51 protein-coding genes (2 of these 51 cut by a window edge) are annotated in these 55,390 nt (G+C 74.2%); 25 read left to right on the forward strand and 26 right to left on the reverse strand.

Features of this window, described 5'->3' with window-relative positions; all coding sequences use genetic code 11:
- Both AB0N17_RS14100 and AB0N17_RS14105 read left to right on the forward strand, forming a co-directional pair.
- Positions 1–967, forward strand: partial view of a glycosyltransferase family 39 protein gene (locus AB0N17_RS14100; protein ID WP_366011541.1) — the 3' portion only. Its footprint begins 1,334 nt before the window's first position; only the last 967 of its 2,301 coding nucleotides appear in the window; its start codon lies beyond the left edge, outside the window; it ends in the stop codon at positions 965–967.
- Between the two features lie 41 nt (positions 968–1,008).
- A complete protein-coding gene (locus AB0N17_RS14105; protein WP_366011542.1) occupies positions 1,009–1,953 on the forward strand; it encodes a ribose-phosphate pyrophosphokinase in 945 nt (314 codons plus the stop codon).
- 24 nt (positions 1,954–1,977) lie between these two features.
- Here AB0N17_RS14105 and AB0N17_RS14110 read toward each other — a convergent pair whose 3' ends face one another.
- Together AB0N17_RS14110 and AB0N17_RS14115 are read right to left on the reverse strand one after the other, a co-directional pair.
- Positions 1,978–2,361 carry an anti-sigma factor antagonist gene (locus AB0N17_RS14110; protein WP_366011543.1) on the reverse strand — a complete coding sequence of 128 codons (384 nt, stop codon included), beginning with the start codon at positions 2,359–2,361 and terminating at the stop codon, positions 1,978–1,980.
- Between the two features lie 148 nt (positions 2,362–2,509).
- Positions 2,510–3,460 carry an NADP-dependent oxidoreductase gene (locus AB0N17_RS14115; RefSeq protein WP_366011545.1) on the reverse strand — a complete coding sequence of 317 codons (951 nt, stop codon included), beginning with the start codon at positions 3,458–3,460 and terminating at the stop codon, positions 2,510–2,512.
- Here AB0N17_RS14115 and AB0N17_RS14120 point away from each other — a divergent pair.
- Positions 3,432–4,328, forward strand: a complete 897-nt coding sequence (locus AB0N17_RS14120; RefSeq protein WP_366011546.1) for a hypothetical protein — start codon at positions 3,432–3,434, stop codon at positions 4,326–4,328. The two genes, AB0N17_RS14115 and AB0N17_RS14120, sit on opposite strands and share 29 nt — an antisense overlap.
- Positions 4,329–4,364: 36 nt before the next feature.
- On the opposite strand, the gene AB0N17_RS14125 is transcribed toward AB0N17_RS14120, so the two are convergent.
- Both AB0N17_RS14125 and AB0N17_RS14130 read right to left on the reverse strand, forming a co-directional pair.
- The gene (locus AB0N17_RS14125; protein WP_366011547.1) at positions 4,365–5,990 is read right to left on the reverse strand and encodes an amidohydrolase; all 1,626 of its coding nucleotides are present in this window, start codon (positions 5,988–5,990) and stop codon (positions 4,365–4,367) included.
- 18 nt (positions 5,991–6,008) lie between these two features.
- On the reverse strand, positions 6,009–7,511 hold the full coding sequence (locus AB0N17_RS14130; RefSeq protein WP_366011548.1) for an APC family permease: 1,503 nt from the start codon (positions 7,509–7,511) through the stop codon (positions 6,009–6,011).
- A gap of 123 nt (positions 7,512–7,634) precedes the next feature.
- On the opposite strand from AB0N17_RS14130, the gene AB0N17_RS14135 reads away from it, so the two are divergent.
- From AB0N17_RS14135 to AB0N17_RS14145, 3 genes are read left to right on the forward strand one after another with little or no spacing between them, the layout of a single operon-like run.
- On the forward strand, positions 7,635–8,354 hold the full coding sequence (locus AB0N17_RS14135) for a TetR/AcrR family transcriptional regulator (RefSeq protein ID WP_366011549.1): 720 nt from the start codon (positions 7,635–7,637) through the stop codon (positions 8,352–8,354).
- Positions 8,355–8,401: 47 nt separating this feature from the next.
- Positions 8,402–8,866, forward strand: a complete 465-nt coding sequence (locus AB0N17_RS14140) for a pyridoxamine 5'-phosphate oxidase family protein (protein ID WP_366011550.1) — start codon at positions 8,402–8,404, stop codon at positions 8,864–8,866.
- A gap of 50 nt (positions 8,867–8,916) precedes the next feature.
- A complete protein-coding gene (locus AB0N17_RS14145; RefSeq protein ID WP_366011552.1) occupies positions 8,917–9,309 on the forward strand; it encodes a VOC family protein in 393 nt (130 codons plus the stop codon).
- 17 nt (positions 9,310–9,326) lie between these two features.
- On the opposite strand, the gene AB0N17_RS14150 is transcribed toward AB0N17_RS14145, so the two are convergent.
- Both AB0N17_RS14150 and AB0N17_RS14155 read right to left on the reverse strand, forming a co-directional pair.
- A complete protein-coding gene (locus AB0N17_RS14150; protein WP_366011553.1) occupies positions 9,327–9,629 on the reverse strand; it encodes a DUF4235 domain-containing protein in 303 nt (100 codons plus the stop codon).
- A 28-nt stretch (positions 9,630–9,657) separates the two neighbouring features.
- Positions 9,658–10,674, reverse strand: coding sequence for a glutathione S-transferase C-terminal domain-containing protein (locus AB0N17_RS14155; RefSeq protein ID WP_366011554.1), 1,017 nt, complete (start codon positions 10,672–10,674; stop codon positions 9,658–9,660).
- 678 nt (positions 10,675–11,352) lie between these two features.
- Between AB0N17_RS14155 and AB0N17_RS14160 the strand changes: the two genes are divergently transcribed.
- On the forward strand, positions 11,353–12,279 hold the full coding sequence (locus tag AB0N17_RS14160) for a cation diffusion facilitator family transporter (protein WP_366011648.1): 927 nt from the start codon (positions 11,353–11,355) through the stop codon (positions 12,277–12,279).
- Between the two features lie 79 nt (positions 12,280–12,358).
- Here the strand turns inward: AB0N17_RS14160 and AB0N17_RS14165 are convergent, their stop codons facing one another.
- Positions 12,359–12,808 (reverse strand): nitroreductase family deazaflavin-dependent oxidoreductase, encoded by a 450-nt coding sequence (locus tag AB0N17_RS14165; RefSeq protein WP_366011555.1) that lies wholly within the window; start codon positions 12,806–12,808, stop codon positions 12,359–12,361.
- 349 nt (positions 12,809–13,157) lie between these two features.
- On the opposite strand from AB0N17_RS14165, the gene AB0N17_RS14170 reads away from it, so the two are divergent.
- From AB0N17_RS14170 to AB0N17_RS14180, 3 genes are read left to right on the forward strand one after another with little or no spacing between them, the layout of a single operon-like run.
- A complete protein-coding gene (locus AB0N17_RS14170) occupies positions 13,158–14,390 on the forward strand; it encodes a cytochrome P450 (RefSeq protein ID WP_366011556.1) in 1,233 nt (410 codons plus the stop codon).
- A gap of 12 nt (positions 14,391–14,402) precedes the next feature.
- Positions 14,403–14,603, forward strand: coding sequence for a ferredoxin (locus tag AB0N17_RS14175; RefSeq protein WP_366011557.1), 201 nt, complete (start codon positions 14,403–14,405; stop codon positions 14,601–14,603).
- A 46-nt stretch (positions 14,604–14,649) separates the two neighbouring features.
- Positions 14,650–15,195 carry a flavoprotein gene (locus tag AB0N17_RS14180; protein ID WP_366011558.1) on the forward strand — a complete coding sequence of 182 codons (546 nt, stop codon included), beginning with the start codon at positions 14,650–14,652 and terminating at the stop codon, positions 15,193–15,195.
- A gap of 41 nt (positions 15,196–15,236) precedes the next feature.
- Here the strand turns inward: AB0N17_RS14180 and AB0N17_RS14185 are convergent, their stop codons facing one another.
- Positions 15,237–16,088, reverse strand: coding sequence for an endo alpha-1,4 polygalactosaminidase (locus tag AB0N17_RS14185; RefSeq protein WP_366011559.1), 852 nt, complete (start codon positions 16,086–16,088; stop codon positions 15,237–15,239).
- Positions 16,089–16,226: 138 nt separating this feature from the next.
- On the opposite strand from AB0N17_RS14185, the gene AB0N17_RS14190 reads away from it, so the two are divergent.
- Positions 16,227–17,195 (forward strand): aldo/keto reductase, encoded by a 969-nt coding sequence (locus AB0N17_RS14190; protein WP_366011560.1) that lies wholly within the window; start codon positions 16,227–16,229, stop codon positions 17,193–17,195.
- Between the two features lie 13 nt (positions 17,196–17,208).
- Here AB0N17_RS14190 and AB0N17_RS14195 read toward each other — a convergent pair whose 3' ends face one another.
- Positions 17,209–18,018 carry a phytanoyl-CoA dioxygenase family protein gene (locus AB0N17_RS14195; protein WP_366011561.1) on the reverse strand — a complete coding sequence of 270 codons (810 nt, stop codon included), beginning with the start codon at positions 18,016–18,018 and terminating at the stop codon, positions 17,209–17,211.
- Between the two features lie 75 nt (positions 18,019–18,093).
- Between AB0N17_RS14195 and AB0N17_RS14200 the strand changes: the two genes are divergently transcribed.
- Both AB0N17_RS14200 and AB0N17_RS14205 read left to right on the forward strand, forming a co-directional pair.
- A complete protein-coding gene (locus AB0N17_RS14200) occupies positions 18,094–18,993 on the forward strand; it encodes a helix-turn-helix domain-containing protein (protein ID WP_366011562.1) in 900 nt (299 codons plus the stop codon).
- Between the two features lie 281 nt (positions 18,994–19,274).
- Positions 19,275–21,662 (forward strand): ricin-type beta-trefoil lectin domain protein, encoded by a 2,388-nt coding sequence (locus tag AB0N17_RS14205; RefSeq protein ID WP_366011563.1) that lies wholly within the window; start codon positions 19,275–19,277, stop codon positions 21,660–21,662.
- A 1-nt stretch (position 21,663) separates the two neighbouring features.
- On the opposite strand, the gene AB0N17_RS14210 is transcribed toward AB0N17_RS14205, so the two are convergent.
- The 5 genes from AB0N17_RS14210 to AB0N17_RS14230 form a co-directional block, all read right to left on the reverse strand.
- Positions 21,664–22,155, reverse strand: a complete 492-nt coding sequence (locus AB0N17_RS14210; RefSeq protein WP_366011564.1) for a universal stress protein — start codon at positions 22,153–22,155, stop codon at positions 21,664–21,666.
- Between the two features lie 29 nt (positions 22,156–22,184).
- On the reverse strand, positions 22,185–23,342 hold the full coding sequence (locus AB0N17_RS14215; RefSeq protein ID WP_366011565.1) for an SLC13 family permease: 1,158 nt from the start codon (positions 23,340–23,342) through the stop codon (positions 22,185–22,187).
- 159 nt (positions 23,343–23,501) lie between these two features.
- A complete protein-coding gene (locus AB0N17_RS14220; protein ID WP_366011566.1) occupies positions 23,502–24,743 on the reverse strand; it encodes a hypothetical protein in 1,242 nt (413 codons plus the stop codon).
- Positions 24,744–24,942: 199 nt separating this feature from the next.
- Positions 24,943–25,644, reverse strand: coding sequence for a DUF4232 domain-containing protein (locus AB0N17_RS14225; protein ID WP_366011567.1), 702 nt, complete (start codon positions 25,642–25,644; stop codon positions 24,943–24,945).
- 170 nt (positions 25,645–25,814) lie between these two features.
- Positions 25,815–27,206 carry a serine/threonine-protein kinase gene (locus AB0N17_RS14230; RefSeq protein ID WP_366011568.1) on the reverse strand — a complete coding sequence of 464 codons (1,392 nt, stop codon included), beginning with the start codon at positions 27,204–27,206 and terminating at the stop codon, positions 25,815–25,817.
- A 47-nt stretch (positions 27,207–27,253) separates the two neighbouring features.
- Here AB0N17_RS14230 and AB0N17_RS14235 point away from each other — a divergent pair, with 47 nt between their 5' ends.
- The gene (locus AB0N17_RS14235) at positions 27,254–27,802 is read left to right on the forward strand and encodes an RNA polymerase sigma factor (RefSeq protein WP_366011569.1); all 549 of its coding nucleotides are present in this window, start codon (positions 27,254–27,256) and stop codon (positions 27,800–27,802) included.
- Between the two features lie 261 nt (positions 27,803–28,063).
- Here AB0N17_RS14235 and AB0N17_RS14240 read toward each other — a convergent pair whose 3' ends face one another.
- Positions 28,064–30,445, reverse strand: a complete 2,382-nt coding sequence (locus tag AB0N17_RS14240) for a SpoIIE family protein phosphatase (protein ID WP_366011571.1) — start codon at positions 30,443–30,445, stop codon at positions 28,064–28,066.
- 310 nt (positions 30,446–30,755) lie between these two features.
- Here AB0N17_RS14240 and AB0N17_RS14245 point away from each other — a divergent pair, with 310 nt between their 5' ends.
- Positions 30,756–33,854, forward strand: a complete 3,099-nt coding sequence (locus AB0N17_RS14245; RefSeq protein WP_366011573.1) for a glycoside hydrolase family 2 TIM barrel-domain containing protein — start codon at positions 30,756–30,758, stop codon at positions 33,852–33,854.
- A gap of 86 nt (positions 33,855–33,940) precedes the next feature.
- On the opposite strand, the gene AB0N17_RS14250 is transcribed toward AB0N17_RS14245, so the two are convergent.
- Positions 33,941–34,663, reverse strand: coding sequence for a 2OG-Fe(II) oxygenase (locus tag AB0N17_RS14250; RefSeq protein ID WP_366011575.1), 723 nt, complete (start codon positions 34,661–34,663; stop codon positions 33,941–33,943).
- Between the two features lie 14 nt (positions 34,664–34,677).
- On the reverse strand, positions 34,678–35,187 hold the full coding sequence (locus tag AB0N17_RS14255; protein ID WP_366011576.1) for a methylated-DNA--[protein]-cysteine S-methyltransferase: 510 nt from the start codon (positions 35,185–35,187) through the stop codon (positions 34,678–34,680).
- A 166-nt stretch (positions 35,188–35,353) separates the two neighbouring features.
- Between AB0N17_RS14255 and AB0N17_RS14260 the strand changes: the two genes are divergently transcribed.
- From AB0N17_RS14260 to AB0N17_RS14270, 3 genes are all read left to right on the forward strand, one after another.
- The gene (locus tag AB0N17_RS14260; RefSeq protein WP_366011577.1) at positions 35,354–35,593 is read left to right on the forward strand and encodes a hypothetical protein; all 240 of its coding nucleotides are present in this window, start codon (positions 35,354–35,356) and stop codon (positions 35,591–35,593) included.
- Between the two features lie 3 nt (positions 35,594–35,596).
- On the forward strand, positions 35,597–35,974 hold the full coding sequence (locus tag AB0N17_RS14265) for a toxin Doc (RefSeq protein WP_366011578.1): 378 nt from the start codon (positions 35,597–35,599) through the stop codon (positions 35,972–35,974).
- A 541-nt stretch (positions 35,975–36,515) separates the two neighbouring features.
- Positions 36,516–38,237 carry an RICIN domain-containing protein gene (locus AB0N17_RS14270; protein WP_366011579.1) on the forward strand — a complete coding sequence of 574 codons (1,722 nt, stop codon included), beginning with the start codon at positions 36,516–36,518 and terminating at the stop codon, positions 38,235–38,237.
- Positions 38,238–38,279: 42 nt separating this feature from the next.
- Here AB0N17_RS14270 and AB0N17_RS14275 read toward each other — a convergent pair whose 3' ends face one another.
- Positions 38,280–38,975, reverse strand: coding sequence for an alpha/beta fold hydrolase (locus AB0N17_RS14275; RefSeq protein WP_366011580.1), 696 nt, complete (start codon positions 38,973–38,975; stop codon positions 38,280–38,282).
- A 413-nt stretch (positions 38,976–39,388) separates the two neighbouring features.
- On the opposite strand from AB0N17_RS14275, the gene AB0N17_RS14280 reads away from it, so the two are divergent.
- Positions 39,389–39,823 (forward strand): subtilase-type protease inhibitor, encoded by a 435-nt coding sequence (locus tag AB0N17_RS14280; protein ID WP_366011581.1) that lies wholly within the window; start codon positions 39,389–39,391, stop codon positions 39,821–39,823.
- A 195-nt stretch (positions 39,824–40,018) separates the two neighbouring features.
- Here the strand turns inward: AB0N17_RS14280 and AB0N17_RS14285 are convergent, their stop codons facing one another.
- From AB0N17_RS14285 to AB0N17_RS14305, 5 genes are all read right to left on the reverse strand, one after another.
- Positions 40,019–40,228 carry a CDGSH iron-sulfur domain-containing protein gene (locus AB0N17_RS14285; protein ID WP_366011583.1) on the reverse strand — a complete coding sequence of 70 codons (210 nt, stop codon included), beginning with the start codon at positions 40,226–40,228 and terminating at the stop codon, positions 40,019–40,021.
- Positions 40,209–40,883 (reverse strand): HemK2/MTQ2 family protein methyltransferase, encoded by a 675-nt coding sequence (locus tag AB0N17_RS14290; protein WP_366011584.1) that lies wholly within the window; start codon positions 40,881–40,883, stop codon positions 40,209–40,211. Before AB0N17_RS14290 ends, AB0N17_RS14285 begins: the two co-directional genes overlap by 20 nt.
- Positions 40,884–41,975 (reverse strand): iron-containing redox enzyme family protein, encoded by a 1,092-nt coding sequence (locus tag AB0N17_RS14295; protein ID WP_366011585.1) that lies wholly within the window; start codon positions 41,973–41,975, stop codon positions 40,884–40,886.
- 63 nt (positions 41,976–42,038) lie between these two features.
- Positions 42,039–42,215: a hypothetical protein gene (locus AB0N17_RS14300; protein WP_366011587.1), complete on the reverse strand. Its 177-nt coding sequence runs from the start codon at positions 42,213–42,215 to the stop codon at positions 42,039–42,041.
- 143 nt (positions 42,216–42,358) lie between these two features.
- Positions 42,359–43,870 carry an MFS transporter gene (locus AB0N17_RS14305; RefSeq protein ID WP_366011588.1) on the reverse strand — a complete coding sequence of 504 codons (1,512 nt, stop codon included), beginning with the start codon at positions 43,868–43,870 and terminating at the stop codon, positions 42,359–42,361.
- Positions 43,871–44,074: 204 nt separating this feature from the next.
- On the opposite strand from AB0N17_RS14305, the gene AB0N17_RS14310 reads away from it, so the two are divergent.
- From AB0N17_RS14310 to AB0N17_RS14330, 5 genes are all read left to right on the forward strand, one after another.
- Positions 44,075–44,395, forward strand: a complete 321-nt coding sequence (locus tag AB0N17_RS14310; RefSeq protein WP_366011589.1) for a metalloregulator ArsR/SmtB family transcription factor — start codon at positions 44,075–44,077, stop codon at positions 44,393–44,395.
- A gap of 29 nt (positions 44,396–44,424) precedes the next feature.
- Entirely contained in the window at positions 44,425–44,952 is a 528-nt protein-coding gene (locus tag AB0N17_RS14315; RefSeq protein WP_366011590.1) for an SRPBCC family protein, read from the forward strand.
- Positions 44,953–45,841: 889 nt separating this feature from the next.
- On the forward strand, positions 45,842–46,690 hold the full coding sequence (locus AB0N17_RS14320) for an SDR family NAD(P)-dependent oxidoreductase (RefSeq protein ID WP_366011591.1): 849 nt from the start codon (positions 45,842–45,844) through the stop codon (positions 46,688–46,690).
- A 6-nt stretch (positions 46,691–46,696) separates the two neighbouring features.
- Complete coding sequence (locus AB0N17_RS14325; protein WP_366011592.1) at positions 46,697–47,623, forward strand: DMT family transporter; 927 nt, start codon at positions 46,697–46,699, stop codon at positions 47,621–47,623.
- A 36-nt stretch (positions 47,624–47,659) separates the two neighbouring features.
- The gene (locus AB0N17_RS14330; protein ID WP_366011593.1) at positions 47,660–48,439 is read left to right on the forward strand and encodes a polysaccharide deacetylase family protein; all 780 of its coding nucleotides are present in this window, start codon (positions 47,660–47,662) and stop codon (positions 48,437–48,439) included.
- 38 nt (positions 48,440–48,477) lie between these two features.
- Here AB0N17_RS14330 and AB0N17_RS14335 read toward each other — a convergent pair whose 3' ends face one another.
- Entirely contained in the window at positions 48,478–49,587 is a 1,110-nt protein-coding gene (locus AB0N17_RS14335) for a galactosyldiacylglycerol synthase (protein WP_366011649.1), read from the reverse strand.
- A gap of 148 nt (positions 49,588–49,735) precedes the next feature.
- Here AB0N17_RS14335 and AB0N17_RS14340 point away from each other — a divergent pair, with 148 nt between their 5' ends.
- Complete coding sequence (locus AB0N17_RS14340; protein ID WP_366011594.1) at positions 49,736–50,557, forward strand: ribonuclease BN; 822 nt, start codon at positions 49,736–49,738, stop codon at positions 50,555–50,557.
- Between the two features lie 157 nt (positions 50,558–50,714).
- On the opposite strand, the gene AB0N17_RS14345 is transcribed toward AB0N17_RS14340, so the two are convergent.
- The gene (locus AB0N17_RS14345) at positions 50,715–53,540 is read right to left on the reverse strand and encodes an NHLP bacteriocin export ABC transporter permease/ATPase subunit (RefSeq protein ID WP_366011595.1); all 2,826 of its coding nucleotides are present in this window, start codon (positions 53,538–53,540) and stop codon (positions 50,715–50,717) included.
- Between the two features lies 1 nt (position 53,541).
- Positions 53,542–55,390, reverse strand: partial view of an NHLP family bacteriocin export ABC transporter peptidase/permease/ATPase subunit gene (locus AB0N17_RS14350; protein WP_366011596.1) — the 3' portion only. It continues 371 nt past the right edge of the window; 1,849 of the gene's 2,220 nt are visible here — the last part of the coding sequence; the start codon falls outside the window, past its right edge; its stop codon occupies positions 53,542–53,544.

The raw sequence follows: 55,390 nt of genomic DNA on the forward strand, positions 1-55,390 counted from the left end.
GCCGCTCGCCGCGCTGACCGGGGGCGGCACCGTGCTGATGTGGCGCGCCCACCGGGCCGGCGGGCGCCGCGCCTGGGCCCTGCCGGGCGCCGTGGCGGCGACGGCGGGCTGGGGCGCGTACGTCGCCGGCCACTTCCCGGCGTTCCTGCCGTGGCTCGCGCCCACGGTGGCCGCGCTCGGTGCCGTCGGCGTCGTGCTGCTGGTCCTGACCCGGCCGGGGCGCTCCCGCTCCGGCGGCCGGCTCGCGCTCGCCTCTCTCGCCACCTCCCTGGCGGCCCTGCTCATCGCACCGAGCGCATGGGCGGTGCAGGTCTTCGTCCCCGCGCACCGAAGCTCCGGCGTGGGCGCGGTCGGCCCGTCCGGCACGCACCGCGGCCACCGGCAGAAGGGATCGGGGACCGGCCGGCCGGGGCCGCAGGCACGGGCCGGCACCGCGACGCCCGGGCCGGTCACCTGGGGCGGCGCGGGCGGCATGGGCGGCATGGGCCCGGGGGGACTCGGCGGCCCGGGCGGATTCGCCGTCGAGGAGAGCGGCGGACTGACCGCGGCCCAGCGCCGGTTGTTCGACTACGCCCGCGCGCACCAGGGTTCGGCCCGCTATGTGCTGGCCACCAGCAGGTGGAGCACGGCGTCCCCCTACATCCTGGCGACCGGCGCCGACGTCCTGCCGCTCGGCGGCTTCAGCGGACGGGTGCCGTTCCCGACCCGGACGCAGTTCCGGCGCCTGGTCGAAGCGGGCCAGGTGCGGTACGTGCTGCTGGGCGGCGGGCGCGAGAGGGGCCCGGCGGCCGACGGCACGGACACGACGGCCGCGCGGATCACCGGCTGGGTGCGGTCCTCCTGCGCCAGGGTCCCGGCCGCGGCCTACGGCGGCGGCGACCTCGTGGCCACCGGTCGTTCCCTGCCGGGCGGCCAGGGCGGGACGGCCGAGGCCCAGACGCTCTACCGGTGCGGCCCGGGCCAGTAGCATGACGGCCCAGCCCGTGCCGATCATGCGAGGAGCGGATCGTGCGAGACATCGCCGTGTTCAGCGGCAGCGCCCACCCCGACCTGGCCCGGGAGGTCTGCGCCCAGCTCGGGGTGCCCCTCAGCCCGACCCGGGTCAGCCGGTTCGCCAACGACTGTCTGGAGGTGCAGCTTCAGGCCAACTGCCGGGAGCGGGACGTCTTCCTGATCCAGCCGCTGGTCAGACCGGTGCAGGAGCATCTGGTGGAGCTGCTGATGATGTGCGACGCGGCCCGGGGCGCCTCCGCGGCCCGGATCACCGTCGTCATGCCGCACTACTCCTACGCCCGCTCGGACAAGAAGGACGCGCCACGCATCTCCCTGGGCGGCCGGCTGGTCGCCGACCTGATGGTGGCGGCCGGCGCGAGCCGGGTCCTCGCCATGACCCTGCACGCCCCGCAGGTCCACGGCTTCTTCTCGGTGCCGGTCGACCACCTGAACGCGCTGCGTGAACTCGCGGCGCACTTCCGGAAGTACGACCTCACGCGCACCACGGTCGTCTCCCCGGACCTCGGCAACGCCAAGGAGGCCGCCGCCTTCGCCCGGCTCATCGGGGCGCAGGTGGCGGCCGGTGCCAAGCAGCGGTTCGCGGACGACCGGGTGAGCATCAGCTCCGTCATCGGCGAGATCGCCGGCCGGGACGTCATCGTGCTGGACGACGAGATCGCCAAGGGCCGCACCGTGCTGGAACTGCTCGACAACATAAGGGAGTTGCAACCGCGCTCGATCCGGGTGGCGTGCACGCACGGGCTGTTCGCGGCCGGGGCGCTGAAGCGGCTGAGCGAGCAGCCGGACGTGCTGGAGATCGTCTGCACCAACACCGTGCCGGTCCCGGCGGACGAGCACACCGACAAGCTGCGCGTCCTGTCCATCGCCCCGGCGCTCGCCGAGGCGGTGCGGCGCATCCACAACGGTGAATCCGTCAGCGCCCTGTTCGAGGCGTCGTAGAGCGACCGCACCGGAGGCGGAGGCTCACACGGAGCCGGACGCGGCCTCGGACCGGGCCAGGGCCGCGTCCAGCGTCGGGTGCGCGGGCAGCAGCCGGGTGAGGCCGGTGACCCGGAAGACGCGCAGCGTCAGCGGATGCGTGCACACCAGGTGCAGCTGCCCGCCGCCGTCCCGCACCCGGGCGCGCGCCCGGTACAGCAGGCGCAGCCCCGAGCAGTCGAAGAACTCCACCTGCCGCAGGTCGATCACGACCCGCACACCGGGGCCGCCGGTGGCCCGGTCCAGGGCCGGGCCGATCTCCGCCGCCGCGAGGATGTCGATCTCGCCCCGCAACTCCACGACCGTGTGCCCGCGGTGCGCGTACACGCGCAGCTGCCGGGTGAACGGTGCGGGCTCGTCTCGCGCCACGACATCACCTCCCACCCGTCCCCGGACATCGGTTCCCCAACTGTCAAGTTACCCTCGATGGAAGGAATTTGAGCATGTTCGATTGACATATGTCTTGGAGTTTGGGGCGTGTCGCTCCGCGGCCCGGCGCGGTTCGCCGGGGTCCGGCTCAGTTCGCCACAAGGACCAGCTTTCCGGTCGTACGGCCGGTGTCGCCCCGTTCGTGCGCCTTGGCCGCGTCGGCCAGCGGGAAGGTCCCGGCGATCGTCGCCCTGAGCTTCCCCGCCTCCGCCAGCTCCGCGATCGCCCGCATCCCGGCCCGGTCGGCGTCCACCAGCATGCGCACGGCCCGGACGCCGAGCCGCTCGGCCTCCTCGTGGAACTCCGGTGAACCCACCGGCAGGACCGACACCACCACACCGCCCGGCCGCAGCACCTTCAGCGACGCCACGGAGGTGTCCCCGCCGAGCGTGTCCAGGACCACGTCGACGTCCCGCACCGCCTCGGTGACGTCGGTGCTCCGGTAGTCGACCGGCTCGTCCACGCCGATCTCCCGCAGGAAGTCGTGCTTGCCCGCGCTCGCCGTGCCGATCACGTACGCGCCGCGCGCCTTGGCGATCTGCACGGCCACGTGCCCGACCCCGCCGGCCGCCGCGTGGACCAGCACCCGCTGCCCGCGCCGGAGGCCGGCGTGCTCGGTCAGCGCCTGCCAGGCGGTCAGGGACACCAGCGGCAGCGCGCCCGCCTGGATGTGGTCGATCGAGGCCGGCTTGTGCGTCAGTGCACGCACCGGGGCGACCACGTACTCGGCGTGCGAGCCGTGGCCGTAGGGGTAGGGCAGCATGCCGAAGACCTCGTCGCCAGGCTGGAAGGCGGCCACGCCGATCCCGGTTCCGGCGACCTCGCCCGAGACGTCCCAGCCGAGCACGAACGGCGGCTCGCCCAGGAACCCGCCGGTGGCCCGGTGCTTCCAGTCGGTGGGGTTCACCCCGGCGGCCCGCACCCGGACCAGCACCTGGTTCGGGCCCGGTTCCGGCCGCTCCACCCGGACTTCCCTCAGGACCTCGGGACCGCCGAGGACGTCCTGGCTGATGACTCGCATCGTGTTCATGCAGCTCATGGTCACCCAGCCTGCCGGAACGCGCCCGCGTCTGCGCCGTCTCCCCGGCCCGCCGAACGTTCCGGCCCGCCCCGGCGTCGAAGGGTCCGGTACGGCGCCGGCGGATCCGGCGCCGGTGGCAGGGGAGAGGGGCGGGCATGCGCAGGGGGCTCGTGGCGGTGACGGCGGTGGGGTGCGGCGGCGGGACGGGACCGGGCCCGGTGGTGCCCGGTATCCCACCGGCCTGGCCTCGGGGGCCGCGGGCCGGGCGCTGGAGTGCGACGGGCGGATCTTCGACGGCGCCGGACCCGACGGGTGGGGCGACTCCGACGGCGCGGACACCCCCGAGGAGGGCCCGGCGCTCTGGCTCGACCTGTTCCAGCCGAACGCCCCCGGCCACGGCTACCGGATGGAGCGCCGGGAGCGGAACCGGGTGCTGTACTCCTTCGACGTCGGCGGGCGCACCAAGGTGGCCGTCGTGGTGGCCGAGGACCAGCAGGACCGGCCCGGCTGGGGCCCCGAGACCAGCGCCTCCTGCGATCCGGCCGAACGGCCCGCCCGGTACGCGGCCGCCTGGGGCCGGGAGGTGTGGACGGACCGGCACGGCAGGCGGGTGCCGGTGAGCCGCCTCAACGGCTCGACCGGCTCCGCACACTGCGGCCGGCAGTCCGTCCGCTTCCTCGCCCTGGACGGTGCGACCTACGCCCGCGACCCGGACGGCGTGCTCGGCGAGAGCCTGCTCACCGCGCCGTACCGCGCCCACGTCCGCATGCCCGCGGGCGCCCACGACACCGGATACCGGCACCGGCACCGGCGGCTGTGGCTCACCGCCGACCGGTCGACGGCGTACGTCCGCACCCCGATGGCGTCGAGGCCTGGCCCCGGCTGAAGCGGGGCGCCGCCTGCGCCTGACCCCGCGCCCGGCTCACCCCTCGCCGAACACCCGCTCACCGCCCACGTAGGTGAGCGCCACGGCCGTCTCCGCGAGCGCCTCCGGCGGCCCGGCGAACGGATCGCGGTCCAGCACCACCAGGTCGGCGAGCGCGCCGGCGGTCACCCGGCCGGTGTCGTCCAGATGGTTCACGTACGCCGACCCGGCCGTGTATGCCGTGAACGCGTCCGCGAGGCCCAGCCGCTCCCCGGGCAGGAACACCGGCCCGCCGCCGCCCGGTTCCACCCGGTTGACCGCGACATGGATGCCCTGCAGCGGATCGGGGCTGCTCACCGGCCAGTCGCTGCCCGCGGCGAGCCGTGCCCCGGAGCGCAGCAGCGCGCCGAACGGGTACTGCCAGGCGGCCCGTTCGGGCCCGAGGAAGGGGATCGTCAGCTCGTCCATCTGCGGCTCGTGCGCGGCCCACAGCGGCTGGATGTTCGCCGTGGCGCCGAGCCGCGCGAAGCGGGGCACGTCGTCCGGGTGCACCACCTGCAGGTGCGCGAGATGCGGCCGGGTGTCGCTCGGCCCGTTCGCGGCGCGGGCCGCCTCGACCGCGTCCAGCGCGTCCCGTACGGCCCGGTCGCCTAGCGCGTGGAAGTGGCACTGGAAGCCGAGTGCGTCCAACTCGGACACATACCGCGGGAGTTGCTCGGGATCGATGAAGCTCTTGCCGCGGTTGGCGGTCGCGCAGCCGCACCGGTCCAGATAAGGGTCGAGCAGCGCGGCCGTGTGGTTCTCGGCGACCCCGTCCAGCATCAGCTTCACCGTGCCCGCCCGGAACCGCCCGTGGCTGAACGCCTCCCGCTTCGCGGCGAGTTCGGGGATCTGTTCGGCCCCGCGCTCCCGGTCCCACCACAGGGCGCCCCGCACCCGCGCGGTGAGCGAACCGTCCCGCGCCGCCGCGAGATACGCCTCGGCCGGGTCGTCCATCCCGAGGAAGTCACCGACGAGCGCGTCCTGCCAGGCGGTGACGCCGAGCGCGTGCAGATGCCGCTGGGCGTGCAGCAGCGCGGCCAGCCGGTCGGCCGGGGTCGCGGGCGGGGTGAGCCGGCCCACCAGCTGCATCGCCCCCTCCTGGAGCGTGCCGCTGGGCTCACCGGAGGCGTCCCGTTCGATCCGCCCGTCCGCCGGGTCGGGCGTGTCCCGGTCGATGCCGGCCAGCCGCAGCGCCCGGCTGTTGACCCAGGCGCCGTGATGGTCCCGGTTGGGCAGGTACACCGGCCGGTCGGGCACGACCGCGTCGAGCAGCTCCCTCGTCGGCGTACCGCCCGCGAACGCCTCCATCGACCAGCCGCCGCCCAGGATCCACTCCCGCTCCGGGTGCGCCTGCGCGTACGCCCGTACGGCGGCCACGGTCTCCTCGGCCGTCGCCAGGCCCGACAGATCGCACTGGGCCAGTTCGAGCCCGGCCGGCACCGGATGGACGTGCGCGTCCTGGAAGCCGGGCAGCAGCAACCGTCCGGCGAGGTCCACCACCTCGGTGCGCGGCCCGGCCAGGTCGTGCAGCTCGTCCCCGCCGACCGCGGTGACACGGTCCCCGGTGACGGCGACGGCGGTCGCGGTGCGGCCCTCGGGGGTGAGGACGGGGCCGCCGGTGAACAGCAGATCGGTGTGCATGATGCCTTTCCTGGTCGGTCAGTGAGAGGTGGTGAGCAGCTCGGGCGAGTCGGCGTCGGTGCCGGCCCCGGTATGGAAGTACGGCGACCTGCGCACCCACTTGGCCCACGCGGCCACCGCGAACCCGGACACGATCATCGCGACCGGCATGAGCAGCAGGAACCAGCCGTTGTCGGCGCTCGCTTCCAGATGGTCGGCCGAGTCGTAGAAGGACCAGCCGAGGTAGCCGCCGAGGCCCAGCAGGGCCAGTGCGCTGAGCGTGGGCAGCACCACCGCCCGGACGCCCTGCCGCCAGTCGGTGCGCAGCAGGGAACGGAAGCGCACGGCGGCCGCGAGGGCGGTGAGCGCGTAGGACAGGGCGACGACGATGCCGACGGCGTTCACGACCGCGTCGATCATGTCGGCGAGCCGCGGGATCACCAGCGCGCCCGCTGCCGCCGCGACGGCCAGCGCCCCGATCAGCAGCGTCCCGACGGCCGGCGTCCCGTACCGGGCGCTGACCCTGGACCACACCGGCCCGAGGGTACGGTCCCGGCTCATCGCGAACATCCCGCGGGCCGTCGGGATGACCCCGGCCTGGAGCGAGGCCACCGCCGAGAACATCAGGGCGACGAGCGGCAGCGCGGCCCACGGCTGGTCCGCCAGCCGGTCCCCGTAGTACGCGAGCCCCTGCGCCCCGTGTCCGGCCAGCTCCCCCTGGGAGAGCACCCGCTGGAAGGCGACCGAGCCGAGCAGGAACAGGCCGAGCATCGTCACCAGGGTGATGGTCCCGGCGCGGGAGGCGTCCCGCGGGTCGCGCACCTCCTCGTTGACGGTGAACGCCGCCTCGAACCCCCAGTAGCAGAACACCGACAGCAGCAGGCCCTGCGCCAGCGCGGTCGCCGAGGGGATCGCGAACGGGTCGAACCAGGCCAGGCTGAAGGAGTGCGGCCCGGTGACGATGCCGTAGCCGCAGAACCCGATCAGGACGACGTACTCGAAGACCAGCAGCCCGGTCTGCAGCCGGGCCGCCGTACGGACCCCGGTCACGGCGGTCAGGGTGACCGCGGCCAGCACGACGATCCCCACCGCCGTCGTCTGCGCCGTCGAGTCCGGGTCGAACACCAGCGAGCCGATCCGGTGCAGGCCCGCCTCGCCGGCCAGCTGCAGCAGCGCCGAACCCGTGACGGCCGTGGTGTAGGCGAGGAAGGCCACGCTCGCCACGAAGTTCACCCAGCCGACCATGAAGCCGAGCCAGGGGCTGAGCGAACGGCCCACCCACACGTAGCCGTTGCCCGCGTTCGGCTCCACCCGGTTCAGCCGGGAGTAGGCCCCGGCGATGCCGAGGACGGGCAGGAACGCCAGCAGCATGATCGCCGGCAGATGGGGGCCGACCACCGCCGCGGTCACCCCCAGCCCGATGCCGATGCTGGTCGTGGCGGCCGTACTGGAAGCGGCGACGGCGACGCCGTCCGCCACGCTCAGGGACTTGCGCAGCTCGGGCCGCGCAGGCGGATCCACTGTGAAGGGTCTTTCGCTCATCGCCGGCTCTCCGCTCGCACCGCGGGGCCCCGGACGGCCCCGGTGACCGGACATGAAACTGCCGTGCACTTCACAGGTCAACGGTGTTGTCATAAGGTGCCGGGCAGATCCCAGGGAGGCCCCATGACCGAACGCGTCGTCCCGCCCGCCGCCCGGCAGCGCCGCCGCCCCACCAAACAGGGGGTGATGCTGTCCGAGGAGCTGATCGTCGCCACGGCGCTGCGGCTGATCGAGGAGCACGGGGCCGACGCCCTCTCCGTGCGCCGCCTCGGCCGGGCCCTCGGCGCCGACCCCAGCTCGCTGTACCGGTACTTCCGGCACACCGACGACCTGATGCTGGCCATCGCCGACGAGCTGATCGGCGGCACCATGCGGACCTGGCGGCCGACCGGCGACTGGGTGGCCGACCTGCGCGAACTCGGGCTGCGCATGCACGCCGGCACCCTCGCGCACCCCCGCGCGGCGGTGCTCAGCGCCCACCGGGTCACCGGCCGCGCGCACGAGATCCAGGCCGTGGAGAGCATCCTCGGCGTGCTGCGGGAAGCCGGGTTCCCGGAGCCGGAGGCGGTGCGCATCTACGCCGCGTTCGTGGACCAGGCGCTCGCCTTCGGCGCCCTGGACTCCGCGGGCACCTCGCTGCCCCGGGCCGCCCGCGAGGCCGAGACGGAGGTGTGGCGGACCACGTACGGCCGGCTGCCCGCGGACACCCACCCGCACATCGCGGCGAGCGCCCGCCATCTCGTGGCCACCATGCGCACCAGCTCCTACCCGGCCGCCCTGGAGCTGCTCCTGGAGGCCGCCCGGACACGCCTGACGCACCTGCGTGCGGGGACCGGGGACTGACGGCGGCCACACTGGACGGCGTTCGCACCACGAGGAGGCCGTACGCCATGACCCCACCGCCCGCCCGTACCGCCGAGCAGCGCAAGCAGGACACCCTGCACCGGCTGGAGCACGACGTCGACGCCTGGGTCGCCACCGCCGGTCCCGACGGCGGCGCCGCGCACCTCGTACCGCTGTCGTTCGTCTGGGACGGCGCCGTCCTGCTGTTCGCCACCCCGGAGGACAGCCCCACCGGCCGCAACCTGGCCGCCACCGGCAGGGTCCGGATCGGCATCGGCCCGACCCGGGACGTGGTCCTCGTGGAGGGCGTCGTCCACACGGTGACACCCGAGGACCTGCCCGAGGAGGACGCCGAGGTCTTCGCCGGCAAGACGGGCTTCGACCCGCGCCGGCTCGCCACCCGCTACCTGTACTTCCAGGTCGTCCCGCAGCGCGTCCAGGCCTGGCGCGAGGAGAACGAGTTGCGCGGACGGGAGTTGATGCGCGACGGGCGCTGGCTGCTCGCCGACTGAATCCGGTGCCCCGGGATATCCGCAGCAAGAGGACATCCCCAGGAGGAAACATGACACTGGTTCAAGCGGCCGTCGTGGTGCTGGACTGCGCCGAGCCCGAAAAACTCGCCGAATTCTACAGGGAGTTGCTGGACGGAGAGCGGACGGACTCCTCGGCCAACCTGGTCGGGATCCGGGGCGGCGATGGCGTCCGGCTCGCCTTCCGCCGCGACGTGAACGCCACCCCGCCCAGCTGGCCGCGCCCCGAGAACTCCCTCCAGGTCCATCTCGACTTCCTGGTCGAGGACTTGGACGAGGCCGAGCGCCGAGTGGTGGGACTCGGCGGCCGGCCGATCGACACCAAGGACGCGGCGGGGCCGTACGAGGAACGCGGGTACGCCGACCCCGCCGGGCACTCCTTCACCCTGCGCCGGATGCCCACGACGGCACCCAAGCAGGGCTGAGCGCACGGCTCACGCGCTCAGTCGCGGCCGCCCTTGTCCTGGGCCGGCCACACGCCCGTCGACCGTGCGATCGCCTTGGCGCCCGTGCGGTCCACGGCGCTGCGCACCACCGCGAAGATCGCGCCCTGGACCGCCGCCGCCAGCAGGATCTCGCCCCAGCCGCGGTCCGGGTCCAGGGCGTCCGGGGCGTCCTCCTCGTGCCGGATCGCCATCCACGCCTTGCGGAAGGCCAGACCGGCCAGGGCGCCGCCCGCCCAGCTGAGCACGAAGCCGACCGGTTTGTAGGCGAGCGGGAGTGTCTTCTTCTTGTTCTTGGCCATGTGTCTCTCCTTCCTCGTCAGACGGCCCTCATGCGGGCCGTCCACGGGCGGCGACCCGTTCGCCGGGAGGCACCGGGCCCGGCGGTGTGCCGTCGCCGAACGGCCGGCCGCCGAGTTCCTCGCGGTGGTGCGGGCTCAGCCAGCCGGCGAGATCCGGGCCGAGGGGCACGATGCCGGTGGGGTTGATCCCGGTGTGCACCTGGTAGTAGTGCCGCTTGATGTGGTCGAAGTCGACGGTGTCGCCGAAGCCCGGGGTCTGGAACAGGTCACGGGCGTAACCCCACAGCACCGGATTCTCGGCCAGCTTCCACCGGTTGCACTTGAAGTGGCCGTGGTAGACCGCGTCGAACCGGACAAGCGTGGTGAACAGCCGGATGTCCGACTCCGTGAGGGTGTCGCCGACCAGGTACCGCTGCCCGGCCAGCCGGCCGGCGAGCAGTTCCAGCCGCCGGAACACTCCCGCGCACGCCTCCTCGTACTCCTTCTGCTCGTGGGCGAAACCGGCCCGGTACACGCCGTTGTTCACGTCCCGGTAGACCTCGGCCATCACCTCGTCGATCTCGTCGCGCCGGCCGTCCGGATACAGGTCCGGGGCGCCCGCGCGGTGCAGGGCCGTCCACTCGGTGGCCAGGTCCAGGGTGAGCTGCTGGTAGTCGTTGGTGACCAGTTGTCCGCTGGGCACGTCCACGACCGCGGGCACGCTCACCCCGCCCGGGTAGCCGCTCTCGCGCCGGTCGTAGGCCTCGCTCAGGAACCGGATGCCGAGCACCGGGTCCCGGCCGCCCCGGTCCAGGGTGAACCGCCAGCTGCGGTCGTCCTGTACCGGATCGGTGACCGCCATCGACAGCGCGTCCTCCAGGCCCAGCAGGCGCCGTGAGATCACCGCCCGGCTCGCCCACGGACAGGCACGGGAGACCACCAGCCGGTAGCGGTCCGCCGCCACCGGCCAGCCGTCCCGGCCGTCCGCGGTGATCCGGTCGGTGAAGTGGCTCCTGGACCGGGTGAACTTCGTGTGGCCGTAGGCGCGGTTGCCGTCGCCGCCCATGTCTCCTCCTCGGCGCCCGGGGGTGTCGGGTCAACGCGTTCCCCGTTTTCCGCCCGTCCGCACGGTGTGATCCGTCCCCGGCGGGGCAGTCGGCGAAGGGTGAGCGGGACACCCTCGGAACGGGAGCCGGCCGCACGGACGGCCGAGGACGACACCACGACCCACAACCGACGCACCCCACCGGCCGACCGGCCGCATGCCGGCGAGCACCCTGGTGTCGGGCGGCCGGACGGGAGTGCTGTGGGTGGCGATGGCGCGGGAACCGGTGGTTCGGCTGTGGCGGGCGGTGGTCGGGGAGGCGGCCCGCGGTCGGGCCGGGCATCCGCGGGCGGCGACCCGGCGGTGACCGGCGGGCCGGCCATGCCGGAATCCCGGGCCGTGTCGGACCAAGGGCGGCCGGGCGCCCGGAGTGCTGCGGGCGGTGGGGGCACAGGGGCCGGCGGGTCGGCTCCGTCCGAGCCCCGGGCCTGCGTGCCCGATGGCCGGCCGGACGCCCGGCCGTCTGGCGGAACACCCGTGAGCGGCGGTGCGGCCGGCCCCGACGGCGGGGGCAGGACGCGTCGCGCCGATGGTGACGGGAAGGCCGCCCGGCTGGGGCCGGACGAGGGTGGTGCGGGCGAGGAGCGTGCGCCGCGCGCCGCGCGGGACGACGATCCGCACGGGGACCGGCACACCAGGATCACCGTGCTCGTGGCCCTCGCGGCCAACCTGGTGATCGCCGTCGCCAAGGCGGTCGGCGGTGTCCTCGCGGGCTCGCCCGCCCTGCTGTCGGAGGCCGCGCACTCCGTGGCCGACAGCCTCAACGAGGTGTTCCTGCTGGCCGCGCTGCGCCGCAGCCGCCGCCCCGCCGACCGCCGTCACCCCTTCGGCTACGGCAAGGAACGCTTCTTCTGGTCCCTGCTCGCCGCCGTCGGCATCTTCGTCATGGGCGGCTGCTTCTCCTTCTTCCAGGGCTTCGAGGCACTGCGCCAGGGCACCGAGGAGAAGTTCAGCGGCTACGTGGCGGGCCTCATCGTGCTGGGCGTCGCCCTCCTCGCCGAGAGCGCCTCGTTGCTGCGGGCCCTGCACCAGGTGCGCCGCCAGGGCGGCGGCCTCGCCGGACTGCGCGACCCGGCACTGCGCACCGTGGTCGCCGAGGACGGCACCGCGGTGCTCGGCGTGACCCTCGCCATCGTCGGCATGGCCCTGCACATGGTGACCGGACAGGTCGCCTGGGAGGCGTCCGCCTCGCTGGCGATCGGCGTGCTGCTGGTGTACGTCGCCTACCGGCTCGGCCGCGACGCCCGCGACCAGCTGATCGGCGAGGCCGCCGACCCGGAGCTGAGCGCCCGGATCCGCTCGCTGCTCGCCGCGCAGCCGGAGATCGACAGCGTGGAGGCGCTGTTCACCATGAAGATGGGCCTCGACTCCACCCTGGTGGCCGCGCGCATCGACCTGGTGCCGGGCCTGGACAGCGAGCGGGTGGAGGAGGTCTCCGTCCGCATCAAGGGCTCCCTCGCCCGGACCTTCCCGGACACCGACCAGATCTTCCTCGACGTGACCGACCGGCCGGCGGATGAGGCACAAAAGAGCCCCGCCGCGACGGGGGAACGCGGCGAGGCCTGACGCACGAGTGCCCACTCGGGAGGCGGTTCACACCTCCCCGCCCCGGATTTTTCCGAAAGGCTGTCCCGAACGGCCGGGATCAGCGCTCCGCGTAGGGCTCCAGCACGAACACCGGGATCTCCCGCGGGGTCTTCTTCTGGTAGTCGGCGTAGGGCGGATACGCGGCGACGGCCCGCTCCCACCACTCGGCCTTCTCGTCCCCGGTCACCTCACGGGCCCGCATGTCCTGCCTCAGCGGCCCGTCCTGCAGCTCGACCTGCGGGTCGGAGGTGACGTTGAAGTACCAGACGGGGTGCTTGGGCGCCCCGCCCTGCGAGGCCACCACCGCGTACCTCCCGTCGTGCTCCACCCGCATCAGCGGCGTCTTGCGGATCTTCCCGCTCTTCGCACCCCGGGTGGTGAGGATGATCACCGGGAGCCCGGTGTCGAGCAGCGTCGTCCCCTTCGTCCCGCCGGAGCTCTCGTACAGCTCCACCTGATCGCGCACCCACTGCTCCGGGCTCGGCGCGTACTCGCCCTCGAGAGGCATGGATCCGTCCCCTTCGTCGGTCCAACGGCTTCTGGCACCAGAGTTCAACACCGATGCGCCTGTGAATCATCCGTACCGCGGCACCGTTCGGCCAGACGGGTGGTCGGTGCCGGGCGCGCACCGCGCCACCACACCCGTTCCGGCCTCTCGTCGCGCGGGTCGGCCGGGTCGTACGCCACCATGGGAGTGGGCAGCCCGAATCCGGCCGGAACCCGCCCCTCCGACCCGCTCCTCTTCGGCCAGATCACGCGGATCACCGAAGTGGCCGAACATGGCGTCGTCTCATAGGTGCCTGAGGCATCTAATGAAGATCGGCACGACGCACTTCCTTCGTCTGCGAGGTCTTTCCATGACGGAACTGACGGACAGCACCGGACCGGCGACCCCGGCCGAACCCGTCGCCTTCCCGCAGGACCGCACCTGTCCCTTCCACCCGCCCAGCGGATACGCCCCGCTGCGCGACGGCAGGGCCCTGTCGCGCGTCACCCTCTTCGACGGCCGCGAGGTCTGGCTGGTCACCGCGCACGCCGCGGCCCGCGCCCTGCTCGCCGACCCCCGGCTCTCCAGCGACCGCCGGCGCACCGACTTCCCCGTGGCCGCGCCCCGCTTCCGCGTGCAGCGCGAAGAGCGGCGGGTGGCCCTGCTCGGCCTGGACGACCCCGAGCACCGCCGGCAGCGCCGCATGATGATCCCGTCGTTCACCGTCAAGCGCGCCACCGACATGCGTCCCCGGATCCAGCGGACCGTCGACGGCCTGCTGGACGCGATGATCGAGCAAGGGCCGCCCGCCGAGCTGGTCTCCGCCTTCGCGCTGCCCGTCCCGTCGATGGTGATCTGCGGCCTGCTCGGGGTGCCGTACGCCGACCACGAGTTCTTCGAGGCACAGTCCCGCGCCCTGCTGCGCGGCCCGACCGCCGACGACACCCTGGACGCCCGACGGCGCCTGGAGGCGTACCTCGAAGGGCTGATCGACGACAAGGCGAAGCAGACGGAGCCCGGCGACGGCATCCTCGACGACCTCGTCCACCACCGGCTCCGCGACGGCACGCTGGAACGCACCGACGTCGTCTCGCTGGCCCTCATCCTGCTCATCGCGGGCCACGAGACCACCGCCAACATGATCTCCCTCGGCACCTTCACCCTGCTGCACCACCCCGACCGGCTGGCCGAGTTGCGCGCCGACCCGGCGCTGCTGCCCGCAGCCGTCGAGGAGTTGCTGCGCATGCTGTCCATCGCCGACGGGCTGCAGCGCATCGCGAGCGAGGACATCGAGATCGACGGGACCACCATCCGGGCCGGGGACGGGGTCCTCTTCTCCACCTCGGTGATCAACCGCGACACGTCCGTGTTCGACGACCCCGACACCCTGGACTTCCACCGCTCGGCCCGCCACCACGTGGCCTTCGGCTTCGGCATCCACCAGTGCCTGGGCCAGAACCTGGCGCGCACGGAACTGGAGATCGCCCTCGGCAGCCTGCTCACGCGGCTGCCCGGGCTGCGGCTGGCCGCCCCGGCCCACGAGATCCCGTTCAAACCCGGCGACACGGTCCAGGGGATGCTGGAACTCCCCGTCACCTGGTAAGAGGCTCTGCTCATGCACATCGACATCGACAAGGACGTCTGCATCGGCGCCGGTCAGTGCGCACTGGCCGCGCCGGGTGTCTTCACGCAGGACGACGACGGCTACAGCACACTGATCCCCGGAAGTGCCGGCGGCGAGGGCGACCCGATGGTCCGCGAGGCCGCCCGAGCCTGCCCGGTGCACGCGATCACCGTGACCGAGGGAGGCGGCTGACGGCCCGGCCGGACTCCGGTCCCGGCCGCGTCGGTAGGGTGCCCGGATGACCGAACCAGCCGGGAAGCCCTTCCTGTACGTCGTCGTCTGCGCGGCCGGGATCGCCGCGGGCGTCAGCAAGCTGATCACCGCCGCCCAGGAGCGGAACTGGGAGGTGGGCGTCATCGCGACACCGGTCGCGATGGGCGGCTTCTTCGACACCGGGGCCGTCGAGGCGCAGACCGGCCGGCCCGTCCGGTCGGCCTGGCGCTCCCCGGCCGACCCGCGCCCCTTCCCGCCGCCGGACGCCGTCGCGGTGGCCCCCGCCACCTTCAACACCGTCAACAAGTGGGCGGCCGGCATCGCCGACACCCTCGCCCTCGGCACCCTGTGCGAGGCCGCGGGCCTCGGCGTGCCGATCGCCGCGCTGCCCTGCGTGGCCGACGCGCTGACGGCCCACCCCGCCTACCGGGACAGCCTGACCCGGCTGCGCGGCATGGGCGTCCGGTTCGGCGACCCGTACTCCGGCGAGCCCGGACCCGACGGGCACCGGCCGGAGTTCGCCTGGGAAGCCGCCCTGGACCTGCTCCAGGCGCCCCGCAGGGCGGCCTAGGCCCCGTCGTCGAACGCCCCCTGCCCGCTCGACGACAGGACTCAGCGCGTCCTGCGGACGTAGTCGGCGCTGCCCGGGGTGGACACGTCCCGGTCCCGGCGGACGATGCTCAGCTTTCCGCCCCAGCGGGCGACGGCCCTGCGCAGCCCGCTGTCGGTGTACTCGATGTCCACGACGCGGTCGTCGAACGCCTTCGCGTACACCCCGCACTCGTCGTACTGCCCGCACTCCTCCGCCACCGCGAAGTCCAGTCCGGCGCGCTCCCGCCGTCCGGCGAGTTCCGCGGTGTTCTTCTGGGCCACGGCCAGGTGCCGGGCGTGCGCGTGCCGGGAGAGCAGGGCCATGAAGGCGGTCGCGTCGGCCGCGGTGAGCAGGTGGCGGGAGCGGGTGTAGCTGTCGTAGTTGTCGGGCTCCACGGCGTCGAAGCCCTTGCGCGCACAGCCGTCGATCCAGCGGTTCACGCGCTGCGCCACCCGCTGCCGCCGGGCCGGGGTGCGCAGGTCGAGCAGCGGCTCGTTCCAGTCCTCGTCGATGACCACCCTGCCGTGCGCGTCGCGCAGCAGCAGGTCGGCCGGCCAGGAGGAGCGCTCGGCGGGCTGGGCCTGGAAGGCGTTGACGTAGCAGATGTTGTACAGGCCGGGCGCGGGGGAGTCGGAGCGGTCGCGGCTGACGATGCGCACCCCCCGGGGCGGGGGATAGGCGCCGCCGATCTGGTAGTCGAACCCGGCGTGCCGCGGCGGCAGCCGCACCCCGGCGGGCTTCCGCACGTCGCGGTCCGCCCGTCCCGCGGAGTCGCAGCCGGCCAGTGCCGTCAGGATGACGGCCAGTGCCACCGCCGATGTGCCCGTGGCCCTGCGCGCACCCGCGGCACGCGCCACACCCGTGGGGGGCAAGTCCACTCCATCCTGCCCACGCCGGACGGCGCGGTACGTCCCGGATCCAATCGCCCACGCGCCGCGAACGTCAAGTCGGCCCCGGGCCACGTCGTAGGCTCGGCCCCGACCACCGTCCCGAAGGCAGGAGCGGCAACGATGCAGTACGTGAAGCTCGGCTCGACCGGTCTCGACGTCTCGCGGATCTGTCTGGGCTGCATGACCTACGGGCTGCCGGACCGCGGCGTCCACGAGTGGACCCTCGACGAGGAGGCCTCCCGCCCGCTGATCCGGCAGGCGCTGGAGGCGGGCGTCACCTTCTTCGACACCGCCAACGTCTACTCCGACGGCACCAGCGAGGAGATCGTCGGCAAGGCCCTGCGCGACTTCGCGAACCGTGACGAGATCGTGCTGGCCACCAAGGTGAACGGCCGGATGCGACCGGGCCCGAACGGGGCCGGACTGTCCCGCAAGGCCGTCATGACGGAGATCGACCACAGCCTGCGCCGTCTCGGCACCGACTACGTCGACCTGTACCAGATCCACCGCTACGACCACGCCACCCCCGTCGAGGAGACGATGGAGGCGCTGCACGACCTCGTCAAGGCGGGCAAGGTCCGCTATCTCGGGGCCAGTTCGATGTACGCCTGGGAGTTCTCCAAGCTGCAGCACACGGCCCGGCTGCACGGCTGGACGAAGTTCGTCGGCATGCAGAACCACTACAACCTCCTCTACCGCGAGGAGGAGCGGGAGATGCTGCCGCTCTGCGCGGACCAGGGGATCAGCGTGCTGCCGTGGAGTCCGCTCGCGCGCGGCCGGCTCACCCGTGACTGGGGCACGGTGACCGAGCGCAGCGCGAACGACGACTTCGGCAGCCGCCTGTACCTGGAGAGCGACCGCTCCATCGTGGAGGCCGTCACCCGCGTCGCCGGCGACCGGGGCGTGCCGCGCGCCCGGGTGGCCCTCGCCTGGCTGCTGCACCGGGACACGGTCGCCGCGCCGATCGTCGGCGCGAGCAAGCCGCACCACATCGAGGACGCCGTGGCCGCCGTCGAACTGGACCTGAGCGACAAGGAGATGGAGGAGCTGGAGCAGCCCTACACACCCCGGGCCGTCAGCGGCCACTGAACCCCCGGCGAACTCAGTGCGGTCCGTGCGGCCCGAACTCGGTGCCGCACGGACCGGCTCCCTCGCTGCGCGCCAACGGCACCCGCTCGCCGCTCATCGCCACCGTCCGGTAGTACGCCCCGATCCGCTCGGCCGACCGGCCCACGTAGTGCCCGATGAAGGAGCGCCGGAAGCGGTCGCGGGTGCGGTTGGGGCCCGAGCCGTGCACCAGGCTGCCGTTGAAGAACAGCACGTCCCCCGGCGCCAGGTCCACGGGCACCGGCACCAGCCCGGGCGGCGGCGGGACGTACTCACGGGCGAACGACAGCTCCTCGTCCGCCTCCTCGGGGCAGAACAGGCCCATCCGGTGGGTGCCGGGCACCACTTGGAGGCCGCCGTTGTCCCGGTCGATCGGCTCGCACGCCACCCAGGCGGCCACGCACGTGCCCGGCTCGACCCGCAGATAGAAGTTGTCCTGATGCAGCGCCTGTCCGCGCGCGCCGGGCGGCTTGAAGTAGAACATGCTCTGCGCGGCCAGCACCTCTTCGCCGAACAGCGTTTCCAGCACCGCCCGCAACCGGGCGTCCAGCAGTACCTCCCGTGCCACGGCGTCGAACTCGTGCGGCTGCATCACCCGCGGCCAGCGGCGCAGCGGATCCGGGTCGGCCCGGTCCGGCGCGAAGTGCCCGGGCACCCCGCCGGCCGCGTGCACCGCCGTGAACGCGGCGCACAGCCGCTCGGTCTCCTCCTGGCCGAACAGGGCCCGTACGACGATGAATCCGTCCTCCTCGAACCGCTCCCGGAGCGATTCGGGCCGGAGGGCGTCGATGTCCGTGGCTGTCATGTGCCCGCTCCTCGCCTCCGGTGGCCACGCGGGGCCACCCACCCGCCACGCTAGGGCGACGCGCCCGACGGGAGGATGCCTGTGCGTGCTGAGGACCTGCCCGGGACGGCTGCCGCGGGCGACCCGTCCCCGCCGCCCGGCCTTGTGGTCACCGGCCGCTACGACCAGGGGCCCGGTTACGGCGTCAACCGTCCCGGGGGTTCGGCCAGTTGGCTGTTCACCTTCACCACCGGCGGGCACGGCCTGATCCGCCAGGGCGCCGCCCGCGCCCACGCCGGCCCCGGGCGTCTGGTGGTGCTCGCGCCCGGAGTCGGCCACCGCTACACCGTGGCGCCCGGCGCCGGGCGCTGGCGGTTCTGGTGGACGCACTGCCAGGCCCGGCCGTCCTGGACGTCCTGGCTCGCCCCCTTCGCCGTGGCCGACGGCCTGTACGCCGTCCCGCCCGCCCCCGAAGCCCTGCACGGCCGGATCGAGGCCGCCTTCGGCCGCATGCTCGCCGACGCCCACGGCCCGGGCGGCGAAGCGCCGAGCGCCCCGGACCCGGTGGCCGTGGCGCACGGCAGCCTGGCGCGGGACCTGGCCCTGTGCGCCCTGGAGGAGGCCGTCCTCCTCGCCGTCGCCACCGCACCGACGTCCGCCGTGCGGGCGGGCGCCGACGCCCGTGTGCGCCGCGCCGAGGAGCTGATCGCCGCCGATCCCGCGGCCCCGCACTCCGTCCGCTCCCTCGCCGAGGGCGTCGCGCTGTCCCCGTCCCGGTTCGCGCACCTGTTCGCCGATCGGACCGGCCGGTCCCCGATGCGGGCCCTGCGCGAGGCCCGGCTGCGGCACGCGGCACGGCTGCTGGAGGCCACCGACCTGACGGTGGAACGGGTCGCGGCGGCCTCAGGATTCCCGAGCCCCTTCCACTTCAGCAGGGTCTTCCGGGAGCGCTACGGGGTTCCGCCCGGCGCCTACCGGGCGGGCGAACGGCAATAAGCGGTCAGGAAAAGACCACTCTTGACAGAACGTCGACAGGAAAGCTTTTCAACGCATTGTCGAATAACGGAAGATCTCTTGTTCCAAAGTGCAGGTCTGTGCGAAAGTGTGCGCTGTCGGCGCACGGGAACATATATTCACGCTGTATGCGCCAGGCCGCTCTCCGTACACCCCCCACGCTTCAAAAGAGCCGCCTCAGGTGGACGTTCGAGCTGCCCGAACACCTTTCCATACCAGTTGGTACGGACTAATTTCCGCTTGGCGTCTGGAGGAATGCGGCCGTGAATGAGGCAGGCCTGTCGGACGAGCAGCTCAGTGCCGAACTGAAGAAGTGGACCGGGGCGTCACCGGCGCTCCATCCCGTCGGTGAACTCCTCGACCGTCACTGGGAAGCCGCCTTCGCCTATGCCCGGCTGTGCACCGACGGCCCGCGCGCCGCCGGCATGCTCACCACGGCCGCCTTCACCCGGCTCTTCGGCGAGTCGCTCCGCCAGGCCGGTCCGTCCGCCGCCTGGCGGCCCCAGGTGCTGGTCGCCGTCCGCCGGATCGCGGCCGAGTGGGACACCGACGGGCGCCGGGAACTCCTGCATCCGGAGCTGCGGTCGGGCACCGCGAGCGGTGAACGGGTCGCCGCCCGTCTGCTGCCCCCGTCCGGCCGGCGGCTGCTGTCCCGTGCCTTCCAGCGGCTGCCCCAGGCCTCCCGCGCCGTGCTCTGGCACACCGAGGTCGAGGCCGAACCCCTCGCCGTGCCCGCCGCGTTGCTGGGCCTGGACGGGGAGGACACCCAGGTCGAACTGCGCCGAGCCCGTGAACGGCTGCGCGAGGAGTGTCTGCAGGCCCACCGCGAGCTCGCCCCCGAGGACGAGTGCCGGCGCTATCTGCGCATGCTCGACGTGACCTTCCGGCGCGGCGGCGTCGACCTCGACCCGGACCTGAACCGGCACCTGTCCGGCTGCACCCACTGCAGCCGGACCGCCGACCAGCTCGCCCGGTTCAACGAGGGCCTCGGTCTCGCCCTCGCCGAGGGCGTGCTCGGCTGGGGCGCCCGCGCCTATCTGGAGTCACGGGCGCGCAGCGCCGAGGAGCCGCCGGCGCCGGCCCCGGCTCCGGCCGCACCCCCGTCGGGCGAGCCCTTCACGACGCCCGCGGCCACCGACGCCTTCGACGTACCGCCCGTCCCCACCGGCTCCGGTGGCGCGGAGGGGCCGGCCGTCTCTTGGCCACGCGGGCCGCGTGTCCGGTCCGCGGAGGCGACGGCCGCCACCGCCGGCTTCGAGGGGCCGTCCGCCAGCACTGGCTCCGGTGGCGCGGAGGGGCCGGCCGTCTCTTGGCCGCGCGGGCCGCGTGTCCGGTCCGCGGAAGCGACGGCCGCCACCGCCGGCTTCGAGGGACCGTCCGCCCCCACCGGCTCCGGTGGCGCGGAGGGCTTCCCCTCATCCTGGCCGCGCAGGCCGCGTGTCCGGTCCGCAGACGCAGCGGCCGCCGCAGTCGGCTTCGACGGGCCGTCCGTCCCCACGGCCCCCGCCCCCCAGGAAGGACCGGCCGCTCCCCGAGCGCGCAGGGCGCGTCCCCGGCCCAGCGCGCCGGGGGAGTCCTTCTCCGCCGCCGGATCTCCCGTCCCGGGCGAACCCGCCGCACCCCGCGCGCGCGGCGTCCGTACCCGGTTCACCGTGGCGGGTAACGCTTTCGGCGCCGGCGGGGGCCCCGCCCCCGGTGAGTCCGCCACGCCCACCCGGGGACAGGACCCCGGCCCCGCGCGCCCGGGCTCCGCCACCTCCCGCCGCTCCGCCCTGCGCGCCGCCCGTCGGGCCCGGCGGCGCAATCTCGCGCTGGCCGCCGCCACCGTCAGCGGGCTGGTGGCCCTGCCGCTCGTGCTGTGGGCGGTGCTCGGACCGGGGGACGCCCCGGCCACCGCCGGCGGCGGCACGCCCAGTCGTAGGCCGGGTGAGGACACCGCCTCGCCGGGCGCTTCCCGGGCCGCCGCGAACGCCGCCGGTCAAGGCACCCTGCACGGCCGGCTGCACAACCTCGCCTCGGATCTGTGCGTCGACGTCGTCGGCAAGAAGGCCGTCAAGGGCGCCGAGACCGAACTCGTCACCTGCTCCGCCGCGGCGAGCCAGCAGTGGACGTACGAGACCGACGGACTGCTGCGCAACGCCGACGCCCCCGGCCTGTGCCTGGACTCCACCCTCGGCTACTCGGTCCGTCTCGCCCCGTGCACGGCCACCGGGAAGGCGGCCCGCGCCATCCGGTACGACTTCACCCTCCAGGGCGCCCTGATACCCCGCTGGAACCAGGAACTCGCCCTCACCCCGGCCGCCACCGACGGCTCCGGCGCCCTGGTCCTCAAGAACCGTGCCCCCGGCGACGACCAGCGCTGGACCGTCGACACCGCCACGCCCGACCTGCAGATGCAGAACGTCAACTGGGGCAGCGACAGCGGCCCGTCCCAGGCCCCCGGCCGGCGCACCCCCGCCCCCGCCGGGACCACGGAGGCCCCCCAGGCCTCCAGGGCCCCGTCACCGGCCCCCACCCCGACGGCCGGCCCGTCCGCTCCCGCGACCTCGCCGTCCGCCACCTTCGACCCCTGCTCGGCCTACCCGTACTACTGCGACGGGGGCGGCGGCTACGGCGGCGGCTACGGCGGAGGTGGACACCACCACCGGTGACTCACGGGTGGTGCGGCGGCGCAGGCGGCATCGTCGCCAGGCCCGGGGCCGGTTCCGGCCACACCAGCAGCACCGGGCAGGGCGCGTGGTCCACGGCGAACCGCACCTCAGGACCGAGACTCTTCGGCCCGAGCCGGGAGCGGTCCCCGTCCCGGGCCAGCACCAGCAGATCGGCTCCCTCGGCGGCGGCCACCACCTCCCGCTCGACCCGGCCCGACCGCTCCTCGCGGGCACAGGGCCGGCCCAGCCGCTCGGCAGCGGCGGCCAGCAGCTCCGCCGCCGACGTCCCGCCGAGCGTCTCCAGCAGCGCGCCCGGGTCCCGCTCGGGGTGGCCCCGCCCGAGCAGCCCGGCGAACGCGCCGTGCGCCACCCCGGGCACGTCCGGCCCGCTGACGTGCAGCAGCACCACCTCGCAGTCCTCGGGCGCGTGGGCGCGCACGGCGTCCACGCAGGCGGGCCAGGTGCCCTCGACGAGCCAGGCGATCACACGCATCCGGTCGGCCTCCCTCGGCGCACGCGCCGTCAGAGAATCTGCAGCGACCCCCACAGTGCCACCACCGCGACCGCGAGGGACGACGGCACGGCGATCAGGCCCAGCCGGGTGAACTCCCACAGGTTCACGCCGTGTTCGTGCTGGTGCACGATCCGCCGCCACAGCAGCGTCGCCAGCGACCCCGCGTAGGTCAGGTTGGGGCCGATGTTCACCCCGAGCAGCACCGCGAGCACGGCGCCCGGCCCGGCCGGTGCCGCCAGCGGCAGCAGGACGAGCACCGCGGGCAGATTGTTGATCAGGTTCGCCAGCACGGCGGCCAGCGCGGCGGTCCCCAGCAGCGCGGGCAGCCCGGTGCCGCCCGGCAGCACGTGCCCGAGCGCGTCCGCGAGCCCGTTGTCCACGACCGCCCGCACCACGATCCCGAGCGCCAGCACGAAGGCGAGAAAACTCGGGGCCGCCGCCCGCACAACGGTCAGCGGGGACGCCTTGCGCCGCAGCAGCGCCCGCCCGGCCAGGACCAGCGCCCCGGCCGCGGCGACCCAGGCCGGCTCCACGCCGAACGCCGACGCCACCACGAACCCGGCCAGGGTGCAGCCCACCGTCACCAGCGCGAACAGCGGCAGCCGCGGCGGCTCGCCGGTGTCCCGGCCCGCCGGGGCCGCCGCCGCGAGATCCCGGGCGAAGAACCGCCGGAACACCCCGTACTCGACCCCGATCGCCACCAGCCACGGCAGCGCCATGAGCGCCGCGAAGCGGGTGAAGCTCAGCCCGCTCGCCGCGAACGCGAGCAGGTTCGTCAGGTTGGAGACCGGCAGCAGCAGCGACGCGGTGTTCGACAGATGCGTGCAGGCGTACACATGCGGCTTGGGCCGCACCCCCGTCCGCGCGGCCGTGGCGAAGACGACCGGCGTGAGCAGCACGATCGTGGCGTCCAGGCTGAGGACGGCGGTGATGACGGACGCCAGCGCGAAGACCGCGGTCAGCAGCCGCACCGGGCGGCCCCGCGACCGGTCGGCCATCCACGCCCCGCACGCCTGGAACAGCCCCTCCACGTCGCAGAAGTGGGCGAGCACCAGCACCGCCGCCAGGAACCCGACGACCGGCCCGAGCCGTTCGGCCTCGGCGCGGGCGTGGTCGAGGGAGATCGCGCCGGTGGCGACAGCGACGCCCGCGGCGGGCACGGCCATGACCGCCTCCGGCCACCCGAAGGGCCGTACCACGGCCCAGGCGAGGACGGCGACGAGCAGGACGGCGGACAGTGCCTCGGCGAGCGGCGTGTTCAGGGCGGGTCCTTCCCGGAGCGATCATGTGGTGCCCGCCCATGAAAACAGACGATCCCGAGCGGGTTACGAGCTGTGGGTGCCCGCCGCGCCCAGGAACTCCTCCCAACCGCCCACCGGGGCCTGCCCCGGCGACAGTGTCCGCAGGGTGCGCAGCACCGCCGGGTCCTGTGCCTCCAGCCAGGCAACGAGCTGCTTGAAGGACACGAACCGCACGTCGTCGCCGTGCGCGGCCATCTTCCCGACGGCCTCCTCGACGGCGTCCATGTAGATGCCGCCGTTCCAGCGCTCGAAGTGGTTGCCGATGAAGAAGGGGGCGCGGTTGGTGTCGTACGCCCGCTGGAACCCGGCGACATAGGCGTCACGGGCCTGGGTGCGCCAGGCGTCGTACTGGGCGCGGTCGCCGGTCGGGTTGCCGCCGGACTGGTTGAACATCATGTTGTAGTCCATCGACAGCACCTGGAAGGAGTGCCCGGGGAAGGGTATGGACTGCAGCGGGAAGTCCCAGATCCTGCCGCCCTGCACCTTGCCCGGCCAGATCTGCAGCCCGCCGGGGGAGCTGGCGTCGTACTTCCAGCCGAGCGCGGCGGCGGTGGGCAGCAGGTTGGCCTGGCCCTCCAGGCAGGGGGTGCGGCCGCCGACCAGCTCCTTGCGGTAGTCGAAGGGGAGCGGTTCGAGGTCGGTGAAGCCGGTGTTCGTCTTCCACCGCGTCACGAAGCCGACCGCCTGGTCGATCTCGCTGCGCCACTCGGCCGGAGACCAGTTGCGCACGCCGCTCGCCCCGCAGAAGTGCCCGTTGAAGTGGGTGCCGATCTCGTGGCCCTCCAGCCAGGCGGCCCGCACCTGCTGGAGGGTGGCGTGGATGTGCCGGTCGGCGAGGTAGCCGATCGCGGAGGCGCCGACCGGGTGCTGCGGCGGGTGGTACAGGTGCTTCTTGGACTCGGGCAGCGTGTAGATGCCGCTGAGGAAGAAGGTCATCTTGGCGCCGTGGTCGGCGGCCACCTTGCGGAAGCGGGAGAAGAGCTTGTTGCTCAGCTCGCCGGCGCCGTCCCAGGAGAACACCACGAACTGCGGGGGCTTCTGGCCAGGCTTCAGCCGCTCGGGCTTCGGCTGGTGCGGCTGGGCGCCGGTGTCGGCGGTGGAGCCGTCGCCGATCGGCTTCCCGGCCCGGGCCTGCTCGGTGCCCTTGCCGCCGGCCCGGCCCGGTCCGACCGAGAGGCCGGTGCCGGAGGAGCACGCGGCCAGCGCGCCCAGGGCGCCCGCCGCCGCGCCCGCCGTCAGCACCCGCCTGCGTGAGATCCCGCTCATCGTCTCCCCGATTCCTCGTCGCGGCCCCTCGCCGGGGCCTGCTGCTGTGCGGTCGACGGGTTCGATGAGGGGGGTCCGGGGAAAGATCGCGGCCGACGGCGCCTGTTGCCGTCCTGTGACACTTGTGGCGCGGTCATGACGAACCCCGCCGCCCGGCGAGCGGGCGGCGGGGTTCGGGGAGCGGGTTCCTCCGCGTGGGTCAGGGGCCGGTGCCGGGGCTGAGCGCCGACAGGAACACGGACGAGGAGTTGCCGGAGACCGGCACCGTCCCGCCCGTCCAGGTCACCTTCAGCTGGTCGCGCTCGTCCGGCGGGGTGACCAGCAGCGCGGCCGGGGTGGCCGTCCCGGCGCCGCTGACCCCGGGGTTGGAGAAGGTCAGGCCCGCCCAGGCGCTCTGCCCGGGCTTCAGCGTGACCGTCGCCGGGGAGCCCGGCTCACGCTTGGGGTCCGGGCCGAGCTGGGTGCCGGAGGCGTTCACGAAGGCCGCGCCCGGAAAGCCGTGCAGGGTGCAGGTCCGGGCGGAGCCGTTGGTGAGCACGACGGGGAAGTTCTCCTGGCCGGCGCCCGGGTCGTTGCGGCCCACGGCGGCGCGCAGTTCGGAGGTGTGGCACCGGGAGCTCGCCGGCCGGGCCGTCGTGGCACCGCCGCCCGAGGACGGGGGCGCCTTCCGTGTCGCGGTGGCCGACGAGACCGTGCCGCTGGGCGCCGCCGAGGTCCCCTCGGACGTCGGGGGCGCCGGGGTCTTCGTGGTGTCGGTGGCCGGGGCGGCCGTGCCGGAGGCCGTGACCGGCGGGCTGGTGTGGACGTCTTTGCTGTTGCCGCAGGCGGTCAGGAGGCCCAGCACGGCGACCGTGCCCACGAGCAGGGCCCCGTGCCGCGCGGACCGGGGGGTGTACACCATGTCGCTCAACACTCCTGGTTCTTCACGGCACGCGACGGAACGCGTGCCCACGGCGCCGGGTGCGCCGTCATGACACTCCGATGCGTGGCACGGCGGAAAAGTTCGGAACACGCAGGTTCCTTTCCCCGCTGGGACCGCCGGCTCCCCTCCGCTCACCCCCGGCCGCGCGTTCACGTCACCCGCAGGGAGCGCAGTATCTCCTCGGTCGCGTCCCCCGCGCCCCGCTGACGCACCTGCACATAGAGCTGGGGCTGTGCGGTGCCGCCCGCCGGGGTCAGCGCGGACTCGGTGACCGAGCCGCCGTCCGGGCAGCCGCTCCAGGCCCGGACCGTGCCGTGCCAGTGGGAGTCGCCGAACGTGCGCCGGCCGGAGTAGCGGCAGCCCGCGTGGGCGAGGTCCCGGACCTTCGCGCCGACGTCGCCGTGCTCGCTCACGCCGACGAACACGCCGTCCACCGCGGCCTTCAGGTCGGGCCAGCGGGTCAGGTCGTCGGCGACCACCAGACCGGGCTCGTGCCCCGCCTTCAGGCCGAGGGCCCGCGGGTCCCAGCCCTTGTCCCGGATCTCGCGGCCCCAGCCCGCGGGCACCTCGAGGACCACCCGCCCGGTGGCGTCGGACACCTGCAGCGTCCCCTCCGGGGAGCCGTCGTGGTGGATCAGGACGGTCACCGCTACGGCGGCCGCCGCGGCGGCCGCGACCCCGGCGAGGGACAGCGTCACGAGGTTGAGCCGGCCGCGGACGCCGTCCAGCCGCCGCACGCGCCGGCCGCCGGGCACCGCCGCCAGCCGGTCCAGCTCGTGCGCGAACGCCTGGGCGCCCGGCCAGCGCCGCGCCCGGTCCGGCTCCAGCGCCCGCAGCAGCGCCCGCTCCACGTCCTCGCCGAGGTCCGGCCGCAGCCGCCGGGGCGGTACGACCCTGCCCGGCGGCCCCGGCACGGTCCCGGTGACCAGCTCGTAGCCGACCGCGCCCAGACTGTAGACGTCGGCCCGCTCGTCGATGCCCTCGCCTGGCTCGGCCTGCTCCGGCGGCTGGTAGCCCGCCGAGCCCGCCGCCAGCGTGAGCACCGAGGCCTGCGCCAGGCTCTTGGCCAGGCCCAGGTCGGCCAGCAGCACCCGCCGGGTGCCGTCCGGGGCGGTGTGCAGCAGCACGTTGGTCGGCTTGATGTCACGGTGCACGATGCCCGCCTCGTGCAGCGCGGCGGCGCTGCGCGCGGCCTCGGCGGTCAGCGCGAGCGCGTCCGGCACCGGCAGCGGACCGCCCGCCAGCAGGTCGGCGAGCGTGCCGCCGGCCGCGTACTCCATCACGAAGTACGGCCTGCCGTCCGGCAGTTCACCGATGTCGTAGACCTGCACCACCCGGCTGGAGCCGGCCCTGCGCAGCAGCCGCGCCTCGGACAGGAAGCGGTCCCTGATGTCGAGCCGGTGCGCCCAGTTCTCGGCGAGGACCTTCACCGCGACCGGTGCCTCCAGCTCGGGATCGTGGGCGAGCCACACGGTGGCGAAGGCGCCGGTGCCCAGCGGCCGTTCGAGACGGTAGCGGCCGATCCGCTCCAGGGAGTGCATACGACTATCATGCCTGGCCTGAGATCGACTTGGAGGAGGGCCCGTTCGTGCAGGACCAGGCGCCGACGGAAGACCTCGCCCGGCGGGCCGCCGCGGGCGACAGCACGGCCCTGGACCGGCTGCTGACGGAGATCCGCCCCGAGGTGGTGCGCCGCTGCGGGCGCTTCCTGCCCTGCCGGGAGGACGCCGAGGAGGCCGCCCAGGACGTGCTGCTCCAGGTGGCCCGGCACATCACCGCCTTCGAGGGCCGCAGCCGCTTCGGCACCTGGCTGTACACGGTCGTCGCCAACTGCTGCCGGCAGAAGTACCGCGAGCTGAAACGGCGGGCCGCCGAACAGCCCGCCGCCATCGAACCCTCGTACGCCGTCGACCCGCGCACCACCAGCGTCATCGCGGGCTCCCGGGTGGACCTGCTGGAGGCCCTGGAGCGGCTGGAGCGGACGCATCCGCACCTGGTGGCGCCGCTGGTCTACCGCGACATCTGCCAGCTGGAGTACGCGGACGTCGCGGAGCGCGTCGGCATCCCGCTGGGCACGCTCAAGTCCCGGCTGCACGAGGCCCGCAAGCAGGTGCGGCCCTGGCTGGCCGGCGGCTGAGCGGCTCCCCGCGGGGGAGCACGAGGCTCACCTGGGCGTCGGTGGCGCCGGCGGAGCGGCCGGGACCCCGGCCCCTTGGCGGGCCGGACGTCAGGGCCGGGGGTGCCGTCGGCCCGACGGCCGGCGGTGGCCGCCGTCCCGACCGCCGTGCGACCCCATGCCGGGCCCGGGACGCCGAGCCGGCTCCGAGCCGGCCGGAGCGGCCGCCCAACCGTCCGGGCAGCGCTGCGGCATTGCGGCAGGGGCGCCGTCGGGCCGCCGTCACTCCTCCTCGTATAGCGGCAGCTCCGCCCAGATCGTCTTGCCCTCCGGGGTGTGGCGGCTGCCCCAGCGCTGGGTGAGCTGGGCGACCAGGAGCAGGCCCCGGCCGCCCTCGTCGAAGGTCTTGGCCCGGCGCAGGTGCGGGGCGGTGTGGCTGGTGTCCGACACCTCGCAGATCAGGGTGGTCTCGTCGTGGATCAGGCGGAGCCGGATCGGACGGGCGCCGTACCTGATGGCGTTCGTGACCAGCTCGCTGACCACCAGTTCCGCCGTGAACGCGGCCTCGCTCAGCCCCCAGGTGTCCAGCTGCTCCACGACCTGCTTGCGGATGGGCGCGACGAGCGCCGGGTCGGCCGGGATGTCCCAGGTCGACACCTGCGTGGCGGGCAGGCCCAGGGTGCGGGCGAGCAGCAGCGCCACGTCGTCGGCCGCGGCACCGCCGGACGGGAGCAGGGCCCGCAGGATGCCGTCGCAGGTCCCGTCCAGGGAGCCCGCGTACTGCTGGAGCGCCGCGTACAGCAGCTCCCGGCCGGCCTCGCCCTCCCGGTCCCGGGAGTGCACCAGGCCGTCGGTGTACAGGGCGAGGACGGTGCCCTCGGGCAGGTCCACCTCGACGGACTCGAAGGGCAGTCCGCCGAGCCCCAGCGGCGGACCGGCGGGCACGTCGAGCAGCCCGGGCCGGCCGCCCGGCCGCAGCAGCACGGGCGGGGGATGCCCGGCGCGGGCCAGGGTGCAGCGCCGGGACACCGGGTCGTACACGGCGTACAGGCAGGTCGCACCGACCTCGCCGGTGGTGCCGTCGCCGCCGGACTCCTCCGAGAGCCGGACCACGAGGTCGTCCAGGTGGGTGAGCAGCTCGTCCGGGGCCAGGTCGATGTCGGCGAGCGTACGGACGGCGGTGCGCAGCCGGCCCATGGTCGCCGACGCCTGGATGCCGTGCCCGACGACGTCGCCGACGACCATCGCGACCCGCATCCCGGACAGCGGGATCACGTCGAACCAGTCGCCGCCCACCCCGGCCCGGGCGGCCGGCAGATAGCGGGAGCTGGCCTCCAGCGCGGCCGTGCGCGGCAGCGTGCGGGGCAGCAGGCTGCGCTGCAGCGCGAGAGCGGTCTCCCGCTCGCGCGAGTAGCGGCGGGCGTTGTCGATGCACACGGCGGCGCGGGCGGTGATCTCCTCGGCCAGCAGCACGTCGTCGGCGGTGAACGGGTCGGGCCGGCGGTGCCGGGTGAGCACGGCCACTCCGAGGGTCAGCCCGCGCGCCCGGATCGGCACGGACATCACGGAGTGGATGCCGAACTCGCGCACCCACTTCTCGCGCCGGGGGTCCTCCGCGAGCCACGGCCGCAGCTCGCCGGAGGCCGTCCCGCGGACGATCGTGCGCCCCCTGACGAGGGAGTCGGCCTGCGGGGAGCAGGCGGGATAGCTCGCCAGGGAGCCGAGTTCCATCACCACGTCGGGGGAGCCGTGCAGCACGGAGCGGTGCGCCGCCCGGAGCAGGGTGACCGGCGTGGTGACCCGGGCGGACGGCTCCCCGTCCGGCTCCCGCTCCTCCAGCAGGTCGACGCTGACGAAGTCGGCGAGCCCCGGCACGCACACATCGGCCAGTTCCTGGGCGGTGCGGGTGACGTCGAGCGTGCTGCCGATGTGCACGCTCGCCTCGTTGACCAGCTGCAGCCGCTTGCGGGCCAGATAGTTCTCGGTGAAGTCGTGCGTGGCCATGCTCACCCCGCACACCCGGCCGTCCGGGCCGGTGACCGGGGCCATCTGGGCCAGCCAGGCGTGCGCGTGCTGCTCACCGCCGGTGCGCATGTACGTCCGCACGTCCTGGGGGCGGCCCGTCGCGAGCACCTCGGACAGATGCCGTTCCAGCTCCTCGCTCTGCGGTTTCCCGCCGATCTCGGACGGTCTGAGCCCGCGGACGCGGTGCTCGGGCAGGCCGACCACCTCGTCCATCGCGTCGTTCTGCCGGCGCAGCCGCAGCCGCTCGTCGTACAGGGCCATGGCGCACGGGGACTGCATCAGGGTGGCCGCGGACAGCGGGTCGTCGGCGGGGGCGGGGGCGTCGTCCTCCAGCGGGGTGACGACGAGCCAGTCGGCCGGCCGGTCCTCGCGGGCCGGCCGGCGGTGGGCGAGCACCCACACCGGAACCGTGCGGCCGTCCCGGTGGCGCAGGGCGACCATGCCGTCCCAGCGCGGGCCGGCGGGGGCGCCGGGGACGCCGTCATCGGCCAGCAGGCCGGCGGCCGGGCGGCCCACGACGGCTTCGGCGGGGTGGCCGAGCAGGCGCCGGGCGCCCTCGTTCCACTCCACCAGCGTCCCGTCGTCGTCGATGACGGCCCGGGCCGTCACCGCGTCGTCGAACGGATTGACCCGGCTCATCGTCGCCGCTCCCAAGCGCACACTCACAGTGAACAGGTGGCACCACTCGTGTTCCAGCGTAGTGCTTCGCCCCCTCCCGTGACCGCCAACCTCCGGCAGGCCGTCCGGTAGGTCGAACACGATCAGAAGCCGGTCGGAGCCGGTGCGAAGCCGCTCGCGACACGGTCACGGGAGAAACCCGGCGGACCGGGGCAAGCCGGCGAGCCGCCCGGTGCCGCACCCTTGACGGTCGCATGCGGCAGGGCGTCAGATTCTGTTTGGTCGCGATCAGTTGTGAGTACTTCTGGGACTTGATGAGGGAGAGCCGCCCATGACGGTCACGCGCAGATCGGTTCTGGTCGCCGCCACGGCAGCGCCCGCGGCCGGAGCGGTACTGAGCATTCCCGCGGCCCCGGCCGCCCTCGCCGCCGAGGCGTCCGGCACCGCCCAGGGACGCCACACCGTGCCGCTGCGGGACGGCTGGCGCTTCGCCCTGGCCGACCCGGACGGCATCACCGACCCCACCGGCGCCTACGACCGGGCCGCCGACCCCGCCTACGACGACTCCTCCTGGCGGCGGGTCGCCGTCCCGCACGACTGGAGCATCGAGCAGACCCCGACCACGGACCACGGCACGACCAGCGGCACCGGCTTCTTCCCGGGCGGCCTCGGCTGGTACCGGCTCGCCTTCACGCTGCCGCGCGCCTGGGCCGGCAAGCGGGTCTCGGTCGAGTTCGACGGCGTCTACATGGACGCGCACGTCTACTGCAACGGCACCGAGGCCGGCCGCCACCCCTACGGCTACACCGGCTTCGCCCTCGACCTCACCGACCTCGTGCACACCGACGGCAGCACCCCGAACGTGCTCGCGGTCAAGGTGCAGAACCAGCTGCCCAGCAGCCGCTGGTACTCCGGCAGCGGCATCTACCGCGAGGCCCGGCTGGTGGTCACCGAGCCGGTGCACGTGGCCCGGTGGGGCACCCAGGTCACCACCCCGGAGGTCTCCGCCCAGCGGGCGCTGGTCCGGGTGCGGACCACCGTGCTCGACGCGTCCGGCACCGGGACCGACGTGGAGGTCCGCTCCCGGCTCGTCGACCCCGACGGCCGCACCGTCGCCCGGACGACGTCCACGGTCGCCGTCCTCGGGGAAGCCACCGAGACGCACGAACTGACCGTCACCAGGCCCCTGCTGTGGGACTTCGACACCCCCGGGCACCGCTACACCCTGCACACCGAACTGCGCGTCGCCGGCCGCACCACCGACACCTGCCGCACCGGCTTCGGCATCCGCGGCTACCGCTTCGACCCCGACGAGGGCTTCTTCCTCAACGGCACCCACGCCAAGATCAAGGGCGTCGACCTCCACCACGACCAGGGCGCGCTCGGTGCCGCGATCAGCGTCGACGCGGTCCGCCGGCAGATGCGGATCATGAAGTCGATGGGCGTCAACGCCTTCCGCACCTCCCACAACCCGCCCTCGCCGCAGATGATCCAGGTCTGCGAGGAACTGGGCATCGTGATGATGGTGGAGGCCTTCGACTGCTGGCGGACCGGCAAGACCACGTACGACTACGGCCGGTTCTTCGACGAGTGGTGCGAGAAGGACGCCACCGAGATGGTCCTCGCGGCCCGCAACTCGCCCGCCGTGGTGCTCTGGTCCATCGGCAACGAGATCCCCGACTCCACCTCCGCCGCCGGGCTCGCCATGGCCGACCGGATCATCGGCGCCATCAAGGCCGCCGACGACACCCGGCCGCTCGTCATCGGCTCCGACAAGTACCGCAGCGTGCCGAAGAAGGGCTCGGCGGCCGACCTGATGCTCGCCAAGCTGGACGGCCTCGGCCTGAACTACAACACGGCCAAGTCGGTCGACGCCCTGCACGCCCGGTACCCGCACCTGTTCCTCTTCGAGTCCGAGTCCTCCTCGGAGACCTCGACCCGGGGCACGTACCAGGAGCCCGAACACCTCAACACGGGCGAGAACCACACGCCGGGCAGGCGGGAGGTCTCCTCCTACGACAACAACCTCGCCTCCTGGACGATGAGCGGCGAGTACGGCCACAAGAAGGACCGGGACCGCGCGTGGTTCGCCGGGCAGTTCCTGTGGTCGGGCATCGACTACATCGGCGAACCGACCCCGTACGACGTCTTCCCGGTGAAGGCGTCCTTCTTCGGCGCCGTCGACACCGCCGGGTTCCCCAAGGACATGTACCACCTGTTCAAAAGCCAGTGGACGAGCGAGCCGATGGTCCATCTGCTGCCGATGAGCTGGAACCACGAGGAGGGCGAGACGGTCGAGGTCTGGGCGTACGCCAACGTGCCGTCCGTCGAGCTGTTCCTGAACGGACAGTCCCTCGGCGTGCGGGAGTTCGACACCAAGCGGACCACCGACGGCCGCGCCTACCTGGAGACCACCGAGGCCACCGGCGACGACAAGACCTTCACCGACGGTCCCTACCCCGGCAGTTACACCAGCCCCAACGGCAGCGCGGGGAAGCTGCACCTGACCTGGAAGGTGCCCTACCGGCCGGGTGAACTGAAGGCGGTGGCCCGCAAGGACGGCAAGGCGGTCGCCACCGACGTGCTGCGCACCGCCGCCGCCCCGCACGCCGTGCGCCTCACCGCCGACCGCACCTCCCTCGCCGCCGACGGCCGTGCGCTCGCCTTCGTCACCGCCGACATCGTCGACGCGCACGGCGTGCTGGTGCCCGACGCCGGGCACCTGATCGCCTTCGACGTGACCGGCGGATCCCTGGCCGGCGTGGACAACGGACGCGAGGAGAGCGCCGAGCGCTACCAGGCGAGCACCCGCACCGCCTTCCACGGCAAGGCCCTCGCCATCGTCCGCTCGGGCACCGCGCCGGGCACGCTGAAGGTCACCGCGCGCGTGGACGGCCTGCGCACGGGGACGGTGAGCCTGCGGGCCACCCCGGCCCGGGACGCGGTCCGCACCGCCCCGGCGGACTTCGGCCCGGACCACCCGGCGCCCCACACCTATCCGTACGCCGACGCCGGTTACTCCGGACGCCCGGACACGCTGCCCGCCGCGATGCTGGACGGCGATCCCGCCACCGGCTGGTCCAACGCCTTCGCCAAGTCGGCCACCGCGCTGCTGCCCGCCTTCGCCGGCGCCCGTGCGCGGGACTGGGTGTCGGTGGACTTCGGGCGCACCCGGACCGTCGACCGGCTGACGGTCTCCTTCACGGCCGACGCCACCCACGCGCTGCCCGCCGCGGCCGAGGTGGCGGTGTGGGACGGCCGGACGTACGTGCCGGTGACCGGCGCGAAGACCGACTGGGCCACCGCGTCGGACAGCCCGACGGTCATCACCTTCGACACGGTCCGCTGCTCGCGGATACGGCTGACGCTCACGAGCGCCGCCCCGGGCACGTCGAAGGGGGCGGTGCGGATCAGCCGTCTCGACGTGTGAGCGACCGGGCGGGGACGTCACGTACGGGCTTCCCCGCCCCGGAAGGACCCGTACGCCCGGAGCCCGCCGCGGGGCGCCCGGTCCGGTCAGGCGGCGTCGTGGAACACCAGCCCCAGGGTCCGCCGCCGACCGGACCGCACGGTGCTCACCCCGTGCCGCATCGCCCCGGCCGACCAGCCCCGGCGCGTGCGCACGGGGCGGTCCCGGGTGGTGAACACCAGGCCGTGCCCCTGCCGCAGGGCGGTCGCCGTCCCCCGGGACTGGGCGCGGGGACGCTGCTCGACCATGAGGAACTCGCCGCCGGTGTAGTCGGTCCCGTACTCGTCCAGGGCGATCACCACCTGCAGCGGGAAGACCAGCTCGCCGAACACGTCGCGGTGCAGGGCGTTCCAGTCGCCCGGCCCGTAGCTGAGCAGGATCTGCGCCGACCGGTCCTGGCCGGCCGCACGGCAGCGCTCCAGCCACTCCTGAAGCGCGTCGGGCCAGGGGGCCGGGCGGTCCAGGCGGGCCGCCCAGTCGCGGGCGACCGGCAGCAGCCGCGGATACAGCGCGGCGCGCAGCGCGGCCACCGGGGCGGGCAGGTCGTGGGTGAAGTACCGGTACGCGCCGGAACCGAACCGGTGGCGTGCCAGGTCGACGGTGGTCCGGAACAGCTGCGGCTCGTCGTACAGGGCGGCCAGGGCGGCGCACTCGGCGGGGGAGAGCAACGGGCCCGTGGGGGCGCTGCCGTACTCGTCCAGCTCGGCCGCGAGCGCGGCCCAGTCCGTACCGGCCACCCTGCGGCGGGCCTCGGCCGGGGTCGGCTTCATCAGTCCTCCTCCCGTCACACCAGGGTCGGCTGCAGCGCGCCCTCGTGGCGGAGCAGCCACCGCTTGCGCTCGATGCCGCCGGCGTACCCGCGCATCGAGCCGTCGGCGCCGATCACCCGGTGACAGGGGCGGACGACGAGCAGCGGATTGGTGCCGAGGGCCCGGCCCACCGCGCGCAGTTGGGCGCGCGGCAGGCCCAGGCGGGCGGCCAGCTCGCCGTAGGTGGTCGTGGTGCCGTACGGGACGGAGCCGAGGGCCTGCCACACCGCCTGCTGGAGAGGGGTGCCGGTGGCGGTGAGCGGCAGGTCGAATCGGGTCCGGCGGCCCGCGAAGTACGCGTCCAGCTGCCGGTGCGCCTCGGCGAAGGGCCGGTCGTCGAGGTCCTCCGCACGGACGGCCGGTACGCCGGGCCGCCCCGGCAGGGACAGTGAGGTGAGCGTGGGCCCGGCGGGGGAGACGACGGCGGTCAGCAGCAGGTCGCCCAGCGGGCTGGGGTGGACGGTGTGGACGGTGCGCGTGCTCATCGGGTTCTCCTCGGGGCTCTGCCTATCCGTGTCGAGTCTGCTGGGTCGCGCGCCACGGGACCGGCGGGAATCGGACATGGCGCCTCGGGTGCCGCAGGTACCGCTTGATATGCGCTCTGAACTGCGGATATTTACGGGTGAGTACCCGCGCGGTACCGTGAGGGTCATGCCAGCTCTCAACGTGGAGTTCAGCGATCGGGAACTCGAGGACCTGCGGCAGATCGCCAAGGAGCGCGGGACGTCCATGAAGGCCCTCGTACGGGAGGCCGCCGCCGCCGACATAGCCCGGCACCGGGCGCTGCAGGAGGGCGCCGAGGCCTTCCGGCGCTTCTTCTCCGCCCACGCCGAGGAGTTCGCGGCCGCCTTCCCCGACGACGAACCGCCCGCCCGGGGCGAGGCCGCCTGAGTGATGCCCTCCGTCATCCATATCGACGTCCCCTGGCTGCTCCAGCGCCACGAGGAGGTCATGCCCGACCAGCCCGCGGTGGACGACTTCTCCGCCCTGGTCGCCGCCGTCGCCCGGCACCGCGTCGATCCGCCCCGGCTCGGCGTCGACTCCGACCCGGCCTGGCGCGCCGCGGCCCTGTTGCACACCCTGGCCCTGCTCAAGCCGCTGCCCGCGGCCAACGCCCGTTTCGCCTGTGCGACCGCCGTGGCCTACATGTTCGTCAGCGGCGTCGGCATCGACCCGCCCTACGGCGCGCTGGTCGACCTCGCCCGCGACCTGATCTCCGGCAAGACCGACGTGTACGACGCGGCCGACCGCCTCCGCTCCTGGCAGATCTGACCGACCGGACTTCGGCCCAACGGGCCCTGGCCGAACGGTTCTTGCCGACCGGTCGTGGCCGCGCGGAGCCGGCCGCGCGGGCCCGGCCCGCCCTCAGCGGGCGGGGGAAGCCGCCGGGGCCGCCGGCCGAGGGCGGGAGGAACGGGGCCGGCGGCCGGTCGCGCGCGGGAGAGCCGCCGTCCCGCGCGGGGCCTTCCGAGAGGGCCGGTTCCCAGTCCACCACCGGGCGGCACCGGCAGGGAGCGTGCGCGGCAGGGCGGTGCGTGCGCGCGTTTCACACGGGGCGTGTGAAAAACCGAAAGACATCGGTCCGGACCAGAAGCGGCGCCGTAATTCTGACTTTCTTTCAATCCTGTCGATGTCGCAGGGCGCCTTGTTGCGCGTGCGGAAGTTGTGCAAGGGTTGCAATGACCGTGCGGGGGTAAAAGCCGGAAATCTTCCGGTGGTTGAGGGACGCGACCGGCCGGGCGCCGGTGCATTCCGCTCCCCGCGCGCGCCGCAGAGACGCGCCGACGCATCACGCACCAAAGGATTGCACTCCGTGCTCACCCCCCACCCCCCTCGTCCCCCCTACCCACCCCCGGGCGCCGGTCCGGCGGAGCCGGACGAGTTGCTCGCCGGCCCGCTGCGCGCCGGCTCCGACGCGGAGGGCTCCCGGTCCGCCGCCCTCCTCATGGCCCGGCACTGGCGGCCCGCGCAGGACTACGCGGTCATCTGCCTGGCCGCGCCCGGTCCGCTCGCCCACATGGTCACCGCGACCGCCTTCCACCAGGTCCTGGCCCGGCTGGCGCTCGGCGAGCCCGCCGGCGCGCTGCGGCCCCGCCTGCTGGTGGCCGTCCGGGACACGGTCGCGAACTGGGCCGGCACCGACCGGATCACCGCCGTACTGCCCGGACTCGGAAAACCCGCCGGCGGCCGCGGAATGCGCACCGCGAAAACGCTCATTCCGGAGAACCGCGCCCTGTCCGACCACTCCTTCCACGCCTTGCCCCGGCGGGAACAGACGCTGCTGTGGCACACCGAGGTCGAGGCCGAACCGATAAACGTCCCCGCGGGGCTGACCGGTATCGACACCGAGAGCGCGGGCGCCGCACTCGCACAGGCACGGGAGAAATTCCGGGAAGGCCTGGTGCGCGCCCACCGGGAACTCGCGCCGGGCAAGGACTGCCGCTACCACAACCGTCTGCTCGACGTCCCGATCCGCCGGGGCGGTGCCCTGCTGCCCGACGTCCAGGAACACCTGGCCGGCTGCGCCCACTGCCGGCACGCGGCCGAGCAACTGGCCCAGGCCGACGCGGCCCTGGGCGTGCTGCTCGCCGAAGCCGTGCTCGGCTGGGGCGCCCGCCGCTATCTCGACTCGCGCCCCGGCCGCCGTCCGGGGCCCGCGCGTACCCGGGGCGGCTCCGGCGGACGCCGGCGCGGCGGCGGCAGGCCGGGACTGCTCGCCCGCGCCGGTCTGGCCGGCGCCCGGCGGAGCGCCGAGGGCGCACCCCCGCCGGAGGGCACCGGGTCGCCGGGCCGGCGACACGGCGGCGCGCCCGGGCCGCTCGCCCGGCTCCCGTCGCCCCTGCCGCGGGGGCACCTGCCCGCGTGGTCCTCACGGACCCTGCTCACCGGAGTCGGCGTGGCCTCGGCGGTGCTGCTCGCGACCGTCGTGACGCTCAGCGCCCGGCCGGACGGCGGCGACGGCACGGACCCGGTCGCCTCCACCGTGCCCGGCAGCGCCTCCCCGTCCCCGCCCGCCTCGGCGGGCGCCCCCGGCACCGCGCGACTGCCCACCGCCGGCCGGGCGGCCCGGCTGCGCAACACCGCGTCCGACCTGTGCCTGGACATCGAGGGTGCGCCGAAGGCCGGGGCGGGCGCGGTCCTCGCCGCATGCTCCGCGGCGCCGACACAGCAGTGGACGTACGACGCCGACGGACTGCTGCGCAGCGCGGCCGACTCCGGCCTGTGCCTCGACTCGCACGCCGACGCCGGGGTGGTGATCCTCGGCACCTGCGCGGACGCCGGCAGCGGCCGGGGCGACGACGTGCGCTACGACCTCACCGTGCGGGGCGAGTTGCTGCCCCGCTGGGATCCGGCCCTCGCCCTCGCCGGCGCCGGCGACAAGCCCGGCGCCGACCTCGTCGTCACGGTCCGGGACCGCTCCGCCGGGCAGCGCTGGGTGACCGACACGCCGTCGGCGAGCCCCGGCTCCCTGTCGATCACCGGCCCGGACGGTCCGTCCGCGAGGCCGGCGGAACTGCTCGGCGAGGACACGTGAGGCAGTGCCGGTGGCGGGCCGGCCGCCACCGGCGCGGGCCGTTCAGCCGCGGGTGGCCGCCTCGTTCAGGATGCGGGCCAGTTCCCGGGGCGTGGAGAACATCGGCCAGTGGCCGGTGCGCAGTTCCACCAGCTCCCACCGCCCGCCCCGCAGCGCCTCGGTGACGGCGGGCAACGGGTCGCGGCCGTCCAGCACGCACTTGACGTAGGTCGCGGGCAGTTCGCCCAGCGGCCGCTTCAGGACGGCCGGTTCGGTGAGCGTGGCGGCCGGGTGCGGGGTGCCCTCGGTGCGCAGCCGGCCGATCTGCTCGTCCGTGAGGTCCTGGTGCGCGTAGGCGGCCGGGGGCAGCAGCGGCCACACGTCGCCGTGTGCGGCGAGGGCCTCGCGGATGTGGTCGCTGGGGAACCCGTCGAGGAACGACACGCCGTCCGCCGGCACGTTGGAGTCGACGAACACCACCCGGCGCAGCCGGTCGCCGATCCGCTCGGCCGCCTGTCCGACGGGCACACCCGAGTAGCTGTGCCCGACCAGCACGACGTCCCGCAGGTCCAGCCGGCCGACCTCGTGCACGATGTCCTCGACGTGGGTCTGCTGCCCGGCCGGCAGGTCCCGTTTCTCGGCGAGCCCGGACAGCGTCAGCGCGTGCACGTCGTGCCCGGCGGCACGCAGGTCGGGTGCCACCTCGTCCCACGCCCACGCTCCGAGCCACGCGCCCGCCACCAGTACGAAGTGAGTCATGGCGGTCAATCTAGCCCACGGGTGTGTCAACGCCCGTGGCACACAAGCCCGTTGTGGTTCGATTCGTCCGTCCCCCCGGCCCGGCGGCAGACCGGCTCTCGGTGATCACTTCATGAACACGGGGAGTCATGACGGGGCTTGAAGCGGGCAGAGCCGGAATGTTTCAGGACGATTAACAAAGCGCTGATTTTCAGCCATCCGGTGTCGTCCGAGGGGCCGGAGCCCTGCAACTCCGGGGCCACAGCGTTCGATTTCCGTGACTTCACGCCACTGATTCAACACGAAAGGTTACTGAAACCCATGGGTTCGATGTGAGTTTCGACCGAGGACTCGGCAGAGTGGCGCTCGCCGCTCCGGTGCCCGACCGGACCCCGGACGGCACCCGATCTGTTCCGAGCGGAAGGATGCACACAATGCGTTACACCGCGCGCTGGGCAGCGGCCATCGGCCTGACGGCCGCCGCCGTCTGCGGACCCCTGACCGGGGCCGCCGTCGCTGCACCGGGCGCCGCCCCGTCGTCGCTCTACGCGCCCTCGGCCCTGGTGCTCACCACCGGCCACGGCAGCGACGCGGCCACGGCCACCCCGGAGCGCGCCGTCACCCTCACCTGTGCCCCCACCTCCTCGGGCACCCACCCGGCCGCGGCCGAGGCCTGCGCCGAACTCCGCGGGGTCGGCGGCGACTTCAACGCCCTGAAGGCCTCCCCCGACGTGTGGTGCACCAAGCTGTACGACCCCGTCGTCGTCACCGTCAACGGGGTCTGGCAGGGCAAGCGCGTCTCGTACGAGCGCACCTTCGGGAACACGTGCATGAGGGACGCCGTCGGCGGCACCCTCTTCGCGTTCTAGACCGGGATCGCACGAACCCCGTGTACTCCGGAACAGGTTCGCAACTGGGGAGTGCGGCCTCTGGGGCGGGGAACCTGCGATCTCGCACCGGAGCCGACGGGCGGAGTGGGGCCGCCCGCCGGCCTCCGGGCACACAGCCGCTCCCCGGCTAGGCCCGTGGGGGGCCTTCCGGGGAGCGGCGAAAAACCACCGGTTTCAACCGGTGTCCTTGGCCTTGTGCCGGTGACTCGTGTCGCACCAGGGGTAGCGGCGACTGCGCCGGCAGGTACACAGAGCGACGCGGAAGCGGTCCGAGCAGACCGTTGTCCCGTCCTCGAGTTCGATCTCGACCGGCCCCTCCACCAGCAGCGGCCCCTGCCGCGCCATCGTGATCCTGCGGGCCCGGTCAGCACGGTCGTTCGGCACGGATGACCACCAGCTCTTCTCTGTCGGCGGAGGGCGCGAGCAGACCGCGCAGGCGCAGCCAGTGTGCGCGGGAGCGCAGCACCGGACCGAAGGGGATCCAGCGCCGCCGCACCACCGCGGCCTTCAGACCCCCCGCGCGCAGCAGTTCCAGCGTGCGGTCGGGATCGCTCAGCGCGGAGTGCACGACCAGCAGGACGCCGCCCGGACGCAGCAGCGCGGGCGCGTCCCGGCAGATCCGGTCCAGCAGCAGCCGCCCGTCGTGGCCCGCGTCCCAGGCCCGGGACCGGCCGCGCGGCCCGTGCCCGGTCTCGGGCGCCGGCACGTAGGGCGGGTTCGCGAGGATGACGTCGTACAGCCGTCCCCGGACCGGCCCGAACAGGTTGCCGCGCCGGATCCGCACCGGCAGCCGGGTCAGCCAGGCGTTCAGCCGGGCCGTCCAGACAGCCAGCCGGGACACGTCCACCGCGGTCACCTCGGCGCCGTGCCGGGCGGCGGCCAGGGCCAGCGCGCCGGATCCGGTGCCGACGTCCAGCACCCGCGCGCCCGGGCGCGGCGCCTCCTCACGGAGGGCCTCGGCGAGCAACTCCGTGTCGTCCTGAGGGGCGTACACGCCCGGAAGTGTCACTGCGATCACGACGCGCGGGTACCCCGGCATTCAGGATGTATGGGGTATTTCCTGCTCAAGGGCATTCTGTTCACGGGCGTCCCGCACAAGGGGTGCGCGCTCGGGAGGTTTCCCGTCGGCGGGGGTGCGCCCGTCGAGGGGGGTGCGCAGGGACGACCGTCCCGCGTGCCAGTGCGTGAGCAGCCGCCGCGCCAGCCGGTCCTCCAGGTACTCGGTGGCGTCGATGCCGAAGGCGATGTCCGCCGCGAGCTCCGGTTCCTCGTCGAGGAGCCCGCCGATCACGTCGTGCCGGACGACCTGCTCGTGCACCGCGTCCGCCTCGACGTGCTCGTCGTAGAAGAACTCCGCGGCCGGTCCGGCGCCGGTGCGGCGCATCGCCTCGGCGAGCCGGCGGGAGCCGGGCGAGGAGGTGATCTCCACCTCGGCGAAGTGGCCCACCAGCGCGCCGCGCAGCTCGCGGTGCAGGCCGAACAGGGACATCAGGTTGACGACCGCGAGCATCTCCGCCGGGGCCGCGTCCAGGTAGCGCCCGTAGCCGGTGTCCAGGCCGAGGTCCGTCATGAGGTCGGCGAACAGCCGCGCGTGCACCCGCTCGGCCCGGCCGCCGCCGAACTCGTCGAACTCCACCGCCGCCATCGCCGCCTTCGCCCGCCCCCACAGCCGCGGCAGCACCCAGGCGTGCGGGTCGGCCTCCTTCAGGTGGTACAGGGAGCGCTGGGCCGCGTACTCCCGCAGTTGCCACAACTCGCCCGAGTCGCGCAGGAAGTGGGTCACGCCGGTGCCGTCCACCGGTTCGACCAGGAGGGCGCCGAGGGCGTCGTCCAGGCTCGCGTGCCCCGGCGTGTCGGCGCGCAGCGCGGACAGGAAGCGGTGCTCCAGCGCGCCGCGCACGCCCAGCAGCCCGGGGTCCCACTCGAACCGCGGGCCGACCCCGGCGAATCCCCGGTAGTGCAGCTCGTAGCACACGTACAACGCGAGGTGCAGATCGTCGCCGTAGGGGTCGGCGTCCTCGGCGTCCCCGGGGCGGGGGAGCGGACCGGTGCCGTGCAGATGGGCGGTGACCGCGGCGGACAGCGGTCCGCGGGGCGGGGGCAGCTGGGGTCCTCGCAGATGGTGGTTCATGGGGCTCGGGTACCCGCCCCGCACGCAGGCACCGGTGCGGACCGCCCCGCCGGCCCGGCCCGGTCAGCCGTGTCCGTCGCCCTCCGCCTGCTCCTGCGCTCCGGTGTTCGGCGTGATGGCGTCCCCGGCCTCGCCCCCGTCGCCGCGCCCCTCGCCCCGCTTCTCGGCCTTTTCGACCTCCTGGAGCACTTCCTCCAGGGCCGTCTCGGGCCGTTCCTCGTGATCGTTGCCGCCCGGCATGACCTCTCCTTCCGTCGTCCTCGCCCTGCGGGTTACCCGCCGCGGCCGTCTCAAGCGCCCCGGTCAGGGGGCACGGGAGCACGGCGAGGGGCCGCCGTCTCCCTGCTGACGGCGGCCCCTCGGGCCGGTGTGTCCGCCGCCCGTCACATGTGGACGACCGGAGCGGCGCCCGCGTCCTGCCGCGGCACCCCGCGCCGGTAGAGCAGGAAGGCGATCACCGCGCCCGCGGCGAAGAAGCCCGCGGACCACCAGAAGGCGGTCGTGTAGCTCTCGATCGTCGCCTGCGCCCGGACCAGCTTGCTGGTGGCGTCCCGGCCGGCCACGTAGTGAGTGGCGGCGCTCGCGGCGAGGGTGTTCAGCAGGGCCGTGCCGATGGAGCCGCCCACCTGCTGCATCGCGTTGACGGTCGCGGACGCGACGCCCGCGTCCTCGGCCGCGACCCCGCCGGTGGCCAGTTGCATGGCCGGCGGCATGACCAGGCCGAGGCCCACACCGATCACGACCAGCTGCGGCAGCACCGCGCTCAGGTAGTGCGAGCCGATGCCGATGCCGGTCAGCCACGCCATGCCGGCCGTGGCGACGGCGAAGCCCAGCGGGATGACCGCCTTCGGGCCGATCCGGGGCAGCAGCAGCGTGGTGCCGACCTGCGCGGTCACCATCAGTGCGCCGACCATCGGCAGGAACGCCACACCGGTCTTCGTGGGGCTGAAGCCCAGGTTGAGCTGGAGGTAGTAGGTCAGGAAGAGGAACACGCCGAACATGCCCGCGCCGGTGATCAGCACCGCGAGGTAGGAGGCGGCACGGTCGCGGTCGAGCAGGATGCGCAGCGGCAGCAGGGGGTGCGCGGCCCGGGTCTGCCACCAGGCGAAGGCCGCCAGCAGCAAGCCGCCCGCGATCAGGAAGCCCCAGGTCAGCGGCGAGCCCCAGTGGTGGGTCTCGGCGTTGGAGAAGCCGTAGACCAGGGCGAACAGTCCGGCGGCGACCAGGATCGTGCCCGGCACGTCGAGCTTGGCGTTCGCCGCGTCGCGGTGGTTGCCCAGCAGGATCCAGCCGCCCGCGAAGGCGAGGACGGCGATGGCCACGTTCACGTACAGGGTCCAGCGCCAGTCGAGCGCGTCGGTCAGCACACCGCCGAGCAGCAGGCCCACCGCGCCGCCGGCCCCGGCGATGGCGCCGTACACGCTGAACGCGCGAGCCCGTTCCCGGGCGTCGGTGAACGTGGTGTTGAGCAGGGACAGCGCGGCGGGCGCCAGGAGTGCGCCGAAGGCCCCCTGCAGGGCGCGGGCGACCACCAGCATGGTGAAGCCGTTCGCGGCACCGCCGAGCGCGGAGGCCGCGGCGAAGCCGACGACGCCGACGAGGAAGGCGGGCTTGCGCCCGAACAGGTCGGCGATCCGGCCGCCGAGCAGCAGCAGCGAGGCGAAGGCCAGCGCGTACGCGGTGACGATCCACTGCCGGTTGCCGTCGGAGAAGCCGAGGTCGGTCTGGGCGGAGGGCAGGGCGATGTTCACGATCGTGGCGTCGAGCACGACCATCAGCTGCGCGACGGCGACCACCCCGAGGATCCACCACCGCCGGGGCGAGGCCGCCGCCTCACCGTGTTCGATCGCGACGGCTCCGGCGGGGGAGCCGTCGGCCAGGGTCTTCTGGGACATGAAGAGCCACTCCAGGGAAGTCGTCCGGGGAAGCCGTTCGGGCGCGGACGCGTGCGCGCAGGCACGAGGCGCCTAAACGAAACTGTTTCGTACACCTCGACGATAGGCCACTTCCCGCGAAACGGCAACGTTTCGCTTAGGGGTCTGTAGGGGCCGCCTTGTATTCCTTGACTGGCATATAACGGCCAGGGCATATTGGGACCCATGTCCGACGCCGCGCTCTGGGCCGCACTCGCCGACCCGCACCGGCGGGCCATCGTCGCGCTCCTCCTGGAAGGCCCCCACACCGTCGGGGAGATCGCCGGCGCCTGCGGGCTGAGCCAGCCGAGCACCTCCAAACACCTGAAGGTGCTCCGGGAGGCCGGCCTGGTCCGGGTCCGGCAGGACGCCCAGCGCCGCGTCCACGCCCTCGACCCGGCACCGATCGCCGCCCTCGACGCCTGGCTGGAGCCCTACCGCAGGCTGTGGAACCGCAGCCTGGACGCCCTGGGCCGCCGCCTCGACGAGACGCCGGACGACCCCTGACCCCCACCGTCGAAAGGACCGGAAGCACCATGTCCGTCGACCTCACCGGCACCTACCTCACCCTGGACGACGGCCGCCCCGCCGTCCGCTTCAGCCGCACCTACGACCACCCCGTGGACCGCGTCTGGCGGTTCGTCACCGATCCCGGCGAACTCGCCCGGTGGTTCCCCTCCCGCGCCGAGATGGAGCTGCGCCCCGGCGGCACCGTCCGCTTCAGCGGCGACCCGAACATGCCCGAGTCCACCGGCCGCGTGCTCGCCGTCGACCCGCCCCGGCACCTGTCCTTCGCGTGGGGCGGCGACGAGCTCCACTTCGACCTCGAACCCGTGGACGAGCGGCGCACCCGGTTCACGCTGACCGACGTCCTCGGCGCGGCGGACACCGCCGCCCGCAACGGCGCCGGCTGGGAGGTGTGCCTGGCCGCCCTGGACGCCATGGCACGCAACGAGGCCCCCGCCGGCCCGCACTCCGGGGCGAGCCCGGCCTGGAAGGAGTTCTACGACGGCTACCTCGGCGCCGGAGTGCCCTCGGGCGCCCCCGTGCCGGGCCTGGAGTGACCGGGGCCCGGCTCAGGTCGCGAACACCCGGGCCGGGGCCGCGGCCAGGGAGCCGTCCGGGTGCGGCCGGGGGAGACCGGCGCGCGCCGGTGACCGTCCGGACGGCGGCACCGGAGTGCCGTCGGGGGACCCCGTGCCGGGCCTGGACTGACCGGGGCCTCGGTCAGGTCGTGAACACCCGGGCCGGGGCCGCGGTCCGGGGGCCGTCCGGGTGCGGCCGGGGAGACCGGCGCGCACCGGTGACCGTCCGGGCGGCGGCGCCCGGAGTGCCCTCGGGGGCCCCGTGCCGGGCCTGGAGTGACCGGGACCCCGCTCAGGTCGCGAACAGCCGGGCCGGGGCCGCGGCCCGGGGGCCGTCCGGGTGCGGCCGGGGGGAGACCCGCGCGCCCAGGTGACCGTCCGGATGCGGCCGGATGTTCCTCCCGCCGGGCGCCGGGACGCACGGCCTCCTGCCGGGGCCGGGCCACGTGGGCTTCTGCCCGGGGGTCGGGGTGCGTGGGCTTCTGCCTGGGGGTCGGGGAACGTGGGCTTCTGCCCGGGCGCCGGGACGCATGGCCTCCTGCCGGGGTCGGGGCACGTGGGCTTCTGCCCGGGGGCCGGGGCGCATAACCTCCTGCCGGGCGGCGGGGCGCATAACCTCCTGCCGGGCGCCAGAACACATGGCTTCCCGACGGGCACCCGAGCACACGGCCCGGGTTCGCCCGCCGCTCCATGGTCACCCCCCGAGCCCCCCGCGGCGACCCGCGGCTCACTCGTCCGGGTGGCGGCGGGGGCCGTACCCGGGCTCCGCCGTGCGCGGTGTTTCGGCATGTGGCGCCCTGGATACACCGCGAGCGTTCGACCCCGATGCCGCCAGTCCGCGTACGCCGTCGCTGTGAGGTCGGTCGACATGTCCCATGCTCCTTCCCCCGCAGGATCGTCCAGCCGTGCGCTGCCGGTGACGGGACCCGTCCCGGGAGCGGATGCCGGGACCCGGCCCGCGGGCCGGCCCGGCCCCGGCGGTACGGCCCTGGTGACGGGCGCCTCCTCCGGGATCGGCGCGGCCGTGGCCCGACGGCTGGCCGCCGAGGGGGGCTGGCGGATGGTCGTGAACGGGCGCGACGTCACCCGTTTGGAGCAGGTGGCCACCGAGGCTTCCGCGCTGGCCGTGCCCGCGGACCTGACCCGGCCCGGCGCCGACCGCCGGGTCACCGGCCTCGCCCTGGACCACCTGGGCCGGCTGGACCTGCTGGTGGCGGGCGCCGGAGTCGGCTGGTCCGGGGACTTCACCGGGATGCCGCGCGCCCGCATCGACGAGGTCTTCGGCGTCGATCTGCTGGCCACCGTGCACCTGGTGCGCGCCCTGCTGCCCCACATGGTCGCGGCTGGATCCGGCCGTATCGTGCTCATCGGCTCCGTCGCCGGTATCGGCGTGCGCGGCGAGGCCGTGTACTCCGCTGCGAAGGCCGCCCTGGCCGCCTTCGCCGACGCCCTGCGCTACGAACTGCGCGGCACCGGTGTCAGGATCAGCCACGTCGTCCCCGGCGCGGTCGACACCCCCTTCTTCGACCGGCGCGGTGCCCCCTACACCCGGTCGTGGCCGCGGCCGGTGGCACCGGAGCGGGTCGCCGACGCGGTGTGGAGCGCCGTCCGGCACGACCGGGACGAGGTCTACGTCCCCGGCTGGCTGCGGCTGCCCGCCCGGGTGCGGGGCGCCGCGCCCGGGCTCTACCGGCGGCTCGCCGCCCACTTCGGGTGACCGGTCATGCTCGCCGTCACCGTGGTGCTCGCCCTGCTCGCCGCGCTCTCCAACGCCTCCGCCTCGGTGCTGCAGCGCCGGGCCGCCGTGCAGGAGCCGGAGGAGCGCGGGGGAGCCGGGCCCGCGGTGCGCCGGCTCGCCCACCTGCTGCGGCGGCCCCACTGGCTGGCGGGCACCGGGCTGCTGGCGCTCTCCGGGCTGCTGCAGGCCGGGGCCCTGGCCACCGGCAGCCTGTCCCTGGTGCAGCCCCTGCTCGCCTCCGAGCTGCTGTTCACCCTGGTCGTGGGCGGGCTCGTGTTCCGGCGCCGGCCGGACCGCAGGACCTGGCTGGCCTTCCTCGCCCTGGCCGCCGGACTGGCCCTCTTCCTGCTGGCGGCGGCGCCGTCCGCAGGGCGGCCCACCGCCTCGCCCCGCGCCTGGCTCGTGGCCGGCGTCGCGGTGCTCGGTGTCGTCGTGCTGCTCGTGGCCGTCGCCCGCCCGGCCCGGGGCATGTCCCGGGCCGCGCTGCTCGGCCTCGCCTCCGCGGTGTCCTTCGCGACCACCGCGGCGCTGCTCAAGGAGGCCGTGGGCCGGCTCGGGCACGGTCCGGGCGCGATGTTCGCGCACTGGTCGCTCTACGCCACGGGCGTCGCCGGGCTCGTCGCCTTCCTGCTGCTGCAGGGCGCGCTGGCCGCCGGGTCGCTCACGGCCTCCCAGCCCGCGCTCACCCTCGGCGACGCCGTCACCAGCGTGATCCTCGGCTGGGTCCTGTTCGCCGAGGTGATCCACCTCGGGCTGCGGGTGATCCCCGAGGTGCTCGGCATCGCGCTGATCGGGGTGGGCAGCCTGGGCCTGGCCCACGCCTCGACCGTCGGGCGGCAATGGGACACCTCCGGTCACGGCCGCCCACCGCACCGCGGCGGGGAACCAGTACCGGAGCCCCGCGGACACTGACCCCGCACACCGGGCACGCAAGGAGACAGCACACCGATGTCCTTCACCTCCGGCCGCGCGTGGCGGCGCACGGCCCTGCTGCTGCCGGCCGCCGTCGCGGCGGCCCACATCGGCCCGGCGGCCACCTGGCTGCCGGGCGTACGGCAGGCGCTCTTCCCGGGCCTTTGCGGAACCGGCGGCCGGCAGCACGTCGCGCTCACCTTCGACGACGGCCCGGACCCGGTCGCGACACCGCTGTTCCTGGACGCCCTGGACCGGCTGGAGGCACGGGCGACCTTCTTCGTGCTCGGCGAGAACGCCGTCCGGCATCCCGCACTGCTCCGGGAGACGGTCCGGCGGGGTCACGAACTCGCGGTGCACGGCTGGACGCACGACCGCCCCTGGCGCCCCGCCCCCGCCCGTGACGCCGAAGAGGTCGCGCGGACCGTCCGCGCGCTGCACGACCTCTCAGGGCAGCGGCCGCACTGGTACCGCCCCCCGTACGGGATCCTCACCTCCGGACGCTGGCTGGCCGCCCGCCGGGCCGGCCTGCGGAGCGTGCTGTGGTCCGCCTGGGGCGAGGACTGGACGCCCGACGCGACCCCGGCGTCCGTGCGGGCCCGGGTCGCGGCGGACCTGCGCGGCGGCGGCACCGTCCTGCTGCACGACTCGGACCGGTACGCGGCCCCCGACTGCTGGCGCTCGGCCCTCGGCGCACTCCCCGCCCTTGTGGCCGGCTGCCGCGAGGCGGGCCTGACGGTGGGCCCCCTGCGCGAGCACGAGCACCCGCCGGCCTCCGCCCCGGCACGCCGGTCCGCCTCCGCACCGGCCGGTTGACGGCGGCGGCGAGACGGCGCCCGTGACGGGCCCCCGCCTCACAACCCGGCCACCTGGCCCACCACGTCCCCCCGGAACAGCGCCCGCCCCCGCGCCGCCCGTTCCGCGCGCACTCCTCCCCCCTCCGCGAGCCGGTCGAGCGCGCGGAGCAGCCGGGTGCCGGTCGCCGCGTACTCCGACAGCCCCAGGCCGGCCATCTGCCGTACCCCCTCCACCCCGTGACCGGGTAGGGGCCGGTAGCCCACCACCGGCAGGCCGGTGGCCAGCGCCTGTACGGCGGTCTGGCCGGCCGCGTTGTCGAGCAGGGCGTACGCGGCGGCCAGCAGCCCCGGCATGTCGTCCACCCAGTCCAGGGCGAGCGCCCCGGGCACCTGGGTCACCCGGGCCCGCAGCCGTTCGTTGCGGCCGCACAGCACCACCGGCAGATAGCCGGCGCCCGCCAGCAGCCGGGCGGTGGCCTCCGGGCGGGACGCCGCTCCCCAGGCCCCCGCCGAGAGCAGCACCGCGGGACGCCCCGGCGCGTGCCCGGCGAAGCGCTCCCGCCACCCGGCCGCCGCGGGCGACGGCGCGAGGAACTCCGGCGCGACCACCGGGCCGGTCGTCACCGCCGGTGTGCCCAGCGCCCGGCGCACCTGGGACGCGGCCGTGTCCGTGAGGCACAGGTACCGGTCGTTGCCGGGATGCAGCCACTGCCGGTGCACGGCGAAGTCCAGCAGGAACACCGTGCTCGGCACCCGCAGCCGCCCGCGGGCCCGGAGATCGCCGGTGAGCTGCGCGGACAGATGGAAGACCGACACGACGGCGTCGATGCCCAGCCGGTCCACGAGGCCGGTCAGCCGGTCGGCGGCGAGCCGGGCCAGCGGCACCCCGCTCGGGCGGGGACCCGCGCCGCCGCGCAGGAACGCGCCGTAGACGCCGGCGTACACCCAGGGGACGTGCCGCACGGACGCCTGGTAGCAGCGCCGCAGTCCGGCGCCGAGGCCGTACGGCAGCAGGTGCAGGACGTCGACCACGTGCGCCTCGTACCCGTGCGCCCCGGCGCGGCACGCGAGTTCGCCGGCCACCGTGTCGTGGCCGGCCCCCATGCTCGCGCTCACGATCAGCGTGCGGCGTCGGCCGCTCGGCGGAGCCTGTTCGGGCTGGGGCACCTCGGCAGGAGTACGCACGGGTTCCCATTCTCCGGTGCCGGGACGCGGAAACGGGCACTCATCGGCCGTGTCGTGAGTTGCCCGGTCCGCGCCAGGGTGGATGAATCGGCACAGAGGAGTGTGGGCGGCGAGCACGGGAGGAGCCGTGATGCGGTGGCGGCGCGGCCTGCACCGCGCATGGGAGTGGCTCAGGGTCGGTGCCCTGTTCGCACACGGACGCGAACTGGAGCTGATGCACCGGGCCATGGGGTTCGCCACGCTGGCCCTCGTCACGCTGGCGCCGCTGCTCATCGTGGTCGCCGCGGCCGATCCCCTGGTGCGGGGCGGCTTCGCCTCCTGGCTCACCGACGGCATGGGGCTCTCCGGCCGCTCCGCCCATGTGATCACCGACGTCATCAGTCCGCCGCGCAAGGTCATCGGCACCACCAGCGTCTGGAGCGGCGTCCTGCTCGCCGTCTTCGGCATCTCCTTCGGCGGCAGCGTGCAGAACGCCTACGAACGGATCTGGGGCCTGGCCTCCGGCCCCTGGCACCGGGTCTGGCGGCAGGCGACCTGGCTGGTGGTGCTCACCGCGTACCTCTACCAGGAGGTGGCGACGAAGAACGCCCTGCACGGGGGCCAGCGGATCGCGCTGTCCGCGCTGAGCGGCGTCGCGTTCTTCTGGTGGGGTCAGCGGTTCCTGCTGGGCGGCCAGGTCCACTGGCGCTCGCTGCTGCCGGGCGCGCTCGCCACCGTCATCGGCCTGGCCGGCCTGCGCGCCTTCTCCTACCTCGTCTTCACCCCGCTGGTCGTCACCAACGCGCTCAGCTACGGCGCGGTCGGCACCGTGCTCGTGGTCGAGTCCTGGCTCATCGGCGTCGGGTTCGTCATCTACGGCGGTGCCCTGTTCGGCCGCTGGTTCACCGAACACCACTGGACGCCCACCCACCACGGCCGTGCGGGGCGCTGCGCAGGGAAGCCGAGGCGATGACCGCCCTCGTGGAGTTTCCGCCCGGCGATCCCGGCACCCCTCCGCACCGGCACTCGGGACCCGCCTTCGGCTACGCGTGGCCACCTGCGCGCTCCCCGTCTAGGCGCGTGAAGACGCTCCGACGGACATCGCGCGAGGACGCTCCGACGGACCCGGCCTAGGCCAGCTGCCTGCGCACCAGCTCGTGCAGCCGGCCCCCGGTGTCGGCGAGCAGCTGTGCCGGAGTGCCCTGCTGGACGACCTTGCCCTCCTCCATCACGATCACCCGGTCGGCGTCGAGCACCGTCGACAGCCGGTGCGCGATGACCACCCGGGTGGCGTTCAGCTTGCGGGTGCTCTCGATGACGATCCGCTGGGTGTCGTTGTCCAGGGCGCTGGTCGCCTCGTCGAAGAACAGGACGCGGGGGCGCCGGATCAGCGCCTGGGCGATCATCAGCCGCTGCCGCTGGCCGCCGGAGATCGCGCCGTTGCCGGCCACGATCGTGTGCAGGCCCATCGGCATCCGCTTGATGTCCTCCGCGAGCCCCGCCATCTCCGCCGCCGCCATCGCCTCCTCCGGCGTGTACGGCTCGGTACCGCAGATGACGTCCAGGATGGAGCCGGTGAAGGGCTGCGCGTGCTGCAGCACCACCCCGCACTGCCGGCGCACCGCGGACTGGTCGAGGGCCGCCAGGTCCTGGCCGTCGTACAGGACGCTGCCCGAGACCGGCTTGTCGAAGCCGATGAGCAGCCGCAGCAGCGTGGACTTGCCGCAGCCGCTCGGTCCGACGACCGCCACGAACTCGCCGGGACGGATCGCGAAGGACACGTCGTCCAGGACGAGCGGGCCGTCGTCGGCGTACCGGAAGGACAGCCGGCGGGCCTCGATCGCGCCCGACAGCGGACCCGGCCTGGTGCTCGACGTGCGCACCTCGGGGGTCGCCTCGAAGACCGGCCTGATCTCCTCGAACAGCGGCAGCGCGGCCACCGCCGAGACGAAGGAGCCGGTCAGCTGGGTGACCGAGGTCAGCACCATCGTCACCGACGTGTTGAAGGTCAGGAAGTCCGCCGCCGACATCGCGCCCTTCGCCGGGCCCGCCAGCAGCATGAACATCAGCAGCGTGCACACCGGCAGATACACGGTGCCGAGCACGCTGGTGAGGTTCTTGATCCGGCCGACCTTCTGCTGCAGCTCCCGGCTGCGCGCGAACTCCCGCGCCCAGGCCGCGTACGCGTAGTTCTCGGCCGCCGCGACCCGCAGCTTGGGCAGGCCGCGCAGGGTCTGGAACGCCTGGTTGTTCAGCTTGTTGCCGAGCACCGTCAGCTTCCGCTGCCAGCGCACCTGCCACAGCCCGAGCCCCAGGAACACGGCCGCGATGACGACGAGCATGCCGAGCGCCGCCATGGCCATCGGCACGCTGTACCAGAACAGCAGGCCGAGGTTCATCGCGCCGATCGTCACCGACTGCGCGACCACCGGCCCGACGCCCGCGAGCAGCCGGCGGATCGCGCTGATGCCCATGGCCGCGCTGGCGAGTTCACCGGTGGAGCGCTGGGTGAAGAACCGGGTGGGCAGCCGCAGCAGCCGGTCCCAGACGGCCGGCTGGAGCGCGGCCTCGATCCGGCCCTCCAGCCGCAGGATGGACAGGTTCTCCAGCAGCGTGAACGCCGCCGCCACCACGCCGCTCACCATCACGGCCAGGCACACCTGGACGATCAGACCCGTCTGCGCCCGCGGCACGTACTCGCCGAGCACCCGGCCCGTGGCGACCGGCACCAGCGCGCCGATCACCACCGTCACCAGCCCCGCGAGGAGCAGGTTCAGCAGGTCGCCGCGCGTGCCGTACAGGCTGAACCGCAGCAGGCCGAGCGGTGAGAGCCGCTTGTCGGGCAGCGGCCGGTAGAACATCACCGCGCGCGGCTCGAACTCCTCCGCGTTCGCCTTCTCGATCGGCGTCTCGCGTCCGGTGCCCGGGTGCACGGCGACATAGCCGCCCCGCCGCCACAGCAGCGCCACCGGCGCCCCGGACAGCGCCCGGTGGCCGACCAGCGGGCCCACGTTCTCCCGCCACCAGTTGCCGTCCAGGCGGACCGCCCGGGCGCGCACCCGGGAGGCGAGCGCCACCCGCTCCACCGGGTCGAGCCGGTCGCTCTCGGTGCCGCTCTGCGCGGGCTCGGCCAGCGTGATCCCGGCGGCCTCGGCGACCAGCTTGCAGGCCGCGTAGCCGGCGTCCGCGTCGGCGGCCGTCGTACGGCGGGCCGAGCGCTTGCCGATGGAGGCCAGCAGGGTCTGGTCGGCCTCGGCGCGCACGGCCTCACCGGCCTTGATCCCGGCGGCCGTGCGCGTCTCGTGCGTGCGCTCCAGCTGCTCGATCCACCGGTCCAGGGCGGTCAGCAGCCGGTACTGCTGGTCGACCATCGACTGCCACAGCGCCGGGTCCATCAGCAGGTCGGCGGCGGCCTCCGCGCCGTACAGCGAGCCGTACTGGACGCTGCCCGGCGGCACCTGCATCCAGAACACGTCGTCGTCGGTGGGCGCCTGCGCCCGCTCCTCGGCCATCGGTGCCTGGAACAGCACGGACAGGCCCCGGCCGACGCCGAGCGCGACCGCGTACTCCAGCGGGCTGGTGGCGGGCGGCACGTACTGCGGGTTGCCGTACTCGTCGTACGACCAGGTCTGGGTGTTCGCGGGCTGGTACAGCTCGCGCAGGCTCACGCGGTGCATCACGCAGTCCCGGACCGGGCGGGCGACCAGGGTGTGCTGGGGACCCGCGACCGGGCCGAGCAGCAGCGCGCCCGCCTCCAGCCGGCCCAGGTGGTGCCAGTGGCCCTGCTGGACGGCGTCCACCGCGAACAGGTCCAGGGCCCCGGCCGCGACCAGCCACAGCACCTGGGGGCCTTCGAGGTCGAGGCGGTTGAAACCGGCGCAGTCGATGCGGGAGCCCAGGGACCCCAGCGCACCGAGCACGAGGTCGCCGTCGTGTCCCTCCTGAACGGCTGTCATCTCATCGCTCCCTGACCAGCGCCGCGTACGCGCCGCCGTGTGCCACCAGTTCCTCGTGCCGCCCGCGCTCGACCACCGTGCCGTGCTGCAGGACGACGATCTCGTCGCTGTCCCGGACCGTGCTCAGCCGGTGCGCGATCACCACGCAGGCACAGCCGCGCCGGCGCAGGTTGTCCATCACGACCAGCTCGGTCTCCGCGTCCAGCGCGCTGGTCACCTCGTCCAGCACCAGGATGCTGGGCCGGCGCACCAGCGCCCGGGCGATCTCCAGACGCTGGCGCTGGCCGCCCGAGAAGTTGCGGCCGTCCTGCTCGACCCTGCTGTGGATGCCGCCGGGCCGGCGCATCACCGCGTCGTACAGCGCCGCGTCCTTCAGCGCCTCGACCACGGCCTCGTCCGGGATCGAGGGGTCCCACAGGGCCACGTTGTCGCGGATCGAGCCCTCGAAGAGGAACACGTCCTGGTCGACGAAGGAGACGGAGGCCGCGAGCGCGCCGCGCGGGATGTCCTCCAGCCGGCGGCCGTCGATGCGGATCACCCCGTCCCACGGCGCGTACAGGCCCGAGATCAGCCGGGACACCGTGGACTTGCCGCTGCCGGAGCCGCCGACCAGCGCCACCTGCCGGCCGGGGCCGACGGTCAGGTCGAAGCCGCTCAGCAGCGGCTGGTCCAGCGGGCTGTACCCGAAGGTGACGTTCTCCAGCTCGACGTGCCCGTGCAGCCGGCGCGTGGAGTCACCGCCGCCGGGGCGGGCGTAGAGCGGGTCGGCCTGGAAGTTCTCCACGTCCTTCAGCCGGGCCACGTCGGCCGCGAAGTCCTGGATGCGGCCCGCGACACCGTTGAGCCGGGTCAGCGGCGCGGTGAAGCGGGTGACCAGTGCCTGGAAGGCGACCAGCAGACCGACGGAGATGTGCCCCTCCACCGCGCGCAGGCCACCGATCCACAGGATCAGCGCGCTGTTGAAGGTGGCCAGCGCGGGGGCGACCACCCCCAGCCAGGCGCTCGGCACGCCGAGCCGCTGCTGCTCCTCCAGGGTGGTGGCGTGCTGCCCGGCCCACTTGCGGAAGTAGCCGTCCTCGCCGCCGGTCGCCTTCATCGTCTCGATCAGCTGCAGACCGGTGTACGAGGTGTTGGTCAGCCGGGCCGTGTCCGCGCGCAGCTTCGCCGTCCGGGTCGCGCGCAGCCGTACGACCAGGCGCATGGCGACCACGTTGAGCAGGGCCACGCCGATGCCGACGCCGGTCAGCTGCGGGTCGTAGGTGTACAGCAGGACCGCGTACAGCACGACCACGATGGCGTCCACGCCCGCCGCCGCGAGGTCGCGGGCCAGGGTCTCGGCCACCTGGTCGTTGGACTGCAGCCGCTGCACCAGGTCGGCGGGGGAGCGCTGGGCGAAGAACGTGACCGGCAGCCGCAGCAGATGGCGCAGGAACCGGGCGCTGGACAGGGTGGAGGAGATGATCCGGCCGTGCAGCAGGTTGGCCTGCTGCAGCCAGGTCAGCACCAGGGTGAGCAGCACACAGGTCGCCATCGACGCGAACAGCACGCCCAGCAGCGAGGTCTGCCCGCCGATGAGGAAGGTGTCGATGTAGGTACGGCTCAGCGCCGGTACGGCCGCGCCGACCGCGACCAGCAGCAGGCTGGCCAGGACGGCGGCGGGCAGGGTGCCGGCGGTGCCGCGCAGCCGGGCCGGCATCGCGCCGAGCACGCCGGGGCGGCGGCCGCCCCGGCTGAAGCCCTCGCCGGGCTCCAGCACCAGCACGACACCGGTGAAGCTGCCGTCGAACTCCTCCATGGGCACGAACCGGCGGCCCTTGGCGGGATCGTTGATGTAGACGCCCCGGCGGCCG

Source organism: Streptomyces sp. NPDC051133 (assembly GCF_040682635.1).
Taxonomy (GTDB): Bacteria; Actinomycetota; Actinomycetes; order Streptomycetales; family Streptomycetaceae; genus Streptomyces.

Excerpts from the sequence above, each read along its gene's own strand:
- AB0N17_RS14120 (WP_366011546.1), top strand. The coding sequence starts at position 3,432 with ATGACTCGCATCGTGTTCATGCAGCTCATGGTCACCCAGCCTGCCGGA.
- AB0N17_RS14115 (WP_366011545.1), bottom strand. The coding sequence starts at position 3,460 with ATGAGCTGCATGAACACGATGCGAGTCATCAGCCAGGACGTCCTCGGC.
- AB0N17_RS14125 (WP_366011547.1), bottom strand. The coding sequence starts at position 5,990 with ATGCACACCGATCTGCTGTTCACCGGCGGCCCCGTCCTCACCCCCGAG.
- AB0N17_RS14130 (WP_366011548.1), bottom strand. The coding sequence starts at position 7,511 with ATGAGCGAAAGACCCTTCACAGTGGATCCGCCTGCGCGGCCCGAGCTG.
- AB0N17_RS14135 (WP_366011549.1), top strand. The coding sequence starts at position 7,635 with ATGACCGAACGCGTCGTCCCGCCCGCCGCCCGGCAGCGCCGCCGCCCC.
- AB0N17_RS14140 (WP_366011550.1), top strand. The coding sequence starts at position 8,402 with ATGACCCCACCGCCCGCCCGTACCGCCGAGCAGCGCAAGCAGGACACC.
- AB0N17_RS14145 (WP_366011552.1), top strand. The coding sequence starts at position 8,917 with ATGACACTGGTTCAAGCGGCCGTCGTGGTGCTGGACTGCGCCGAGCCC.
- AB0N17_RS14150 (WP_366011553.1), bottom strand. The coding sequence starts at position 9,629 with ATGGCCAAGAACAAGAAGAAGACACTCCCGCTCGCCTACAAACCGGTC.
- AB0N17_RS14155 (WP_366011554.1), bottom strand. The coding sequence starts at position 10,674 with ATGGGCGGCGACGGCAACCGCGCCTACGGCCACACGAAGTTCACCCGG.
- AB0N17_RS14165 (WP_366011555.1), bottom strand. The coding sequence starts at position 12,808 with ATGCCTCTCGAGGGCGAGTACGCGCCGAGCCCGGAGCAGTGGGTGCGC.
- AB0N17_RS14170 (WP_366011556.1), top strand. The coding sequence starts at position 13,158 with ATGACGGAACTGACGGACAGCACCGGACCGGCGACCCCGGCCGAACCC.
- AB0N17_RS14175 (WP_366011557.1), top strand. The coding sequence starts at position 14,403 with ATGCACATCGACATCGACAAGGACGTCTGCATCGGCGCCGGTCAGTGC.
- AB0N17_RS14180 (WP_366011558.1), top strand. The coding sequence starts at position 14,650 with ATGACCGAACCAGCCGGGAAGCCCTTCCTGTACGTCGTCGTCTGCGCG.
- AB0N17_RS14190 (WP_366011560.1), top strand. The coding sequence starts at position 16,227 with ATGCAGTACGTGAAGCTCGGCTCGACCGGTCTCGACGTCTCGCGGATC.
- AB0N17_RS14195 (WP_366011561.1), bottom strand. The coding sequence starts at position 18,018 with ATGACAGCCACGGACATCGACGCCCTCCGGCCCGAATCGCTCCGGGAG.
- AB0N17_RS14200 (WP_366011562.1), top strand. The coding sequence starts at position 18,094 with ATGCCTGTGCGTGCTGAGGACCTGCCCGGGACGGCTGCCGCGGGCGAC.
- AB0N17_RS14210 (WP_366011564.1), bottom strand. The coding sequence starts at position 22,155 with ATGCGTGTGATCGCCTGGCTCGTCGAGGGCACCTGGCCCGCCTGCGTG.
- AB0N17_RS14215 (WP_366011565.1), bottom strand. The coding sequence starts at position 23,342 with ATGGCCGTGCCCGCCGCGGGCGTCGCTGTCGCCACCGGCGCGATCTCC.
- AB0N17_RS14220 (WP_366011566.1), bottom strand. The coding sequence starts at position 24,743 with ATGAGCGGGATCTCACGCAGGCGGGTGCTGACGGCGGGCGCGGCGGCG.
- AB0N17_RS14225 (WP_366011567.1), bottom strand. The coding sequence starts at position 25,644 with ATGGTGTACACCCCCCGGTCCGCGCGGCACGGGGCCCTGCTCGTGGGC.
- AB0N17_RS14230 (WP_366011568.1), bottom strand. The coding sequence starts at position 27,206 with ATGCACTCCCTGGAGCGGATCGGCCGCTACCGTCTCGAACGGCCGCTG.
- AB0N17_RS14240 (WP_366011571.1), bottom strand. The coding sequence starts at position 30,445 with ATGAGCCGGGTCAATCCGTTCGACGACGCGGTGACGGCCCGGGCCGTC.
- AB0N17_RS14245 (WP_366011573.1), top strand. The coding sequence starts at position 30,756 with ATGACGGTCACGCGCAGATCGGTTCTGGTCGCCGCCACGGCAGCGCCC.
- AB0N17_RS14250 (WP_366011575.1), bottom strand. The coding sequence starts at position 34,663 with ATGAAGCCGACCCCGGCCGAGGCCCGCCGCAGGGTGGCCGGTACGGAC.
- AB0N17_RS14255 (WP_366011576.1), bottom strand. The coding sequence starts at position 35,187 with ATGAGCACGCGCACCGTCCACACCGTCCACCCCAGCCCGCTGGGCGAC.
- AB0N17_RS14260 (WP_366011577.1), top strand. The coding sequence starts at position 35,354 with ATGCCAGCTCTCAACGTGGAGTTCAGCGATCGGGAACTCGAGGACCTG.
- AB0N17_RS14265 (WP_366011578.1), top strand. The coding sequence starts at position 35,597 with ATGCCCTCCGTCATCCATATCGACGTCCCCTGGCTGCTCCAGCGCCAC.
- AB0N17_RS14275 (WP_366011580.1), bottom strand. The coding sequence starts at position 38,975 with ATGACTCACTTCGTACTGGTGGCGGGCGCGTGGCTCGGAGCGTGGGCG.
- AB0N17_RS14280 (WP_366011581.1), top strand. The coding sequence starts at position 39,389 with ATGCGTTACACCGCGCGCTGGGCAGCGGCCATCGGCCTGACGGCCGCC.
- AB0N17_RS14290 (WP_366011584.1), bottom strand. The coding sequence starts at position 40,883 with ATGCCGGGGTACCCGCGCGTCGTGATCGCAGTGACACTTCCGGGCGTG.
- AB0N17_RS14295 (WP_366011585.1), bottom strand. The coding sequence starts at position 41,975 with ATGAACCACCATCTGCGAGGACCCCAGCTGCCCCCGCCCCGCGGACCG.
- AB0N17_RS14300 (WP_366011587.1), bottom strand. The coding sequence starts at position 42,215 with ATGCCGGGCGGCAACGATCACGAGGAACGGCCCGAGACGGCCCTGGAG.
- AB0N17_RS14305 (WP_366011588.1), bottom strand. The coding sequence starts at position 43,870 with ATGTCCCAGAAGACCCTGGCCGACGGCTCCCCCGCCGGAGCCGTCGCG.
- AB0N17_RS14310 (WP_366011589.1), top strand. The coding sequence starts at position 44,075 with ATGTCCGACGCCGCGCTCTGGGCCGCACTCGCCGACCCGCACCGGCGG.
- AB0N17_RS14315 (WP_366011590.1), top strand. The coding sequence starts at position 44,425 with ATGTCCGTCGACCTCACCGGCACCTACCTCACCCTGGACGACGGCCGC.
- AB0N17_RS14320 (WP_366011591.1), top strand. The coding sequence starts at position 45,842 with ATGTCCCATGCTCCTTCCCCCGCAGGATCGTCCAGCCGTGCGCTGCCG.
- AB0N17_RS14325 (WP_366011592.1), top strand. The coding sequence starts at position 46,697 with ATGCTCGCCGTCACCGTGGTGCTCGCCCTGCTCGCCGCGCTCTCCAAC.
- AB0N17_RS14330 (WP_366011593.1), top strand. The coding sequence starts at position 47,660 with ATGTCCTTCACCTCCGGCCGCGCGTGGCGGCGCACGGCCCTGCTGCTG.
- AB0N17_RS14340 (WP_366011594.1), top strand. The coding sequence starts at position 49,736 with ATGCGGTGGCGGCGCGGCCTGCACCGCGCATGGGAGTGGCTCAGGGTC.
- AB0N17_RS14345 (WP_366011595.1), bottom strand. The coding sequence starts at position 53,540 with ATGACAGCCGTTCAGGAGGGACACGACGGCGACCTCGTGCTCGGTGCG.